Raw genomic sequence first — 56,666 nt, forward strand, 5'->3', positions numbered from 1 at the left:
GCCGGGGCGGGAGCGATACTTCGGCGGCTGCCTTTGGTGTGGCTGTCCATGCGGAAAAAGTGGAAATCTATACGGACGTGGACGGCGTCATGACCGCCGATCCCCGGATTGTGAAAGATGCCCACATCATCAAGCAGATCTCTTACGATGAAATCCGGGAAATGGCCCATCAGGGCGCCAAAGTGATCCATCCCCGGGCGGTAGAGATCGTCATGCGCTACGGAGTCCCCATGGTGGTGAAGAGCACTTTCTCCGAAGCCCCTGGGACCCTGATCAGCAAAGAAGACCAGCCCAAGGAAATGGAAGAGACCGATTCCCTGGAACAGAACCATGCCTGCGGGGTGGCCAGCAAGAACAACATCGCCTTCTTCTCCGTGAACCTGGAAAGCAAAGATGGTGCGGAATTGTTCGACACCCTGGCCAAAAACGGGGTGAGCATCGGCACCATGAGCCTCCAGCCCCATTCTTTGATGTTCGCCGTCTACAGTGCCGCTACGGCAGATGCGGAAAAAGTCCTGCAGGCGGAGAACTGCAAGTACACCAAAGTGGAAAACTGCGCCAAAGTCACGGTGGTGGGCTCCCATATGGGCGGGGTCCCCGGCATCATGGCCCGTTTCATCAATGCCCTGGCCAAGGCTGGCATCGAAATCCTTCAAACGACAGATTCAGACAACCTGATTTCCGCCATCGTACGGGAAGAACAGGTAAAAGAAGCAGTCAATGCCCTGCACGCTGCTTTCCAATCTTAAAAAGGTGGTTAGCATGAATAAGAAACCTTATTTCGGTAGACTCATTACAGCCATGGTGACCTTCTTCCATGAAGACGGGTCCCTGAATGCGGACGGGACGGCAGAATTCGCCTCCTGGCTGCTGGATCACGGCTCCGACGCCATCCTGGTCAGCGGGACCAGCGGTGAAGCCCCCACCATGACCTATGCAGAAAAAGAAGAACTCTTTACGAAAGTCATCGCCAAAGTCAACGGCAGAGGGCCTGTGATCGTAGGTACCGGCTCCAACAATACGGCGGATGTACTGGAGATGAACAAGCTGGCAGAAAAAGTGGGCGCCGACGGGGTCCTGGTCGTAGGGCCCTATTACAACAAACCCTCCCAGGAAGGTTTCTACCGGCATTTCAAGACCATCGCCGATCAGACCCGTCTGCCCATCGTGATCTACAACGTGCCTGGACGGACCGGCAGCAATATCCAGCCGGCTACTATCGCCCGGCTGGCCCGGGACTGCAAGAACATCGTGGCCATCAAGGAAGCTGCCGGCAATGTAGCCCAGACCGCAGAACTGTACCGTCTGGTGCCGGAAGATTTCTCCATTTACAGCGGCGACGACGGCCTGATCCTGCCCTTCATGAGCGTGGGGGCCGTGGGGCTGATCTCCGTCCTCAGCAACGTGAACGGCCAGCTGCTCCAGGATCTGATGCAGAGCTACGAACGGGGCGATGTGCAAAGAGCCCGGGACCTGAACAAAATCATGGTGCCCCAGGCCCGGAGCATGTTCCTGGTGAGCAACCCCATCCCCATCAAAGAAGCCGTCACCAAGATGACCCCCTTCGATGCAGGTGTCTACCGGCTGCCCCTGTGCCCCATGACCGACGAAGAAAGAGAAAAAGTGACCCGGGCTTGGAAAGAAAGCGGGTTGTTGAAGTAAAAAAACGTCTCGCGCTGGGCGTCTCACGTCTCACGCCAAAGGAAAGGATCCGCCCCCTTGCTGGGGACGGATCCTTTCCTATATTGCAGGGACTGATAAGAAGTCAGATGCGGCCCAAGGGGCCTTGAAATGTCAGACTTCAGTTTTTGTTCGGTTAAGCAGTAGATCCGATTTGCTTTATCACGAACAATCTGACGTCTGACTTCTTATTAAGGATCCGGTTTTTGACGTCTTTTGCCATTCATGACGGTTTTTTTCCACTTAATGACGGTCTATTTCAAAACAGGGAGGGATTTTCTGTTTCCCGTAGAATGGGTTCACTATATACCCATTCTATAAGGAGGCAGATCAATGGAAAAAATCAAGACTTTTGACGAACTCACTATCCGAGACAACTTTCTCTTCCAACATGTCATGCGTAATGAAAGGCTTTGCACCCATCTTATCGAAAAAATCTTGGACATCAAAGTCCGTTCTCTCCGCTATCAGGATTTCGAAAAGACCATCGACCTCCGCTTGGATGGGAAAAGCGTCCGTCTGGACGTTTATGTAGAAGATGATGAGGGACGAGTCTACGATATCGAGATGCAGTGCTCCAATTCCCCCAAGAACGACCTGGCCAAACGCAGCCGTTTCTACCAGAGCCTGATCGATGGGGAACTATTGGACAAAGGCAAGCCGTACGAAGAACTGAATCCGTCTTATGTAATCTTCATCTGCACTTTCGATCCGTTCCATCGAAATCTGCCGATTTACACATTTACCCATTGCTGTCAGGAGGATAACAGGGTAAAATTAAAGGACGAGGAAGCCAGGGTATTCCTGAACAGTAAAGGCAGCGAAAATGCAGCCGATCCTGACATTGCAGCTTTCCTCCGTTACGTGGAAGGAAAAGCGGCAAAGGGAAAATTCGTGGAAAGCTTGGATCAGGAAGTCCATCTTGTGAAAAGCATGGATAAAGTGAGGCGAGAATATATGATTTTAAGTGACGAAATCAGAAGACGCCAGAGAGAAGCCGCAGAAGAAGGCAGAAAAGAAGGACTGGAAAAAGGCATACAACAGGGTATACAACAAGGTATGCAGCAAGGCATACAGCAAGGTATGCAGCAAGGTATGCAGCAAGGCATGCAGCAAGAACGGGAAGCCAACGTCCTTGGCATGCTAAAAGAGAAAATCCCGATGGAAACTATTTCCCGGATCACTCATTATTCTTTGGAACAAATCCAAAAACTGGGAAAACTGCATGGATTGCTTTGATGTGGAAAAGGCCGCCGAAAATTCGGCGGCCTTTTTGACCGTTGACAGCTGACCGTTGACCGGGGCTGCCCGGAGGAAGCCCCCAGTAGACAATCCCTCTGTAATTGATTATAATTACAAATGCGGTTAGTTTTGCGTAAATGGAACTTTGGCTGCAGCAGATGCGGCCTTTTTCTTTGCGCCTGAATTTACTTACAGGGGGAAAGATTTCATGCTTTTAAAGGATTTGCAGACGGGGGAGTCTGCAGTCGTTACGAAAATCGACCTGCCGTTCCAGATCGAGCGGCGGCTCCAGGCCCTGGGGATGACCCTGGGGACCCGGATCCATTGCATCACCCGAAAGGGGAAGGGCATCATGGTGATCCTGCTCCGGGGCACCCGGTTTGCCCTGGGCTACAATATGACCCGGAACATCACGGTGGATAAGGTGGAGGTGGACCATGACTGAGCAGCAGCCTGAAAAGCATCTCCACGATGCCCAGAATCTCACCATCGGCTTCATCGGCAACCCCAACTGCGGGAAGACCACCCTGTTCAATGCCTTTACCGGGGCCAACCTGAAGGTGGCCAACTGGCCCGGGGTCACGGTGGAAAAGGTGGAAGGGGCCATCCGGCGCCACAACATGAACATCCATCTGGTGGACCTGCCCGGCACCTACAGCCTCACCTCCTACACCATGGAAGAAATCGTCTCCCGGGACTTCATCCTCAGCGATGAAGTGGATGTGATCATCAACGTAGTGGATGCTTCCGCCCTGGAACGGAGCCTGTATCTGACCCTCCAGCTGCTGGAACTGGGGAAGCCGGTGGTCATGGCCCTCAATATGATGGATATCGTGGAAAAACGGGGGATGGAAATCGACCTGCACCGGCTGCCGGAAATGCTGGGGATCCCGGTGATCCCTGTTTCCGCCCGGAAACGCCGGGGCTTGGATGTTTTACTCCATGCGGCCATCCATCATCGGGATGCCAAACACACGGACCCGCTGATCCACGACCACAAGGCCATCGGAGCCCATCGGCTGGACCACAAAATGTACGCCATGGTCTATTCCGACCCCATCGAGGACCGGATCGACCAGTTGATCGCGGAACTGGAAGTGAAATACCCGGACATTATCAATCCCCGGTGGCACGCTATCAAGCTGCTGGAACAGGACCAGGAAGTGATGAAGAAGCACCCGGTGGACCGGCCGGACATCCTGGACAAGAACTATGAGACCCAGATTATCCGGGAAAAATACGACTTTATCGAAGAAATCATCCACGAAGTGCTGCTCCACAAGGAGGAAAGCGACAAGATCACCGACCGGCTGGACAAGGTGCTCACGGACCGGGTCTGGGGCATTCCGGTGTTCCTGCTGATCATGGCGGTGGTGTTCTTCCTGACCTTTACGGTAGGGGATGTGCTGAAGGGATACATGGAAGATTTCATCGGCTGGTTCGGGGACGGGCTGGAAGGGCTGCTCACTGCTTGGGCTGTCAGTGACGGGCTGAAATCCCTGATCATCGACGGGGTCCTGGGCGGGGTGGGGACCATCATCACCTTCCTGCCCAACATCCTGATCCTGTTCCTGACCCTGGGCTTCCTGGAAGATTCCGGGTACATGGCTCGGGTGGCCTATGTCATGGAAGACATCATGAGCTGCCTGGGTCTTTCTGGCAAGGCTTTCATCCCCCTGCTCCTGGGTTTTGGGTGCACGGTGCCGGCTGTCATGGCGTCCCGGGCCCTGGAACACAAACGGGACCGGTTCAAGGTCATGCTGATCACTCCGTTCATGAGTTGCAATGCACGGCTCACCATCTACATCCTATTTTCGGAAATGTTCTTCGGCAGCCACGCCATGGTGGTGGCCTATTCCATGTACCTGATCGGTCTTGTGGTGGCCATCCTGGTGGCCCTGCTGCTCCACGGCATCGAAAAAGCCCAGAACCGGCAGACGGAAGATTACCTCTTGATTGAGCTGCCGGAATACAAGATGCCCGATCTCCATACCGTAGGCATCTATATGTGGGAAAAGGTGAAGAGCTACTTGGAAAAGGCCGGGACCACTATTTTCGTGGCTACCATCCTGATCTGGTTCTTGCTGAACTTCGGCCCCAGCGGCTATACCACGGACGCAGGAGAAAGCTTTGGCGCCATACTGGGCCATGTACTAGTGCCTGTGTTCCGGCCCATCGGCCTAGGCTTCTGGCAGATCTGCCTGGCTCTTCTGGCCGGGATCTCCGCCAAGGAAGTGGTGGTCTCCAGCTGCGCCGTGCTCTTTGGCATCACCAACGCCAGCTCCGGCGCCGGCATGACGGAATTTACCGCGGCTTTGGAAGCCATCGGGTTTACCAGCCTCAATGCCCTATGCCTGATGGTGTTCTGCCTGCTGTATGTGCCTTGTGCTGCCGCTCTGGCCACCATCCACAAGGAAAGCGGAAGCTGGAAATGGACCTTCTTTGAGGCCTTCTTCCAGTTGGCTACGGCGTGGGTGGTCACCTTCGCGGCCTACCATCTTTTAAGCAGTTTGTAAACAAGGAAACAGTTTTTGAAGCAAGAGAAAGCGGAAAAAGAAAAATTCCCCTTCCTCTTGCTTATTTTTTGGGTTTGTAGTATAAATAATGCAGGAAATCAATTAAATAAATGTTTAATCGTTATAAAACAAATGGAGGGATGGATCATGAAAAAAAGCTACAAAGTGGATGTGGATTGCGCCAACTGTGCCGCCAAGATGGAAGCAGCGGTGAAAGCCACCCCGGGCGTCCAGGATGCCGTTTTGAACTTCATGCTGCTGAAGCTGAAGGTGACCTTTGAAGAGGGAGCGGATCCCCAGGAAGTCATGGGTCGGTGCCAGGCTGCCGTGGCCAAACTGGACGATGATTTCAAGATTTACTGTTAAAATGCTGCTGAATCGTAACCGGAGAGGGAGAGGGCCATGGAAAAAGAAGACAAAGTGATGATCGGACGGATCGCCGTATCTTTCATCCTGACAGTGGCCGCGGCGTTCCTGCCAGAAGCCTGGAAAGGAGAGGGAGTTTCCCTGGAATACCGGATCTTCCATCTGCTGCCCTACCTGGCGGCCTACTTGATCGTTTCCTGGGACATCCTGCTGAAGGCGGTGAAGAACATCCGGAAAGGCCAGGTACTGGATGAGAATTTCCTGATGGCAGTGGCTAGTTTGGGGGCTTTCGGCCTGGGCATCTACCAGAACGGGGACTATGCGGAAGCCGTGGCCGTCATGCTGTTCTACCAGGTGGGGGAACTGTTCGAAGACTACGCCGTGGGCAAAAGCCGCCGGAACATCAGCGAGCTCATGGATATCCGCCCGGACTACGCCAATGTGGAGCAGGACGGGAAACTGGTCCAGGTGGATCCGGATGAAGTGGCCATCGGCACCCAGATCATCGTCCAGCCTGGGGAAAAGGTCCCCATCGACGGACGGGTGGTGGAAGGACGGTCCAATCTGGATACGGCGGCCCTCACGGGAGAGAGCCTGCCCCGGGAAGTGGGGGCGGGGGATGAAGTGATCAGCGGCTGCATCAACTTGAACGGAGTCCTGACCATTGAGACTACCAAAGAGTTCGGGGAATCCACCGTTTCTAAGATCCTGGAACTGGTGGAAGATGCCAGTTCCAGGAAAGCCAAATCTGAAGTGTTCATCACCAAATTCGCTCGGGTCTATACGCCCGCCGTGTGCAGTGCGGCCCTGGCCCTGTTCCTATTGCCTCCCTTGGTGCGGCTGGCCATGGGGGAAGCCCCTCTGTGGCATATGTGGTTGTACCGGAGCCTGTTGTTTTTGGTGGTCAGCTGCCCCTGCGCCTTGGTGCTGTCCATTCCCCTCAGCTTCTTCGCGGGGATCGGCGGGGCCAGCCGGCAGGGGATCTTGATCAAAGGCTCCAACTACATGGAGACCCTGGCCCATACCGCCTATGTGGTGATGGATAAGACGGGGACCTTGACCCAGGGCGTATTCGAGGTTTCGGCGGTCCATCACAATAAATTGGAAGAAAAGAAAGTGCTGGAAATGGCTGCTCTGGCGGAATGTGCTTCCAGCCATCCCATCAGCAAGAGCCTCCAGCGGGCCTATGGCAAGCCCATTGATCGGAACCGAGTGACGGATATCCAGGAATACGGAGGCAAAGGGGTGGTGGCCCAGGTGGACGGCCATACCGTCGCTGCCGGGAACGCCAAGCTCATGGACATGCTCCACATCCCCTATGTAAACTGCCATATGGTGGGGACCTTGGTCCACGTGGCCATCGACGGGGCATACCACGGGCACATTTTGATTGCGGACCGGATCAAGACCCATTCCCAAGAAGCCGTCCAGGCTCTGAAGGCCAACGGGGTGAAGAAAGTGATCATGCTCACCGGGGATGAAAAACGGACTGCTGAAGCGGTGGCCAAGGAACTGGCCATCGACGAAGTCCACAGCGAACTGCTGCCCCAGGGAAAAGTGGAGCAGGTGGAAGCCCTGATCCGCCGGAAGGATCCCAAGGAGAAAGTGGCCTTTGTGGGAGACGGGATCAACGATGCCCCTGTGCTGTCCCTGGCAGATATCGGGATTGCCATGGGGGCCCTGGGCAGCGATGCGGCCATCGAAGCGGCGGATGTGGTGCTCATGGATGACGACCCATTGAAAATCAGCAAAGCCATCCGGATTGCCCGGAAATGCGTGGGCATCGTGTACCAGAATATCGTTTTCGCCATCGGCATCAAGGGCATCAGTCTGGTGCTGGGGGCCCTTGGGTTCATCAACATGTGGTTCGCCATTTTTGCCGATACCGGGGTGCTGATCCTCTGTGTGCTGAATTCCATGCGGTGTTTATTCAATAAAAAAGGATAAATATGAGAAGAGACTAGGGAATGCCCCCTGGTCTCTTTGCATTTTTATGCAAAAATCTCAAAAAGTATCTGTCCCTCTCCCTCCAACTGTGCTATAATGGTCCTACTTCTAATTTTACAAAGTACCTGAGAATGAGGGGTGGTCATGATGTTTAAAGTGTTTATCGATGGCGGTGAAGGGACGACGGGGCTGCGGCTGGCCCAGCGCCTGAAGCAGCGGGAGGATATCGAACTGCTGTCCATCAGCAGCGACCTGCGGAAGAACCTGGACGCCCGGCTGGAAAAGATCGACCAGGCCGATGTGGCTTTCCTGTGCCTGCCGGATGCAGCTTCTCGGGAAGTGGCTGAAGCTGCCAAAGACTGCGAAACCAAGATCATCGACACCTCTACAGCTTTCCGCTGCGACCCGGGCTGGGCTTACGGGTTCCCAGAACTGGGCCCCAGCTATTTCCATGCCATCCAGGAAAGCAGCCGGATCGCCAATCCGGGCTGCCATGCCACCGGCTCCATTGCCGTCCTGGCTCCCTTGGTGAAGGCCCAGCTGATCCCGGCAGACGGGCTCTATACCCTGACTTCCCTGACCGGATATTCCGGCGGGGGCAAGAAGATGATCGCTTCTTATGAAAATCTCCATGATCAGGAACTGGATGCGCCCCGGATCTATGCCTTGGGCCAGCAGCACAAACATCTGCCGGAAATCTTGAAATATGCTGGGCTGGAACAGGCACCGATCTTCCTGCCCATCGTGGCGCCCTATTATGCCGGGATGCTGGTGACGGCGGGCTTCCGGATGCCGGCAGATCTGAGCCTGGCCGCCATCCGGAAACTGTATGCGGACTTTTTCAAGGATCAGGCTTTCATCACCGTGGTCCAATCGGAGGAAATGCCCAAGATGTTGGGGTCCAATACCCTGGCCGGGAAAGATTCCCTGCGGATCTTCATCTGCGGCAACGAGGAACGGTTCACCGTCTCCGCCCAGTTCGACAACTTGGGCAAAGGAGCCAGCGGCGCGGCCATCGAAAACATGAATATCGCCATGGGTCTGGACCCGGCAACGGGACTGGAACTGTGAGGAGAGGGGGTGTTGCACGCAACGTGCAACACCCTTTTTTTTTGTTATGCTATTTCCGTTCATTTTCATGTAATTATTATATATAATACGAAAATACCCCGAACATTATTACATATTGTATACAGAATAATATTAGAAATAGAGTAAACAACGTAACAATTTTCTCGTTTTCGTGACAATTATTTGTGAACTATTTGTGAACGGATTTACACAAACCGTATTTTAGTTATAATCGTAATTGTTCGAAGTAATACGAACAGTATTTACCAAAATAAGATGTAATGATTGTAAATTGAATGAAAGCAGGGATGGCTATGATGATCAAACTGGAGCACGTCAATAAGTACTTTGGCACCAACCATGTCTTGAAGGACGTCAACTTGGAAGTGAAGGAAGGGGAAAAACTGGTGATCATCGGGCCGTCCGGTTCGGGGAAATCCACCACCGTCCGGTGCATGAATTTCCTGGAAGAACCCACGGATGGGCATGTGTACATCAATGGGACGGAACTGACCCGGAAAAACCGGACCCAGATCATCCGGGACAACATGTCCATGGTGTTCCAGCAGTTCAATCTGTATCCTCACATGACGGTGCTCCAGAACTTGACCCTGGCACCCATGAAGCTCAAGCACAAGAGCAAAGAAGACGCAGAAAAGACTGCCTATCATTATCTGGAAGTGGTAGGGCTCCGGCACAAAGCCAATGTGTATCCCACCACCTTATCCGGCGGGCAGCAGCAGCGGATTGCCATTGCCCGGGCCCTGTGCGATGAAAGCAAGATCATCCTCTTCGATGAACCTACCTCTGCACTGGATCCGGAAACCATCCAGGAAGTGCTGGACGTGATGATCAAGCTGGCCAAAGAGGGGAACATCACCATGGTGGTGGTGACCCATGAAATGGGGTTTGCCCGGCAGGTGGCCGACCGGATCGTCTTCATGGAAAACGGACAGATCATCGACGAAGGGACTCCGGACCATTTCTTCGTGAATCCTACCAATGACCGGGTAAAGAAATTCTTGAGCAAGATTATCCGCTGATATACCGGCGATAATCATAGAGAAGAAAAGCAGCAATATGGGGAGGTTTTATCATGAAAAAGTTAGGCAAGCTGAGCAAGATCTTTGCAGTGGGTGTCACCGTCCTGATGGCCATTTCTTTGTTTGCGGGCTGCGGGGACGAGAAAAAGAGCGCCGATACAGGTAAATCCTCCAATGTAGCGGAAGACATCGCCGCCATCAAGAAGCGGGGCGTCCTGCGGGTGGGCGTGAAGAACGTGACCAAAGGTTTTGGGTACCAGGATCCGGCCACCGGGAAATTCACCGGCCTGGAAGTGGACCTGGGAGCTGAACTGGCCAAGAAACTGGGAGTGGATGTGGAATATACGCCGGTGACGGCAGCCACCCGTACCGCACTGCTGGATTCCGGGGATATCGATATGGTAGCCGCTACGTTCACCATCACCCCGGAACGGAAAAAATCCTGGGATTTCACCACGCCGTACTATACGGACCATGTAGGGGTCCTGGTAGAAAAAGCCAGCAACATCAATACCCTGGCTGATCTGAAGGGCAAGGTGGTAGGGGTATCCTCCGGTTCCACTTCTGCCAAGGCTTTGGTAGAAGCCATGATCAAAGCCAAGGTCATCGATGGGGACGGCTTCGATCCCAAGAGCTTCGATGCAGCCACCTGGAACAAAGGAGTCAGCTTCAAACAGTATGCGGATTATCCGGCCATTTCCACGGCCCTGTCTTCCGGCGAAGTTTCCGCCTTCTGCGTGGATAAATCCATCCTGGCCATTTACCACACCGACGACCGGACCTTCATCAAAGAACAGTTCGCCCCCCAGGAATACGGCCTGGCCACCAAGAAGGGTTCCGGCATGAGCAAGTTCTGTGAAGAAGCCGTGCAGGGCTGGCTGAAGGACGGTACCATCAAGAAGCTGGAAGCCAAATACAATCTGGACAAATAAGGCATGACAGGAAGCGGCAATCCTCCCTCGGCGCAGTGCTCAGACAAGATTGCCCTTCGTTTTTACAGGAGGAATGGATCATGGGCGGTTTATTTTCAGAAAGAGCCTGGGCGGTGGTCCTGGCCCACAAAGCGAATTTTATCCAAGGCTTTTCCGTTACAGTGGAAAGTGCTTTGGGCGGCATCCTGATTGCAGCGGTGCTGGGGGTCCTGTTGGGGCTCATGGGCGTCAGCTCCCGGAAGGTCCCCAAGACCCTGAACCGGATCTATGTGGAAGCCATCCAGAATACGCCGCTCATCCTGCAGCTGTGCATCCTCTATTATGCCCTTTCCTTCTCGGGCCATAAGATCGGGGTCCTGGCCGCCGGGATCATTTCCCTGGGGATCTACCATGGAGCCTATATGGCGGAAGTGATCCGGGCCGGAATCGAAGCGGTGCCCAAAGGCCAATTCGAGGCGGCTGATGCCCAAGGCTTCGATTACACCCAAAAGATGGCCTACATCATCCTGCCCCAGACCATCAAGATCATCCTGCCGCCGACGGTGAATCAGATCGGCAATCTGATCAAGAATACGGCAGTGCTGTACATCATCGGCGGGGCGGATCTGATTTCTTCCACCTACAATTTCGTGACCGGAGCCACTACCGGCGGCTCCTATGCACCGGCCTATATCGTCTGTGGTGTCCTGTTCTTCGTGATTTGTTTCCCTCTGTCCACCCTGGCAGCCAGATGGGAAGCCAAGCTGAAGGCCCAGGATGAAATGATGAATGCTTGAGGAGGGATCGACTATGAATACGTTGGCAGGCAGTTTTGCCATACTGAAAAATCCGGATATCATGACCTTCATGCTGAAAGGGGTCTTCTTTACGGTGCTCTTGGCGGTGGTCTCCGTTTCCGCCAGCCTGGGCATCGCTTCCATCCTAGCTCTGGTGCGGAACTACTGCACCCGGCCGGCAGAAAGGGTGTTCCGCTGGGCGGCCACAGCGTATATCGAACTGTTCCGAAATACGCCCCTGCTGTTCTGGATCTTCATCGGCACGGTGTTCTTCCCGGCTCCCGGCATCCGGCGGATGTTCGGCCTGAGTTCCGTGGAAACCAAGCTGCTGTTCAAGTGCACCATCGCTCTGACCATCTTTGAATCCGCCATCATCGCAGAAATCATCCGGGGCGGCCTGAACGCCATTTCCAAAGGCCAATTCGAGGCGGGGTATGCCCAGGGCTTCAACATGGTCCAGGTGATGTGGTACATCATCCTGCCCCAGGCCTTCCGGAAGATCGTGCCCACCCTCATGAGCCAGGTGATCACCATCATCAAGGATACGTCCTTCATGGCCAATGTGGCCACCATCGAACTGATGGCCCGGGTCAACAAAGTGCTGAGCGGAGCAGCTCTCTACAACGGCACCGGCACCATCAACGTATCCGATGTGTTCGTCCTCTTCGGCTTCGCAGCCCTGGTGTATTTCGTCATCAACTACACCCTGTCCTGTGCGGTACGCCATGTCCAGGCCAGCCTGGAACGGGAAGGGGTGACGGAACCATTGGCAGAAATACCTGCCAATGTGGAAATGGCCAAGTGAATCTGCTGATCAAAAGGGGTTGCTGCGTGGGCAGCAGCCCCTTTTTCCTTTACAACCAGCCCCAAGTAAAGTACAATGAAGATTGTTGAGTTCCAGTCGCACCTTACAAAAAATTTTTTGAGGTGATTGTGTTGAATTTGTATCTTGGGGTAATCGTCGGTTATGCGCTGCTGCTGATCCTGCTGGGGCATCTGGTGGGGAAGCATGTGAAGGGGGCTTCGGATTTCTTTGTGGGGGGCCGTTCTTTCAATGCAGGGCTTCTGTTCACCACCCTGATCGCCGCCAACATCGGAGCAGGATCTACCGTAGGGGTAACGGGACTGGCCTATAAGTTCGGAGTATCCAGCTGGTGGTGGATCGGCTGCAGCGGCCTGGGGTCCCTGATCCTGGCCTATATCGTGGGACCGGCGGTCTGGAGAGTGGCCCAGAAACACAACCTGTACACCATGGGGGATTACCTGGATCTGCGGTATTCCCATGCTTTCCGGGGGGTCACTTCTACCATGATGGCCATCGGGACCTTGGCCCTGTTTTCCGGCCAGCTGCTGGGGATCGCCTGGATCCTCAATGTGGTGGCAGGGATCGACAAACTGTACGGCATCATCATCGCTGCGGTTGTGGTGACTTTGTATTTCTCTGCAGGAGGAATCAAAAGTGCCGCCATCGTGAACATCATCGAACTGATCGTCATCCTGCTGGGCTTCTGCATCGCAACGCCGTTTGCGCTCCAGTACGTGGGAGGCTGGAGCGGACTCCAGGCTGCCGTATCCAGCCATATGGGAGACGGTGCCCGGACGGCCAAGTATTTTGCCTGGGACGGGATGGGAACCACGGCCATCCTGGGATATTTCCTGATGCTGACCCCGGCCTTCTGCATCTCTCCCGGCCTCATCGGGAAAGTCTATGCAGCCAAGGATGAAAAAGCCGTCCGGGTGGGGACCCTGTGGAACGGCATCGTCCAGCTCCTCTTCGCCTTCCTGCCCATGCTCATCGGCATGTGCGCTTATGCAGCCTTCCCGGATCTGGGGAACCAGGAACTGGCCCTGCCCAAAGCCATGAAGGAAATGATGCCTTTTGGGGTATCCGCCCTGGCTTTGTCCGCCATTTTTGCGGCAGAAGTCAGCACCAGTGACACGGTGCTCTATATGCTGGCCACCTCCTTATCCAAGGATTTGTACAAGACCTTCTTCCATCCGGAAATCTCCGACGCCGAGCTGCTGAAGGTAAGCCGGAAACTGACGGTGCTCTGCGGCATCGCCGGGATCTTCATCGCCTACTACATGGCCAACATCATCACCGCCCTGGCCATCTTCTATTCCCTGATGACCGTTTCCTTGGCGGCCCCGTTCCTGTTCGGGCTGTTTACGGAAAAGGCTTCCACCAAGGGGGCTTTCTGTTCTGCCGTCCTGGGGGTGGCTGTAGTGCTGGGCCTGAAATTCTTTAACGGAGGAAAGGGCATCGGCATCCTGAATTCCACCAGCCTTGGAATCATCGTGGCTGCTGTGGTGATGCTGGTGAGCCTGTGGGTATTTCCCCGGATTGGAAAAGGAACAGAAAAGAAATAAGGAAGACAGAGGGGGAAGGGGAGCACGTCTCCCGAAAAATCCATTGCAGAACGAGGTATGACCCATTGAACAAGAAACAAAAACGGCTGGCCCTGGGCCTTGCCCTGGCCGGCCTGCTGGGGACCGGTACCGTTTGGGCGTCCCCACTGGAACAGGGAGCCAAACCGGCGGAAACTGTCCTTCTGGACGAAACCGAGGGACCCCTTTCCCATCTCCAGAAAAAGAAAACGGAGAAAAAAGAAAAAATCCAAAAGGAACGGGAACCGGAAAAGAAAAAGAAAACCCTTGGTTTCCGGGAACGGATCCGGAAGCAGCGGAAACAGGAAGAAAAGGCGGCTCGGGAGCAGCCGGAAAAAAAGATCCCCAATGGGAGCCAAAGCCATCCGAAGAAAGTGGCCGCGGCTAATCCCCAAAGAGAACTGCGCACGGAAAGCCGGGAAAAGACGGACCTCGGCCGTGATGCACGCCCGGCATCCCAACCGCCCCTGGTGATCCGGAAGGGTTATCTGGCGGTGAGCGGGGACACCTTGGTGCTGCCCCAGTGGCCGGATCCAGACAAGCTCCTGAAACTGGAGAACCAGGATCGGGTGATTACGGATCCCAGCCTGAAAATCATCATCAACCGGCTGACCACCACTGCCAAGCTGTGGGAACTGCCGGAAAACTACCAGGAAGTGACCATTGCCGGGCCGGCGGAAGCCAGCCGGGACCAGGCCGTAGTGCTGCTGCGCCGGTACAATCCCAAACTGCCCATCAAGGCCACGCCGGAAGAAATCGTGGATCTGTATTACCAGGAAGCCGGCCGGGAAGGGCTGCGCTGGGACATTGTGTTCTGCCAGGCCCTCCTGGAAACCGGGTTTTTCCGGTTCGGGGGCACGGTAGTGCCGGAACAGAACAATTTCTGCGGCCTGGGGACCACCAGTGCCACCGTCCGGGGAGCGTATTTCCCTACCCCTCGGGATGGGGTGCGGGCCCATGTCCAGCATCTCATGGCCTATACCACGGACCGGCTGCCGGCCACTCCGGTAATCGATCCCCGGTATTATCTGGTGTACAAAGGAAAGGTCCAGAACGGATTCTACACCCGCTGGTCCCAGCTCAACGGCAAATGGGCCACCGGCAGTTATTATGCGGAGAAGATCCTGAATCTCCACGAACAGATGAAGAAGATCATCGCCATTTCCGGCAATGACTGGGATGGAGGCGTTTTGAAATGATGCATGTTGTACTGGTAGAGCCGGAAATCCCCGGAAATACGGGGAACATCGCCCGGCTCTGCGCGGCCACCGGGGCCAGCCTGCACTTGGTGCGGCCTTTGGGCTTTTCCGTGGATGACAGATACCTGAAGCGGGCGGGCCTGGATTACTGGCATCTGGTGGACATCCACTATTATGATTCGGTGGAGGAGGTGCTGGCCGCCTATCCGGACAGTCCCCGGTTCCTTTTGACCACCCATGCCCATAAATCCTACAGCCGGGTCCATTACGGGCCCGATTCCCTGCTGATTTTCGGCAAGGAGAGCGCCGGCCTTCCGGAAAGCTTCCGGCTGGCCCATGCAGAGGAATGTGTGCGGATCCCCATGGTCAGTGAGGCCCGGTCCCTGAATCTGGCCAATTCGGTGTCCATTGTCCTTTATGAAGCGTTACGGCAGAATGATTTTGATCTCCAGGAGGGAACCATATGATCTGTATCAAGGAATTCGAGTTCGACGCAGCCCACTATCTGCCCAATTATCACGGCAAATGCGAACATCTCCACGGCCATACCTATAAGCTGGTGGTGAAGGTGGAAGGCCATCCTGACGCAGAAGGGATGGTATTGGATTTCGTCCAGTTCAAACACACAGTGAAAGAGCTGGTGGTGGACCAATTGGACCATCACTGCCTGAACGACATCCTGCCCCAGCCTTCGGCAGAGAACATCGCGGTATGGGTCTGGAACAAACTGAAGGAACCTCTCACCGGGGCCAACTACACCCTGTATGAAGTCCAGGTCTGGGAGACCAAGACAAGCGGGATCGTGTATCGAGGTGAATCATGCTGAAAGATGTCCAGGCGCAGCAGGATCTGCGCCATATCGCACTGAAACATGTGGGGATCAAGGACCTGCGCTGGCCCATCTGCCTGGCGGACCGGGAAAAAGGCAGCCAGCATACGGTGGCCCATGTGACCCTGGCAGTGGATCTGCCCCAGGAACAGCGGGGGACCCACATGAGCCGCTTCGTGGAATGCCTGAAGCAGGTGGGACCCATCCGTCCTCATGAATTGGAGGAAGTGCTGGATGGGCTGCGGCAGAAGCTGGAAGCCCGGAAAGCCCTACTGGAATTCGATTGTCCCTACTTCGTGACCAAGAAGGCCCCGGTCAGCGGCATCGAAAGCTATTTGGACGTGGAGTGCCATTTCCGGGCAGAAAAGGGCGAAACCTTTATCCTGGAAGTGGGGGTGGATGTGCCCATCCATACCCTGTGTCCCTGCTCCAAGGAAATCAGCAAGTATGGTGCCCACAACCAGCGGGCCTGGGCCAAGATCCGCATCCGTACTGCCCAGCCGGTGTGGATCGAAGAACTGGTGGAAATGGCGGAAAAGGGAGCTTCTACGCCCCTGTATTCCCTGCTGAAACGGCCGGACGAAAAATTCGTCACAGAAATGGCCTATGAAAATCCCCGGTTCGTAGAAGATGCGGTCCGGGAAATCGCCCTCCAGCTCAACGGGGATCCCCGGATCGACTGGTACACCGTCACAGTGGAAAGTGAAGAAAGCATCCACAACCACAATGCCTTTGCAACTGTAGAAAAAGAGGTGTGATATGTTCCTGACCATTCCTGCAGAGCGGATCCGTACCGAAATGGAAAAACTGGAAGTCCATCCGGCCGGCATTGGGCTCATGGCCCCCAAGGCGGCAGTCCTGCCGTTGAAGCTCCTTTCCATCCGGACTCCAGCGGCCAACATCATCAAACAGGAAATGCTGTCCCTGGGAGGGGACTGTGTGAATCCCAAGGGGACCATCAACTGCAGCTTGGACCGGGTGGATGTGATCCTCTTGGGGAACCGGCGGCAGTACCAAGCCTTGAAACAGAAACTGAAGACCATGGCCGGCTGGTTCGGCATCCAGGGCGTCCTGGATGATCTCCAAGCGTTCCTGGAGCCGGGAGAGATGGTGACCTGTTTGGCTGATGGTCGGAAACTGACCTACGAAAAGATGCGGGTCATGGGGATCCTGAACGTGACCCCGGATTCCTTCTATGCAGGTTCCCGGATCAGTGGGGAGGAAGCCCTGCTGCAGAAAGCGGAATCCATGCTCCGGGAGGGAGCGGATTTGCTGGATATCGGCGGGGAATCCACCCGGCCGGGGGCGGATCCGGTGACCCCGGAAGAAGAGAAACGTCGGGTGACAGGTGCCCTGGCGGCTCTACGGAAAGCTTTCCCAGAGTCCATCCTCAGTGTGGATACCTACCATGCAGATACGGCAGAAGCGGCCCTGGAAGCTGGAGCGGACATCATCAATGACGTGACCGCAGCTACTGGGGACGGCCGGATGCTGGAAACAGCGGCCCGGGCCAAGGCCCCTTTGGTGCTGATGCACATGCGGGGGACCCCCAAGACCATGATGACGGAAGACATGCGGAGCTACCAGAATGTGGTGGGAGAAGTCTCCCAATACCTGCTGGAGCGGGCGGCAGCCTGTGCAGAAGCCGGGCTGGGGAACGATAAGGTGATCCTGGATCCGGGGCTGGGCTTTGCCAAAGGCCGGGCAGAAAACCTGGACCTGTGCAGCGGCCTGGCTGAAATGACCGGCCACGGGATCCCCGTGCTCCTGGCCGGTTCTCGGAAGGCTTTCATCGGTAAGGTACTGGGAGACCTGCCTGCGGAAGAGAGGCTGGAAGGGACCATGGCCCTTTCGGCTGCAGCCCTTTATGCCGGAGCCCAGATGGTGCGGGTCCATGATGTAAAGGAAAATGTCCGGCTGATCCGGATGCTGGAGGCGATCCGGGCATGTCGATAGCCTATGTGGCCCTGGGGAGCAACCTGGGGGATAAAGAACAGAATATCCGCCGGGCTCTGGAGCTGATGGAACAGCACGGGGTCCGGGTGCGGAAGGTGTCGCCCCTTCTTACTACGGAACCTTATGGGGTGACGGACCAGCCGGAATTCCTCAACGATGCTGCTGAAGTAGAATGGGCTGGGGATGCGGAAAGCCTCCTCCATACCCTCCTTGCCATCGAACAGGAGATGGGACGGCAGCGGAAACGCCATTGGGGAGAGCGGAACATCGATCTGGATCTTCTCCTTTTCGGGGACCAGATCCTCCGCAGCGCCGATCTGGTGCTGCCCCATCCGGATATGGCCAACCGGAGCTTTGTCCTGGAGCCGTTGGCCGCCATCGCTGAAACGGTGGTCCATCCAGTATTCCACCGGACCATCGGTGAACTGTGGCAGGCACTCCAGGAAAAACAACAGAAAAAAGGGGTCTGATTCATGGGTGAACGTGTGAAAACAGGCGTTGTCCTGTTCCTTTTGTATGGGCTTTTATTTGCGCTTTCGCAGCTGGTCCAGGTGGTGCCAGGACTTTCCGGCCTGCGGCTCCAGGCCATGTTGTCCGTGCCGTACGGGCTGATCTTCGGACGGACCGGGGCCATTGCAGCGGCCCTGGGGGCAGCGGCGGCCATGGCGGTGACTGGGGGGAATCCCAATTTCATTCCTATTGAATTCTTGGGGGCCCTGCTTTCTGCCTATCTGCCTTTCCGGATCTGGCAGGGGATGCGCAGTCCCCAGGAGCCTTACCTCTGCGTGGAAGACCAGCGGACGGGCACCATGTATTTCATCCTGAGCCTGATCGGAGCCATCCCCATGGCGGTGTTCCCTGCAGTAGGCGGGGACTTGTATCAAGTGGTCCCGTTCCCGGCTTCCTATCCACGGATCTTCCTGGCTTCCTTGGTCTGTACCGTGGTGGGCGGCTTTTTGGTCTACAGCCAGGCAGCGCCCAGGATGTTCCGAGGGGCTGGAGAAGCACTTTGGAACCGGATCCGGGATACCAAAGGAACCACTCGGAGCATGGCGGTGGCGATGCTCCGGATTACCCTTACGGGAGGTTTTCTGGGCCTGGGACTGGCCTTCATCTTCCCCAACGAATTCGAACTGCTGGTGGTGGAATATGTCATGGGGATTTTTGCTGCCCTGCTCTTTATCCTGACGGCCGTCTGAGGGAAACATCATGATGTATGTACTGACCTTCATTGTCCAGCTGGTGCTGTTCCTGACCTTCCTCTGGACCTGCAGCACTGTGTTCATGGGTCGGCTGACCCACAAGAAGCCGCGGCCCCTTGTGGCCGGCCCCAGCCGTTTTGCCATCTTGGTCTGTGCCCATAACGAAGAACCGGTGATCGGGAAACTTCTCCAGAGCCTGGAGGACCAGGATTACGATGGAGACCGGTATCAGGTGTTCGTCCTGGCGGACCACTGTACGGACCGGACGGCGGAAACAGCTCAGCAGTACCCCCATGTGACGGTACTGGAACGGAGCAGCGGCCCCCGTACTGGGAAAGGCGCCGTGCTCAGCTGGGGGATCCCCCTCATCCAGGAGCGGTTCGGAAGTTCTTTTTCCCATCTGGTGATCTTCGATGCGGACAATATGGCCGATCGGGGCTTCCTGACGGCCCTCAACGACAGCTTCACCCATGGGGCCCGGCTGGTCATGGGGAACCGGCTTCCCCTCAATCCCTATGACAACCTGATCTCCCAATGGTACAGCATGTACTGGCTCAGCGTGGATGTGTTCAGCAAGCCTCGGTATAATGTGGATATGCCGGCCATTATTTCCGGCACCGGGTTCGGCTTCGACAGCCGGCTGCTGGAGGGAGAAGGCTGGCATACCCGGACCATTGTGGAAGACATGGAGTTTTCCATGCAGCAGAATTTCAAGGGAATCTTTTCCGAATACCAGGACAAGGCACGGTTCTATGATGAACAGCCCGTGACATGGAAGGCCATGGTGAGCCAGCTGCGCCGGTGGATGACGGGGAATTACGAAATCGCCCAGTTGTACTGGCGGGAATGGTTCCGTCATTTCCGGGCAAAGCCTGACATTCGGCTGATCGATAATTTCATCCCCATGCTCATGTGCGTGGTGTTCGGCTTTTATTTCCTGACCAATCTGCTGTGGGTGGGACACCGGGCCCTGGAAGGTCTGCCTCTCCTCACTGGGAAGGATGTGCTCTGGTGGACCATGCTCTATGTGCTGAGCCTGATCATGGGGACCAATGCGGTCCGGGGCGGGGAACTCCAGATCAAAAAAATGCTGCCAGGGATCCTGACAGGTGGATTTTTCTGCATTTTCCTTTCCCTGATCGCCGTCTATTCCGTCTTTTTCCCCCAAAGGAAATGGATCCCCATCGCCCATATCCATCAAGAAGGGCCGGAGAAGTAAAGAAGGGGGGTGTTGCACTTAACGTACAACACCCCCCTTCTTTACTTCTCCCATTCCTCTAAAAAACTGTGTTCCTTCCCATGTTGCTTGAACTTCAGTACGGTATCCAGGTTGATGTTTTCCATGCTGTGGAAGATGTTGCTGGGAACCTGGGGATTGCCGGCGGCCAGCTGGGCGATCAGTTTCTTCACTTCCAGCCGCTTGGAATCGGTGGTTCCATCTGTATGGCAGGTGGAACAAGTTTCCGTGAATTTGCAGGCACACTGGATGAAATACAGGTCATTTTCGTCCCGCCAGCTCTTGATGTCAGCTTCCCGGACGTAATAGAGAGGCCGGATCAGTTCCATTCCCGGGCAGCTGGTGCTCTTCAGTCGGGGCAGCATGGTGCGGACGGCGCCGGCATAGAGGATGCTCATCAGATTGGTCTCGATTACATCATCGAAATGGTGCCCCAGGGCAATCTTGTTGCAGCCCAGTTCCCGTGCCTTCCGGTAGAGGTATCCCCGGCGCATCTTGGCGCAGAGATAGCAGGGGGATTCCTCCACGTGGAAGACGGATTCGAAGATGTTGGTGGAAAAGAAGGTCAAGGGCACGTGGAGCAGTTTGGCGTTCTCTTCGATGATTTTCCGGTTCATTTCATTGTAGCCCGGATCCATGCACAGGAACACCAGGCCGAAGGGAATCTTGTTGTGGCGTTTCAGATCCTGGAACAGCTTGGCCATGAGCATGGAATCTTTGCCGCCGGAGATGCACACGGCGATTTTGTCTCCCGGCTGGATCATCTCGTAATCGCAGATAGCCTGGACGAATTTACTGGAAATCCGCCGCTTGTATTTCCGGCGCAGGGAAGTCTCGATCCGTTTCAGCCGCTGGGAATCGGCAGCGTCTTGGACTGCCTGCTTTTCCAGCCGGCACTGGAGCCACAGCGCATAGCCTCCCTTGAGGGAGACCGCTGTATAGCCTTGTTCCCGTAGGTTGTCCGCCAAGCCCAGGCTGATTTTCCCCCACATGCAGAGGCAGACGATGAGCTTTTCTTCCGGCAGTTCCAGGAGCCCTTCCTGGAGTTCCAGGGGATTTAGGTTCACGGCTCCCGGCAGGGTCCCTCGCTGGAAGGCCGCTGCATCCCGGATATCCACCACATAGATTTGCTGGGAATCCAGTTCCGCCAGTTCTTCCGGAGAGATCTCTCTTTGCTTTTCCCAATTATCATGCAAAGCATTCATTCTTTTCCATACTTCCTTTTCTTCAGAATCCATGGCAATTGCCGAATCTTTCCTATTTTACCATGAAATCAGGACAAAACAAAGGAAAAGAACGAGGGGAACTGGCCCAGTTCATAGGGCTTTTTTGACGGATGCTTCCCCCTTCAAACCATTGCGGGGCCACTCCCCTTGTGCTATCCTTTATAAGTAAGGAGGAGAACACCATGGATATGAAAAAAAGAGCCGGGCAGACCTTTGTATGGGCGTGCCTCCTGGTTTTGGGCATCGGGGCCTGGTCCTGTGCCCAAGAATCTTCCCTGGCCGCGGCTCCTCCGGGGACGGCGGTACAGGGAAAACAAGCTTCGGAAAAACCGGCCATAAAGGTCAGGCCCATTGCCTATACGGGCCTGCGGCGCCGGCTGATGCGGGAATATGCCCGGATCCACTACGGCCGGGAGATGGAAACCATTGTCCCGCAGGCGGTGGTGGTCCACTGGACGGCTTCCAATTCCCGGGACGGGGTGTTCCGATACTTTTACAACGAGGAGAATCCCCGACTGAAAAACGGCACGCTGAACGTGGCCTCCCATTATCTGGTGGACCGGGACGGCACCATCTGGCAGCTGACCCCGGAAACCGCCCTGAACCGCCATGCCATCGGACTGAACTGGTGCGCCATTGGCATCGAGAACGTGGGCGGAGCGGAGGGCCGGGAAGACCTGACCCCGGCCCAGCTTGAAGCCAATGTGGAACTGATCCGGTATCTCCGGGACAAATATCCCACACTCCAGTGGGTGCTGGGCCATTATCAGCAGGAACAGGCCCGGCATACTTCTTTGTGGAAAGAAAACGTACCGGGCTATTACCATGGTAAGACTGATCCGGGGCCCCGTTTCATGGCAGGATTGAAGGGCCGGCTGGCCGGGGAAGGAGTGAAGTTCTTTTGAAATCGTTGAACAAGGGAATCGGCCTGCTGCTGACGGGCCTTCTGCTGCTGTCCGGGCTAGGCGTCCCCCGTACCTCCCAGGCCAGTGCACCGGCTGCAGCTTCTGCCAGGGCGGCCCTGAGCCCCCGGCTCCAGAAAATCGGACGGATCATCCGGGAGGCTGGACCTGCCCAGGTCTATTTCACCAATCTGGCCACCAACCAGAGCATCTACTTGGGCAGCGAAACCATGCCTTCTGCCAGCATGATCAAAGTCTTTATCTTGGCCAAAGCCTATGAGGACATCCAGGACGGCAGACTGAGCCGGAAGGAAACCTTCACCTTGACCTCGGACAATGTGGTGGGTGGGGCAGGGGTCCTCCAGGGACGGGGGTACGGCAGCAAAGTGCCCCTCCAAGAGGCCCTGGAATTGATGATCACCGAAAGTGACAACACCGCGGCCAACCTGCTCATCGACCGGCTGGGCATGGACCGGATCAATGCCTATATGCAGAGCCATGGGTACACCCACAGCGTCCTGCGCCGGAAGATGATGGATACAGAGGCTATGGAGGCAGGACGGGAGAACCTGACCAGCACCCGGGATATTGCTCTGCTGTTCAAGCGGCTGTACCAGGGAAAATGTGTGGGCCCGGCCCAGGACCGGGAAATGCTGGCCATTTACAAACGCCAGACCGACAACGACAGCATCCCCGGAGACCTGCCCCAGGGAACGGTGGTGGCCCACAAAACAGGAGAAGTCAACGACCTGCGCCACGACGGGGGCATCGTGTACACCCCCAAAGGGGCCTACGTGCTGGTGATCTTCACCCGGGATTACACTCCCTACGGAACCATGGCTGAGCTGTCAGAGAAGATCTATCAGGCGTTTGTGGAGTAGATGCGGAAAAGCAAATGGAATTGTGGAAATGGGAACATCAATTCATTGAGGAAGAAGTCAAAAAATATACGAACCATTGAAACAATGGTTCTAGGGTAAGGAAAAGCCCTGGCGGGAGTGGGAAATTCCTGCCAGGGCTTTTTCCTTTCGCTGTCCCAAAATTTCTACAGCGGCTATGGTATAATAAACCAGAGTGTTTTAAAAGTGAGGGAAGGGGAGATGGCTTTGAAAACGGTGCAAGTTGTGGCAGCGCTGATCATCAACCAGAATAAAGTCTTCGCCACCCAACGGGGCTATGGAGAATTTAAAGATGGCTGGGAATTCCCTGGAGGAAAGATCGAGCCTGGAGAAACGCCGGAAGAGGCCCTCAAACGGGAAATCCAGGAAGAACTGGACACGGAAATCCAGGTGGAACAGCCTCTCACCACCGTTGAATACGAATATCCCACTTTCCATCTTTCCATGCAGTGTTTCCTCTGCAAAGTGGAACGAGGCAACTTGACCTTACTGGAGCACGAAGCTGCTCGGTGGCTTTCTTATGATGAGTTGGATAGCGTGGATTGGCTGCCAGCGGATCTGTTGGTGGTGACGGCTTTAAGGGAATATTTGTCTGAAGACGAGGATTAACTCCTTTTTAGGCGTTATTGTTATGAAGTAAATTTATTCAGATATGGAAAGACTTGCTCGTAGGTAAGAGCGTAGCAAGGGAGGTAGCCGTGGCGGAATTTACTGCCACGGCTTTTTCGCTGTAGTAGGCTGAGATAGGCTAGGTATAGAAAATTTTACAGGAAACCTGATTTCTTTAGTGAAATTTTACGTTAAGTTTGGTAAAATAATATGAATATGTATTTTGTTTCGCCAGCGATTCCTGCAGTGCTGGCCTATTCTTATGCATAAAAATCCATTAAAAGAGCATAAATAGAGAAAAGAAGTGAGACAACGGGATGAGTACACTGGAAGACCTTGTGGTCGGCACAAAAGTCAAGGGAATAGTGGGAAATGAAGCGGTTACCCTTATTGCGGCCAATTGGTGCGGCAGCAATGCGGTAGAAGTGGTCTACAAGGATTCGAATGAGAACCTAGGCAACCAGATCCTTTATCGGGACAGAGAGCCGGAACTGGAACTGGAAACCCAGCACCTGCCTTGGAGTTTCAAGGGAGATCCTGGCCGCATGAAATTAGCATCTGAAGCCTACCGCATCAGTCTTGCTCATTTGTTTGACCCATACCTGGCAATCCATACGTCTTCCGTGGAACCACTGCCCCATCAGATTTCTGCAGTGTATCAGGAAATGCTTCCTCGGATTCCACTCCGTTATATCCTGGCGGATGATCCAGGAGCTGGTAAAACCATCATGACCGGTCTCTACATCAAAGAAATGATGGCCAGGGGCGATTTGCAACGTTGCCTGATTGTTACTCCAGGGAACTTGGTGGAGCAATGGCAGGATGAATTGTATTCCAAATTTCACCTGCGTTTTGAGATCTTGACCAACGAGCGCATGGAATCTGCTGTTACCGGAAATATTTTTACAGAGGCCAATCTTTGCCTGGCAAGAATGGACAAATTGGCCCGAAATGAAGAACTGCAGGCTAAACTTCGAGTTTCTGACTGGGATTTGATTGTAGTGGATGAAGCCCATAAAATGTCTGCTACCCTTTGGGGAGGGGAAGTAAAGTACACAAAACGATTCCAACTGGGCAGGCTGCTTTCTACCATCACCCGGAATTTCCTATTGCTGACGGCCACTCCCCATAACGGAAAAGAAGCAGACTTTGAATTATTCCTTTCTTTGGTGGACCCGGACCGATTCGGAGTCAATCATGGAAATGGGAAACGGACTGTGGATGTAAATGATGTAATGCGTCGCCTGGTCAAAGAAGAACTGTTGAAGTTCGACGGTACTCCTTTGTTCCCGGAACGCAGAGCCTATACGGTCAATTATTCTCTTTCCCCATTGGAGGCTCAGCTATACCAGGAAGTGACGGAATACGTACAGGGAGAATTCAATCGGGCAGATAAACTGAATAAAGAACGGAAAAATACTGTAGGCTTTGCACTGACCATTCTGCAGCGGCGGCTGGCTTCTTCACCAGAAGCCATTTACCAATCGCTCCACAGGAGAAGAGAACGGCTGGAACGACGTTTGGCAGAAGAACGCCAGGGAAAACGGACGGAAGAGTGCCAAACGCTGGATTGGGATGAAATGGATGACGACAATCTGTCGTCAGAGGAACAGGAACAGCTGGAAGAGCATGTAGTGGACCAGGCTTCTGCCGCTGCTACTATTGCAGAGCTGGAAGCGGAAATCAATACCCTGAAACATCTGGAACAATTGGCTGACCAGGTACGGGTCAGTGGGGTGGACCGGAAATGGGATGAATTGTCCAAACTGCTCCAGGATGATGTCTTTATGTTTGGCAAAGATGGCCAGAGAGAAAAACTGATCATTTTTACTGAACACAAAGACACGCTCCATTATTTGGCGGGGAAAATCCGTTCCCTTTTGGGAGACCAGGAGGCAGTGGTAACCATTCAGGGTGGGATGCACCGGGATGAACGGCACAAAGTGGAAGAACAGTTCAAACAGGATGCTAAAGTGCGGATCCTGATTGCCACGGATGCTGCCGGCGAAGGCATTAACTTGCAGCGGGCCCATCTGATGATCAATTATGACCTGCCCTGGAATCCCAACCGTCTGGAACAGCGTTTTGGCCGAATCCATCGGATCGGTCAGTTGGAAGTCTGCCATCTTTGGAATCTGGTGGCTGCGGAAACCCGGGAAGGGTACGTATTCCAGAGGCTTTTCACCAAATTGGAAGAGGAACGGAAAGCCCTGGGCGGAAAGGTGTTTGATATCTTGGGGAAAATGACCTTTGATAACAAGTCCCTGAAAGATTTGCTGATCGAAGCCATCCGCTATGGCAATGATCCCAAAGTACGAAATCGGCTGAATCAGGTGGTGGATGCATCTATGGATCCGGAAGTATTCCGGAAACTGATCCAAGAGCAGGCACTGACCAATGACGTGATGGACGTCCACACCGTGAATCTGATTAAAGAGGATATGGAACGGATGGAGGCCCATAAACTGCAGCCTCATTTTATTGAAGCATTCTTTTTGGAAGCCTTTAAAAGTGTAGGAGGACGGGTACAGAAACGGGAAAAGGGACGGTACGAGATTCCCTTTGTCCCGGCAGCTCTTCGGCAGCGGGATCGGGTTATCGGGTTCGGTGACCATGTGCTGAGAAGTTATGAGCGGGTTTGTTTTGATAAATCCTTCTGCACCCTCCAAGGAAAGCCCGATGCAGATCTTTTGTGTCCGGGACATCCTCTTTTGGAAGCCGTGATCGATTTGATCCTGGCACGGAATGGAGAAACCTTGAAAGAAGGAGCCATTTTTGTGGATGAGAGGGATTATGGAACGAAAGCCCGTCTTCTGGTCTATATTGAAGATGCCATCCAGGATGGGGTGATGCTGCCTAGTCAAAAGCACAGGATCATTTCCAAGCACATGCATTTTGTGGAACTGCAGGAAGACGGAACCGCAAAAAATGCAGGGTATGCCCCTTATTTGGATTACCGAGAAGCCAGCGAAAAAGAAAGAGCGGCAGTTGTATCCTGGCTTCTGCAGCAAAAGTGGCTGAGCAGCGGAGTGGAAGAAAAAGCAAGAAATTACGCGGTCCAGCAGTTGATTCCCGCCCATTTGGCGGAAGTGAAAAAGCAAAAAACAGCCTCTTTGGATAAGACGGCCAAAGCCGTTACACATAGGCTGACACGGGAAATCCAATATTGGGATGCCCGAGCTGTGGAATTGGAGCAAAAAGAGGCTGCCGGCAAAATCAACGCCAAACTGAACTCTCAAAAGGCCAGACAGAGAGCCGATGAGCTGGCACGCCGGAAAAATGAACGGCTGGCGGAAATCACCAAAGAAAAGAATATTTCTCCTTTGTCGCCAATGATTACAGGGGGAGCCCTAGTGGTTTCCAAAGGGCTGGCTTATTCTCTTACCCATAAAGAGAAACCGGTACCGTTTGGGCAGGGAGACAGGAAGAGTATGGAATATGCAGCCATGAAGGCTGTGATGGATATGGAAACGAAACTGGGGTATATTCCCAGGGATGTAAGTGCTGAAAAATGCGGCTATGATGTGGAATCCCATATACCGGAATCCAAACAGGACACAGCCCATAACAATGCCCTCCGATTCATAGAAGTAAAAGGACGGCAAAAAGGGGCTTCTACTGTTACTGTCAGTAAAAATGAAATTTTGACAGCGCTGAACCGGCCGGAACAGTTCATTTTGGCCATTGTGGAAGTGGAGGGGGAGAAAACTCATATCACCTATCTGCAGCGGCCTTTCCAGAATCCCCCGGACTTCACGGCGACCAGCATTAATTACGATATCCAGGATCTGATCCGTCAATCAGATATCCTGCTTCAGGAGTGAGTCGAACAATGGCAATCAAAAAGTTAATTGAGGTGGCACTGCCACTGGATAAAATCAATGAAGCCTGTGCTCGGGAAAAATCCATCCGTCACGGGCATCCTTCTACACTGCATCTGTGGTGGGCACGGCGGCCTTTGGCAGCAGCTCGGGCTGTTATCTGGGCCAGTCTGGTGGATGATCCTTCGTCCCATCCTGAGCTATTCCCTACGGAAGAAGAACAGCACAAAGAGCGGGAACGGCTTTTTGCCATTTTGGAAGATCTGGTAATCTGGGAAAATTCCAATAATCAGGATGTGCTGGGCGCAGCTAAAAAGGAAATTCTGAAATACAACCAAGGAAAATTCCCTACCCTGCTGGATCCTTTTGCAGGCGGGGGAGCCATCCCTCTGGAAGCCCAGCGCCTGGGACTGAAAGCCATTGCTCATGACTTAAACCCGGTGGCGGTTATGATTAACAAAGCCATGATCGAGATTCCACCCCGGTTTGCCGGAAAGGCACCGGTGAACCCGGACGCTCGGGCTTCTTTACTAAATACGGATTGGGTCGGCGCTCACGGTCTGGCTGAAGATGTCCGCTATTATGGGGAGTGGATGAAACAGAAAGCCTATGAAAAAATCGGACATCTGTACCCCAAAGTCCAGCTGCCTCCGGAAGAAGGGGGCGGGGAAGCAACGGTGATTGCCTGGATCTGGGTACGGACTGTAAAATGTCCCAATCCGGCCTGCGGCTGTGAAATGCCGCTGGCCAGTTCGTTTGTGTTATCCAAGAAAAAAGGAAAAGAAGTTTGGGTTGAACCGATTATTCAAAACAATGAAATTAAATATAATATTCGTCATGGAAAATGTCCAAAAGAAAAAGAGTCGGTTAAATTGAATAAAGGGGCTTCATTTAGGTGTGTAAAATGTGGTTCTGTTACTGAGAAAAAATATATACATGATGAATTTATGGCTCATAGAAACGATACTCAATTAATGGCAATAGTAGCTGAAGGGAAAAAGAGTCGTATATATATTTCCCCCTTTGAAGAACAAAGTCAAATTGCACTATCTGCAATGCCGAAGTGGGTTCCAGAAGATCAAATGAATACAAATACACCTGATTTAGTAAGCGGACGAGGCTATGGAATCACGATGTGGAAAGAATTATTTACCAACCGCCAACTCACCGCACTCACTACCTTCAGTTCCCTGATTTCCGATGTCATAGCCAAAGCGGAAAAAGATGCTCTGGCGGCGGGTATGGAGAATGATGGAAAAGGTCTGGATGCAGGTGGCCAAGGAGCCAAAGCCTATGGGGAAGCTGTAGGGGTGTATTTGGCATTTGCAATAGATAGAGCCTCCGATGCATGGTCTAGTTTAGTTAGTTGGAGAAATACTGTAGAGGCCTCAAGAAATACTTTTGCTCGACAGGCCTTACCAATGGTTTGGGATTTTACTGAAGTTAATCCTTTTAGTGGATCATGTGGTAATTGGTCAGATGCATGTGTTGGCTGGATTTATGAAGCCATTAAGGAATTTAATGGAACTAATTTAGGACAGTCTGAACAATTTGATGCTCAAACGGATTGCGGATTACGAAATATTATGGTTTCTACGGATCCTCCTTACTATGATAATATTGGATATGCAGACCTATCAGATTATTTTTATGTTTGGATACGTCAATCTTTAAGAGATATTTATCCGAACCTGTTCAGTACCATGCTGGTTCCAAAAGTAGAAGAACTGATTGCCACACCATATCGCCATGAGGGAAATAAAGAAAAGGCAAAAGTGTTTTTTGAAAGTGGAATGCTTTCAGCTTGCCGACAGATTTATAAATATTCTCAAGAGAAATATTCCGGTTACCATTTATTATGCCTATAAACAAAGTGATACTAGTGAGAAGGGAAAATCTTCATCAGGTTGGGAAACTATGTTGTCTGCTATTGTTCGTGCAGGTTTTTGCATTACAGGGACATGGCCGATGCGAACAGAACGTTCTGCAAGAACGATAGGGCTTGGCACCAATGCCCTTGCTTCTTCCATCGTCCTTGTTTGCCGAAAACGACCGGAAGATGCACCGCAAACTACCCGACGGACTTTGATCGCCCAGCTCCGGAGAGAACTGCACCCCGCACTGAAAAAACTCCAGGAAAGCAACATCGCTCCGGTGGACTTGGCCCAGGCGGCTATTGGTCCGGGGATGGGTGTGTTTTCCCGATACAGCAGCGTTTTGGAGGCCGATGGGAGCGAAATGACCGTGCGCAGCGCGCTGCAGGTGATCAATGAACAGGTGGATGCCTATTTCAATGAACAGGTAGGCAGTCTGGATACGGAAAGTCGGTTCTGCGTGGACTTATATCTGCAGAACGCTTACGAAGATATTCCTTTTGGAGAAGCGGAAATCCTTTCCACGGCCAAAGGGGCCCATATTCCCAATATGGTGAATCATGGGGTACTGTATGCCAAAGCCGGCAAGGTCCATTTGGTGAAGCGGGAAGATCTGCCCCAGGCGGTTCTTTTGGATGAAACCAATATTTGGCTGCTGACACAGCAGTTGACCTATGCCATGGAAACTGGTGGCATTGAACAATGCGCCAAACAGGCGGCTGCCCTCTATGGCAGTAATGCAGAACATGCCAAAGATCTGGCCTACCGGCTGTACACCGTTGCCGAGCAGAAAGGTTGGACCAGTGAAGCTTTTGCTTACAATGCCCTGGTGGTTTCTTGGCCGGATATCCAAAGCCGGGCTGCAGAATTGAAAGCCCAGCAGCCGGAGCAATTGGATCTGTTCTAACCTTACAAACCATTAACAAAGGAGTCAGATGTTGAGCTGACCCCCAATTGTTAGACCAAAAATCTAACAATTGAGGGTCAGTTTTTTATGGCAAAACACAGCTATGAATTTAAGAAAAAAATAGTACTGGAATATTTGAACAGTGACGAAGGGTGTATTTCTATTTCACGTAAATATGGGATGGCAAGTAGCAGCCAGCTGCTAAAGTGGGTTGCTGCTTACAAGGCATTTGGTGATGATGGACTGAAAAGATCCCGCTCTCAAAAAATATACTCTTTCAAAGAAAAACTTTCTGTGGTAGAGTCTTACTTAACAAATGAAATCTCATATCAGGAACTAGCAATTCAAGTAGGGATCAACAACCCATCAATGATTGCCAGATGGGTCAATGAATTTAGAATTGCGGGACCAGATGCTTTACGGTCACATAAAAAAGGCAGGAAGAGAACTTTGAACAAATCTCAAACCAAAAAAACAGATACCCAGGTTCAGCAGCCGATGGTCGACATCAGTGTGGAACATGTCAAGGAGTTAGAGGATGAAAATCTTAAACTCCGTATAGAGAATGCTTTTTTAAAAGAACTGAGGAGACTGCGTTTAGAGGACGAAGCAAAAATGAGAGAGTTGCGAAAATCATCTCCAGTCTCCGAAGATCATTCAAATTGAAAGACCTTCTCTCCTATACTCAAATGCCCAAAGCGACCTATATGTACTGGCAGAAACGGTTTGACCGCGTGAATCCAGACCAGGAAGTAGAGGACAAAATACAGGAAATCCGCAGCCAGCATAAAGATTATGGATATCGGCGCATGACCGGTGAGCTGAAGAATCAAGGGATTTGCGTGAACAAGAAGAAAGTTCAACGTATCATGCAGAAACTGAGCCTTCAGGTAACATCCTTTACCCGGAAAAGCCGTAAATACAGTTCCTATAAGGGTAAGGTAGGGACCATTGCTCCGAATAGAATACATCGTCGTTTTGAGACGAATATCCCACATCAGAAGATTACGACCGATACTTCAGAATTCAAATATTATGAAGTAGATACACAGGGACATCTGACCCTGCACAAGCTTTATCTGGATCCTTTCCTGGACATGTTCGATGATGAAATCATCAGCTATGGAATAGCCAAACGTCCTTCGGCTGAAAGCATACTGGAAGCTCAAGCTGAAGCAATCGAAATTACTGCTGATTGTCCATATCGAAGAACGTTTCACTCCGATCAGGGCTGGGCATACCAAATGAAGGCCTATACCAGGAAACTAAAAAAAGAACGAATTTTTCAGAGCATGTCTCGAAAGGGTAACTGTCATGATAACGCTGTAATGGAAAACTTTTTCGGCTTAATGAAACAGGAAATGTATTATGGAGTGATCTACTACAGCTACGAAGAACTAAGAGCCGCTATCGAACGATACATCAAATACTATAACGAACAAAGGATCAAGGAAAAACTGGGCTGGAAAAGTCCTGTTCAATACAGGCTTTCTTTGCTGGCAGCATAAAAAAGTAACGAGACAGTAAAAACCATCTCGTTACTAAGGTCTAACTTTTTGGGGTCACATCATGTTCCCATGAAAAAAATCATAGAGACCAGGCTCCCTGTGCATATTCTCACTCAATCAGCTATAGGGGAAAAGGTGAAAAAAGGCCATCCGGGGAATCTCCATCCCTGGTGGAACCGGACACCTATTGATTCTTCTGCCGCTCTCCTGGCTGCTGTACTGGAAGATACGCCCCAGGAAGAAGCACAATGGCGTACTGTCTTTGAAAGATTGGGACAGCTTGCTGACGGTGGAAAAGTACAAATACCAGCTTCTTCCAATGGTCCGGTAGTGTGTGATCCTTTCGCAGGGTTTGGAGGATTAGTAATGGCAGCTCAGAAATTGGGGCTGCCGGTTATTGCCAGTGATCTGAACCCGGTAGCTGTTACTCTCACCAAAGCAGCAGCTGAAATTCCGGCAGAATTTGGAGAACGACAGCCAGTGAATCCCGATGCCAGTGCCCTGTTGACAGAAGGGACAGAAGGCTTGGAAGCAGATGTGGCCTATTATGGGAAAAAGCTGGGGGAAAGGGTATGTACTCTCTTGGAAAACCAGTATCCACTGGTCAATCTCCCGAGTGAACAGCAGCCACTGCCCGTATTTGCCTGGATATGGGTTCGGACCATGGAATGCCCCAATCCGGCATGCAGCTGTGAAATGCCTTTGGCTTCCAGTTTTGTCCTTACCAGGACGAAAGGAAAAGAATACTGGGCAGAACCGGTGTCAGAAGGAAAAAAGCTGACATTCCAGATTCATCAGGGAATTTGCCCTCATGGAAAAGAAACCAATAAACATGGTAGCAAGGGAGCTCGGTTCATTTGTCCTCATTGCGGCAGCATTGCCCAGGATGAGGAAGTAATTCGTGCGGGGAAAGATGGCCATCTGGGTATCCAACTAATGGCGGTGGGAGTCCAGACACGGACGGGGAGGGTATTTCTGGCTCCGGACGCTGTACAAAAACAGGCAGCTGCCTGTGTCCGGACGGAAGAAGAAGCATTGGGAACGATTCCCAATAATGCCCGCTGGTTCGCTCCGCCCCGGTTCGGCATTACCCAATTTTCCCAGCTATTCACACCACGGCAGAAGTGTTTTCTGGATACTCTGTGTGAACAGCTTCCAGTTATTTGCAAAGAAGCAGAATTGGACGCCATAAAAAAACAAATGGCGGATGATGGAATGCCTCTGGCAGAAAAAGGCAAGGGGGCTTTGGCTTACAGCCAGGCTATTGGAGTGTATCTTAGCTTGCTCATTAGTAAACTGGCAGACTTCCATTCCGCATTCTGTACCTGGGATAACAGGAATGGCAATATCCGTTCGGTCTTCAACCGACAGGCACTGCCCATAGCATGGGTCTTTGGGGAAGGAAACCCATTCATTTCCGGACCCATAGGGAATTTCCATACGGTGCTGAAAAATATGACGGATGCCATTTCTGGACTTTCAGGTTCGCGTCCTGCTGATGTTTTCCAGGCAGATGCCTTGGATGTATCGTTTCCCGAAGACTCCATCCTGTTTACGGAGTTGCCCTATTTTGACAATGTAGGATATGGGGAACTGTCTGACTACTTCTATGGTTGGCTGAAAAAGGGATTGGAGTCGATTTACCCGAATGTTTTCCAACAACAAAGTACTCCGAAAGAAGAAATTTGCTCGATTCCAGAACATTTTGCAGGAAATGCAGCAGCTGCTGCAGAAAAATACAAAGAGCAGATCCGTACAATTTTTGCTCATTTCTATCCCCATGCGTCTAAGGAATATCCTTCTGTAGTCTTCTTTGCCTACAGAGAAGCAGATAGGGAGAATGCTTTTGATTTTCTCTTGCAGGGAATTATAGATGCAGGGTTCAGTATTACTGGATTGTGGCCAGTAAGGACTAATATTTCCAAGAAGAAGGGAGAGCTGGTACGGGTCGCAGTAATTTTCCGCAGGAGAGAAACTGATGAAGTGATAGGAACCCGGAGAGGGTTCATCAATGGACTCAAACATCGTCTCCCGGCTCTATTGGATATGGCTTACGAGGAGAATCTGCAGGAAGATGAAAAACAGATCATAGGCTTGGGGATGGGGCTGCAGATAGCTGGCGAGTTTCAGAAGGTACTCAATGCGGATGGGACACTTTTGTCTCTTTCTGATGCATTGAATCTAATTGGGCAGGAAGTCAGGGACTATTGTTACATACATGCTGTTGAAAGACAGAAAGAGGAGGAAAATGATGGCTGAACGGGAAAATTATGAGCTGGTCCAAAAGGGGATGGATATCCTTTTGCCCTGGCTCTCTGCTTTTGTATGTGGGGAATTGAGGCGTGTCTATAAAGACCAGTGGTGGGAACAGGTGCGGGAAGCACTTACGGATTCTGATAATCATCAGTTGGATATACCTATTTCGGGAGAGCCTCTGGAACTGCAGGATTCACTGGATATGGCCAATTGTCTCCGGCTGATTCAGCGCAGATGGAAGTATGTATTCAGCCAAAAAATGTCATTAAGCCACAGAAACTGGGCTTCAGAGCTTATGGGGGTACGGAATACCGTGGCCCATCAAGGAGCGGGAGATTTGTCCCAAAGCTATGCAGAACGGGCATTGGATACCATGGCTCTTTTGTGTGAATCCATAGATGCAGAGGCTACGGAGGAAATCCGTGCCCTGTATCGGAAAGTACGGTATGGATCGGAAGCTGGGACAAAAGGAGTGCAAGAAAATGCGCTCTCTTCAGAAGAATTGAGAGCCAAAAAGAAGGAAAAGATTGCAGCCGTGTTGAGAACCAACTTAGAGGGGAATCTTCCCAGCTGGCGGGATGTGATGGAACCCCATCCGGATGTGGCCGAAGGCCGCTATAAGGCTGCTGAGTTTGCGGCGGATCTTTCTCAGGTGGCCAAAGGAGAGGGCGCCTATGAATACCGGGATCCAGTGGAATTTTTCAATCGGACCTATGTTACTGATGGGATGAAAAAGCTTTTGGTCCAATCCCTGGAACGGGTAACTGGACGGGGCGGAGAACCTGTCATCCAACTGAAAACTGCTTTTGGTGGCGGTAAAACCCATAGCATGTTGGCACTATACCATTTACTGCGGGGGAAAACTACCGCTGAAGCCATCCCGGTAGTGAAACCCATCTTGGAAGAAGTCGGAATTACAGAACTGCCCAAAGCCAATGTAGCTGTTTTAGTGGGCACAGCCCTGAATCCGGCCAAATGGAGTAATCCGGCTACTCTGCCTGGGTATAGAGTGAGTACTATTTGGGGGGAAATGGCCTTCCAACTGGTTACTTCTGCAGGGAAACCGGAACTTTATGGGAAATACATCCGGGAGGCGGACAGAAATGGAACATCCCCAGGTTCGGAAGCGCTGAAGAATCTGTTTAACGAATGCGGTCCCTGTCTGGTGCTGATGGATGAACTGGTTGTCTATGGAAAGAAACTGTATGGGAAAGACAATCTGCCGGCAGGAACCTACGACAATTTTATCACCTTTATCCAGGAAATCACGGAAGCAGCCAGAGCCAGTGAAAACAGCTTGGTGGTTGCTTCTATCCCTGAATCCGATATTGAAATCGGGGGGACAGCGGGACAAAAGGTCCTGGAAACTATTGAACATACCTTTGGACGGATGGAAGCCATCTGGAAACCGGTGGCGGCCAACGAAGGCTTTGAAGTGGTCCGGCGCCGCCTTTTCCTGAAATGCAAGGATCCAGAAGCCAGAGAAAGGGTTTGCGAAGCTTTCAGTGCAATGTATCAGGAAAATGCAAAAGACTTTCCGCTGGAAGCCAAAGAGGTGGATTATAAGAAACGGTTGATTTCCTGTTATCCCATACATCCGGAAGTGTTTGAACGGCTGTATGAAGACTGGGCAACCTTGGAAAATTTCCAGCGAACTAGAGGTGTCCTGCGTCTTATGGCGGCGGTAATCCATGCGTTATGGATGGCCAGTGACGCCAGTGCCATGATCATGCCAGGATCCATTCCGTTGGATACATCCAATGTACGGGATGAACTGCTCCGCTATTTGCCGGAAACTTGGAACAGCATTGTAGATAGTGAAGTGGATGGAAAAGACTCTATTCCCTACCAAAAGGACCAGGCTAACAGCTATTATGGACAAAGAATTGCCTGCCGGAGAATTACCCGGACTATTATGCTGGGCAGTGCTCCTAGTACGGCGGCCATTCGGCAACAAGGAATCCGTGGGGTAGAAATTTCCCGGGTTATGCTGGGAACTGTGCAACCAGGGGAAAATACGGCAACGTTTAAAGATGCGCTGAATACCCTTCATGGTTCCTTGTCTTATCTGTATTACAATCCGAATGGGGATCGCTATTGGTATGATACGAAACCTACGCTGAGAAAGGTAGCTGAGGATCGTGCCAGTCAGATTTCTTCCGCCAATGTGGACATGGAAATCAAAGAAAGACTGAAAAAGATCCGGAAGGAAGCTCCATTTTCTGGTATCCATATTTGTCCCAGTTCTTCCAACGATGTACCTGATGAACAATCGGTAAGACTGGTTATTCTGTGGCCCACCGATACTTTTAAAAATGGTTCCCTGGATTGTAAAGCTATGGAAAAAGCCAAAGGGTTCCTAGATTATCGGGGGACGGCTCCCAGAGTATATCGAAACACCCTTGCTTTTGTTGCCCCCGATAAAAATAAAATTGGAGCGTTGGGACAGGAAGTCAAACGATATCTGGCATGGAAATCCATCTTTGAGGATAAAGATAAGGATGAGATGAACCTGGATGGAAATCAGATAAAGGAAACCAAAAACAGTTTAGACCGCAGCAACGCCACGGTGGAGGCCAGACTGAAAGAAACGTACTGTTGGCTGTTGGTTCCTTATATCGACCAGTTTGATCCCAATACCATCCAGTGGGATACCTTGGATATGGGCGGCGGTAGTGACAATATTGTAGAAAAAGCTGCTAAAACCATGGAACAGGCAGAACAAGTGATTTCTAAATGGGCACCGGCTCCTTTGAAGCTGGCGTTAGACCAATATCTTTGGAAGAATGCAGACCATATCTCTGTTAAACAGCTGTGGATCTATCTATGCACTTACTGCTATTTGCCCAGAGTGGCTAATTATGGAGTTTTGGAAGAGGCCATCCGGAAAGGTGTGGCAGCTGCTGACTTCTTCGGTTTGGCTGCGGGATATGATGAAGAAAAACAACGGTATATGGACCTGAAGTGGCATCAGCCCGTTTTCAGTGTGAATCCATCCGATCTGCTGGTCAAAGCCGATGTGGCGAAACAACAGATTGAAGCAGAAGAAAGTACGGCAGGACCGAGCGGCGTGGCGGAGCAGGGAAGCCCGACTGATTATCCTGGTAAACCTGAGGAAAATAGCCACACAGGAGAAACACCGACTATACCCCAGAGCGAGGAAAGTGGACAGCCTCAGGCTCCGGCAACTCCGAAAAATACCCATTTCTTCTTGTCTGCAACACTGGATAATACTCGGGTGATCCGGGATGTGGATACGTATGTAAAAGAAGTCATCCAACATCTCCAAGAAATCGATGGAGCAAAGGTTGAAATCAGACTGGAAGTGCAGGTAGATGCACCTGGTGGGATTCAAGATTCTACAGTACGGACTGTTTCTGAAAACTGCAGAGTGCTGAAAGCAGATGATTTTGGGTTTGATAAGTAAAAAGGAAATTTAAATATTGACCATTTATTCCGGTGCATCTTGTTTGAGGTAATTCAAATGAGCGGCACCGGATTTTTTGTTCTAGCTATTTCAATAACCAAGCTTAAGGATCATCAACTCCGATAAAGTTCGCTATCAAAAATTTCTCCATAAAATTTCTCTTTTAAAATGAGCATCTTGTGTTATAATAAATCCATGAGCATACGAACATATGTTCGTATTTAAAAACTGATCCAATGGGTATGACTTTAATGAAACTCATGGTCTTTATATAAGTTCAAGTATTTTACATAAATCAACTTATACATAAAAGAAAAACTAGTACTTGACGAAAACGAGCATTATCGATAAAATCATGATGTAAGTAAAAAGCGGAGGTAGAAAAATGGAACATTTTAATTCTCAAATCCTTTTTGACAATATCGAATTCCTGATAAAAAGTGAGAGCCGAAAAATAGGAGAGGTGGAAAGTGCGGCAGGGGTCAGTGCCGGATATATTTCCAGAACCAGTAAGGATGGTGGAAGTAAACCAGGCATTGATTTTATCATGAACATTGCCAAGGTACTTCATGTGAGCATCGATACCCTTTTGAAAGTGGAGATAGCGTCTTTAACACCGACCGAGAAGTATTTGCTGGCATTCCTTACAAAGCTTGAAAATGATACTGCCCATGATTTGCTGACGTGGGAAATGGAAAATGCCAAAATACTTAATAATTTGGAACCTGATATGAATGGAAATACGGATCATCCTCTTTTTGAATACCGGACTATTTCTATAGAAGGAGAAACTGGATATCCTGAAGAGATAAAAGCTGTTGTTTTTCAATCTCATACTTTTGGTAACAATACAGCTATACATGGAAATTGCTATAATTTAAGATTGAAAAATGAGTCGCATCTATACATTATGAACATATCAAAGGGCACATATCAATTAGACGATAAAGATGCTTTTGCAAAAGAACTTTGGATGACAATACCTGGAAAAAGACCACAATTCTTATGTAGTAACTTCAAAAATCAGAAACTTGGTGATACCATTGATACTCTTTACACTGTGGTAGCTGAAGATACAAAAAATCCGAAAGTAAAATCAGACGTTAAGTATATCATAGATTCGTTCATGAAAAATGACAATGAAAATGATCCACCCACTGGTTTTGATGAGGAAATTCCATTTTAAGCAAGGAGGAATGTTATATGAAATTGAGAAAACACATCCGTAATCTGCATGATGGGACTGAAGATGGGGAAAGAATATTTGACGCCATCTACGAAGATGATCATGTGACGATCGAATTGAAAAACAGTAAAAAAGAATTAGTATTAGTTCCCTGGGAAGATATCAAATTCCAGGTGGAAGCATCCAAAAGTGCAAATGTAACATGCTAAAATAGAAGTTACCTGTACGGCCCTACATTTATATGGAGCTGTCAAACGGAGCTATCTACTTTGACCGAAAGGTCATGTAGATGGCTCCATTTTTTTGTTTCAGCAAGTTCAAAAAGTAACTTGTTGAAACAAGAAAGGATAACCAAATTCCCGGCTCAAGGTTCATTCCCGGACGCGGGAGTGCCCAGAGCGGCGAGCCGGGCCCTATATACCGTCAGCCTACTGGGGTGGTTGACCATGGAAGCGGAGATGCATCTTATGGTCAATAAAGACAGGCTGCCTGTGTGGATCTTCGCTTCGCATTTTGCGAAGGAGTCCGCACATGGCCAATCAAGAGAAAAACAGAGTCAAAGAGCAGTATTTTATTCCCCTGGAAGTAAAGGAGGGACCATCATCACGAAGGAATATGAAGACGCACCACGAAAATGGTGGAAAATTGGGAACAGGAAGGTTTATGCCATTCTGGTCCAGGTTACCAAAGAGCAGTATGAAGCCTACATGCGCCCGGTGTGGAAGGAGGAAAAACGGCAGCAGCGGCTGGCCGAAAAACGGAAGAAACGGGAAAAAGCCCAAGAGGAACACCGGTATGATCCCTCCGTCCAGGGTTGGGATACTCCTGTTTCCTTTGAGCAGCTGTGTGAAACGGAATACGGATTTATGGATGAAACTGGGCAGGATAGTTTGGACGAGATTTTGGTGAAAGAGGAACTTCTGAAAGCCTTGCGTGAGGAGCTGGCCAAGTTGGAAGAACTGGACCGGACCATCCTGAACATGGCTAGCAACGGAATCAGTGAAGTGGACATTGGCCGTGAGGTGGGCCTTTCTCAGAAAGGGGTAAATAAAAGAAAGCATAAGCTCTTGGAACAGCTTCGGGAGCAGATGAAGGACTATCGGTAAAGGTTTGGCACATCCGGCTGGAAAATTTCTGGCCGGATTTTTCTAAAATCGGTACTTAAACCAGGTGAACTTGTCCTGTTAATGGTGAAGGGGGAAAAACAAGAAACCTTCAGAAAGGAGGACAAGCCATGGAGAATGCACAAGCGCTTCAAGAGCGGAGTCAGGCTTTGGACCGGGAACTGGCCGGAGTGCTGATGAAAATCAGTGACACGGCAGAACGTGCGGCCCGGCACATAATGAGCCTGAGACAAGAGAGAAAAGCGAAAGGAGTCAAACTTTATGACAAAGGAAACGTTGGTCAAATTATCCGCTGAACTGGAAATCTGTGGAAAAGCCCTTCTGAAGATTGCGGAAGCCCTGCGGTCCGAAGAAAAAGCACCGGCTCCGGAATCCCCGAAGAAAGAACCCGTTCCCAGAACGCTGACACTGGAAGAAGTGAGGAAAGTGGCGGCGGACAAGTCCCGGCAGGGGTTCACGGAAGAAGTCCGGAACCTGATCCACCATTACGGGGCGGACAAGCTGTCCAGTCTGGATCCGGAAAAGTATGATGCTTTCTTGAAGGACCTGGAGGTGATGGGCCATGCGGGTAACCATGCGGTCCTTTCCGCTTCGTCCAGCTACCGCTGGCTGGCCTGCCCGCCCTCAGCTCTGGAATGCGCCAGACTGCCGGATGTACAGAGCGACTTTGCCAAACAGGGGACGGAAGCCCATGCCCTTTGCGAATACAAGGTGAAGAAGGCCCTGGGACAGAAAGGGAAAGATCCCACCAAGTCCCTGACGTATTTCGATGAGGAAATGGCTGAATGCACCGATGCCTATGCCCAGTTTGTACTGGAAACCCTGGCCGCTGCCAAAACGACCTGCAAGGATCCCCTGGTCCTGGTGGAACAGCGCCTGGACTTTTCACGGTGGGTGCCGGAAGGATTCGGCACGGGAGACTGCCTTATTGTGGCGGATGATACCCTTTCCGTCATCGACTACAAGCATGGGCTGGGAGTCCTGGTGGAAGCGGAGAAAAATCCCCAGATGATGTGTTACGCCCTGGGGGCCCTGGAACTTTTTGACGGGATCTGCGATATCCAGAAAGTCTCCATGACCATTTTCCAGCCAAGGCGGGAAAACGTCAGCACCTGTACCCTGTCCAAGGAGGAGCTGCTCCAATGGGCTGAAACGGTGCTGAAGCCTACGGCGGAACTGGCATCCAGGGGAGAAGGGGAGTACAAGGCCGGTGACCACTGCCGGTTCTGCAAGATCAGGGCTACCTGCCGGAAACGGGCGGAGTACAACCTGGAACTGGCCAAATATGACTTTGCCATGCCCTTCCACCCTGGAAGATACCGAAGTGGAAGCCATCCTGGCCAAAGCCGATGAACTGGTGACCTGGGCCGGGGACGTGAAGGAATATGCCCTGCAGCAGGCTCTTTCCGGCAAGACCTGGGCCGGGTGGAAAGTGGTGGAAGGACGGTCCAACCGGAGGTACGTCAATGAGGAAGCGGTCGCTGCCAAAGTGGAAGAGGCAGGATATTCTCCTTATGAGAAGAAACTCCTGGGGATTACGGCCCTGACTAAACTGCTGGGAAAGAGACGGTTTGATGAACTTCTCACTGATTTGATTGAAAAGCCCCAGGGCAAGCCGGTGCTGGTTCCGGAAACGGACAAACGGCCGGCCATGCATACGGCGGCTGATGATTTTTCTAAGGAAAATGAAGGAAGAAATAAGAATGTCTAAGAATTATGTGAATCCGTGCAAAGTAATCACTGGGGTCAATACCCGTTGGAGTTATGCCAATGTGTGGGAACCCAAATCCATCAATGGGGGAACCCCTAAATACAGCGTCAGCCTGATTATCCCCAAATCCGACACCAAGACGGTGGAAAAGGTCCGGACTGCCATTAAGGCTGCCTACCAGGAAGGGGAAGGGAAGCTGAAAGGGAACAGCCGAGTAGTCCCGGCCCTGGAAGCCATCAAGACTCCGCTCCGGGATGGGGATCTGGAACGGCCGGGAGATGATGCCTACAAAGACAGCTTCTTCATCAATGCCAACTCTGCCACGAAACCAGGAATCGTGGACGCCGATTGCCAGCAGATCCTGGAACGCTCCGAAGTGTATTCTGGGGTGTATGGCCGGGCCTCCATCAACTTCTATGCCTTCAACAGCAACGGGAACAAGGGGATTGCCTGCGGCCTGAACAACTTGCAGAAGATCCGGAACGGGGAACCTCTGGGAGGTAAGCCCCGGGCAGAAGATGACTTTGCTTCTGCAGACGATGATGATTTCCTGGCTTAAGGGAGGATAAATTATGGAAACGACACTGAAACTGATTCTGGAAGCTCTGTATTGCCTTGTTGTACTGGGTATTTTTGGATTCATTCTGGCACTGACTTACACCGACATCAAGAAAGACCAGCGTGATGAAGAAATCGCCCGGCATCGGGAAGAACGGGAAGAAGAGTATCACCGTAAACAAATGGAATCTTTCCTGAAATAAAGAACGGAAAATGGTGGCGGCGGGGCTTTATGCCTCGCCGCTTTTCTCGAGGTGAAGTTTATGAAAACTCTCAGTATTGATATCGAAACATACAGCGATGTGAACCTGGCCAAATGCGGTGTCTATAAGTATGCCGAGTCTCCCGCCTTTGAAATCCTCCTTTTCGGGTATGCTGTGGACGGGAGAGAGGTGCAGGTCATCGATTTGGCCCAGGGGGAAACCATCCCGGAAGAAATCCTGGATGCCCTCACTGATGACACCGTTACCAAATGGGCCTTCAATGCCAACTTCGAACGGGTGTGTTTGTCTCGGTATCTTACAGACTTGGGAAGGAGCCTGGATCCGTTCCACGACCGGCATCCCCTGTCCCAGGAATGCGCCCGGTTCCTGAACCCCGCGGGATGGAAGTGTTCCATGGTCTGGTCCGCCTATATGGGGCTGCCCCTTTCTCTGGAAGGAGTAGGGGCCGTGCTGAAGCTGGACAATCAGAAGCTGAAGGAAGGGCGGGACCTGATCCGCTACTTCTGTGTTCCCTGCAAGGAAACCAAGACCAATGGGGGCCGGACAAGGAACCTTCCCCGGCATGCCCCGGACAAATGGGCCCTGTTCAAATCGTACAACAAGCGGGATGTAGAAGTGGAAGTGGCCATCCAGCAGCGGCTAAAACACTTCCCGGTACCGGAGCAGGTGTGGGAGGAATACCATTTGGACCAGGAAATCAACGACCGTGGCATTGGCATCGACCTGGAACTGGCCAGACAGGCGGTGGCCATGGATGCCCGGAGCCGAGAGAGCCTTATGGCGGCCCTGAAGGAACGGACGGGCCTGGAGAACCCCAATTCCGTCATCCAGATGCTGGACTGGCTGGAACAGCACGGCTTGAAGACAGATTCCCTGGGGAAGAAAAATGTGCAGGAACTGTTGAAAACGGCCCAGGAGCCTCTCCGCAGCGTATTGCGGCTCCGGCAGAAACTGGCCAAGTCCTCGGTGAAGAAATACCAGGCCATGGAAATGACGGCCTGCCAGGACGGAAGGGCCAGAGGCATGTTCCAGTTCTACGGGGCCAACCGGACTGGGCGCTTTGCAGGAAGGCACATTCAACTGCAGAATCTTCCCCAGAACCATATGCCGGACCTTTCGGAAGCCAGGGAGCTGGTGCGGCAGGGGAACTATGAAGCCCTGGATCTGCTCTACGATTCCATCCCGGATGGTCCTGTCCCAGCTGATCCGGACGGCCTTTGTGCCCCGGCGGGGGATGAAGTTTGTGGTCTCAGATTTTTCGGCCATTGAGGCGCGGGTCATTTCGTGGCTTGCTGGTGAAAAGTGGAAATCTGCAGCTTTTGCAGCCGGGAAGGACATCTACTGCTCAACGGCCAGTCAGATGTTTGGGGTTTCCGGTAGTAAAGCATGGAATCAACGGGGAGCTCCGCCAAAAGGGGAAAATCGCAGAACTGGCCTGTGGCTACGGGGTGTCCGTTGGGGCACTGAAGGCTATGGGTGCCCTGGACATGGGAATCCCGGAAGAAGAACTGGCCTCCCTGGTCCAGTCCTGGCGCTCCGCCAATCCCCATATCGTAGATTTCTGATGGCAGGTGGACGGGGCGGTGAAGACTGCCATCAAGCAGCGGATCCCTGTCTGGGTGAACAACATTCGCTTCTCTTGCCAAAGCGGTATGCTATTCATCGAACTGCCCGGCGGCCGGCGGCTTTCCTATGTGAAACCCCGGATCGGGGAAAACAAGTTCGGTGGGGAATCCGTGACCTACGAAGGTATCGGGGCCACCAAGAAGTGGGAGCGTCTGGAAAGCTACGGGCCCAAGTTCGTGGAAAATATCGTCCAGGGGACGGCCAGAGACATCCTCTGCTATGCCATGCAGACCCTCCGGTGCTGTTCCATTGTGGGTCATGTTCATGATGAACTGATCATCGAATGTGAGAAAAACGTCAGTGTAGATGCCATCTGCGAACAGATGGGCCGGACCCCGCCCTGGGCGGAGGGGCTGATCCTGCGGGCGGATGGATATGAGTGCGAGTTTTATCAGAAAGACTGAAAAATAATAAGAAGCGGCCGCAAGGAAACCATTTTTCTTGTGGCCGCTTCTTATTTCAGTTATCTTTGTTTACCTGTTTCTTCTTCGTTTCATAGAGTGCGATTCGGTCAGGGGATAGGAACTCCGCTAGGCTTAAGGCCGGCAAGGGAGTACCGAATATCCAGGGAAGGCTTCGGATGAAATTCACGGTCTCAACAGCCCGGTCAAAATAGTTTACTTCTTCATCCAGAACGGACGGATTGCAGTACGCATTAAATCTTTCTCGTAAGTAGTTCCGGAGCCTTTCCTCGTCGGAAAAATTTTTCTGCATCTGGAGCTTGAAATAATTGATGGATTTCTTTTTGCTGATTTTGCATTTCCTGGTCTTAAAGGAATAGGAAAAAGTAAGGAGACAGGAATCGGCAGCTTTCTCTGAAATAGCTTCCATACGGAAGCAGAGGGCGGGGTCCGTGGTATCGACTTCTTCGAGATGGACCGTTTCATACCCCCTGTCAAGGGCATAAAAGAAGGCCAGCATCCCCTTGAGCCCAGGTTCATAGAAGAGAAAGGAATCATACGGTGTGAGATTCCGCCCTTTATATTTCAGGCGGTACCGTTCATCCTCGGATAAATCAAATTGGAATTTCAAGACATCCTGGGTTGCAAAATCAAGATTGCCGGCAGGAGCTTTTTCTTCCTTTGCAAAAAATAAGGGATCGGGAATATGCTGCAGCAACTCATCCATCTTTTCATCCCGAAAAGATTCAGAGGGATGGACTTTCTGCTTTTCCATATTGGTGATACGCCTCCTGAAACAGAAAATCATCAGGCCGAAAAGAATCTTTCTACAACAATATCATAACGAAGTTAACCTAGAAAAACAACCAGAGATTCTGCTCAAAATTTTCTTTTTTACGGAAAAAAATTAAAACAAATGGAGAAAACTGGGTATGCAAATTATCACATACCCAGTTCTGTTATGCAGGAAAAGAAAGTACTCTTCTCTGGTGGCGGCTACCTTCACCAACCGGCTCCGGCGCCGATTCTATTCTGGACAGTAATCCGCCTGACGGAAAAGCTGCAACCTGATATAGATTACTGCTAATCCGCGACGGAAGTCACCGCTCCGCAAAGTGCCGGAAAGAGCGCTGCCCTAAAGCCTAGAAAGAAGAGTACTTTGGAACTGTAATTCTATCAGAGAGCCGAAGAACCGTCAATTAATTTTTGCTTTTCTGGTACTTATCCCAGCGGATTCTGTCCTGTTACAGGTAGAGAAGGGAATCTTCTCAAGTCCATGTAGCGGGATTGGAATCTGCTATTTATTTTTTGAAGGAGTGATAACGCCATGTTTTATGTGAAGGAACCGATTACGGACAATATGGAATTTCAGATGGAAATCACGGACAAGAATGTGTTCTGCCGGTGTCCGGTTTGCGGGAAAGAAGTGCCAGTGAATCTGGAAAAAGTCTTGGGCAAAGGTAAAGGGGGCTTGTTCGAGACAGCCGTCTTATGTGAAGACTGTTCCCGGGAACTGATGGAGGTGGGCCATGGAGATGGATCAAAAACGGAATGCTGAACATTACCCGGATCCCACGGCCTATCAGGCTATCCGGAATGCAGAGCCGCCCAGGTTCCCCTTATGACCAGAAAAAGGGAAAGCCATCAAAGTATATCAGTGAGGTGATCTAAGTGAAATTTACGCTGTTTACGGCATCTTGTACGGGGATGGAATCCAACTGCCGGTATCCTCAGAAACGGGAAATCCAAAATGCTCAGGACCTAAAAGCGGCGGCTCAATTTGACCATGTTTGCGCTGCCTATAAAAACAGCTACCGAAGCCGGGATAACTTCCTTTGGTCCGATAATTCTCTTTTAGGACTGAAAAAATGGAAAAAAGCCTATAGAGAAAGTTTAAGAACAGACCGTCATAGAGTGACACCGGGGAAAACATCGAGGTGATGAAAAATGCGGGAACGTACCCTGGAAATGAAACTTGTGAAGGAAACCCGGAAACGGGGCGGTGTGGCTCTGAAGTTTGTTTCTCCGTCCTTCTCCGGCATGCCGGACCGAATTGGTCCTTTTGCCCCATCAGGTGATGAGATTTGTGGAAGTGAAGGCACCAGGAGAGAAGCCAAGGCCGCTGCAAAAAAGCCGGCATACCATGCGTCGAGAAATGGGATCACTTGAAAGCTCTCACCTGCAGCATAGTGGTGGGGACCGTGACAGAACGAAGGCGGGCTCTCCAGAAACTGGCGGATATTTACATTGTGAATCGGGAAAATCTGGTGTGACTTTGGAAAAACTGCCGGCTGGATTTTGATATGGTGGTCCTGGATGAGTTGCCAGTCTTGATCTGGTTCGGGCTCACATGGAGTTTGGAACTGTACCAGCAAACGGTGGCCAGGCTCTGGCGGCAGGGACAGGAAAGCCGGACGGTGATCGTCCAGCACGAGTACCATTGACGAACGGATTCTGAAAGCCCTGGAAAAGAAAGACAGCTCCCAGGCGGCATTGATTAAAGCTGTCAAGGCGGATTTGGAGGGAATCAGGTGGAAGATGAAGCCCAGCGGTCGGTCCTTCGGGACCGGTACATTCATTTCGATGCCTGGGAGGACATTGCCCGGAGCATGGGTAAAGGAATCCGGTGGGTCTACACGGTCCATGGGGAAGGGATGGCAGCCGTTGAAAAAATTTTGGAGGCGTGCAGTGACTTGCAGGAAAATGCAGTAGATACACACTAGAATTCGATAGACTCTTCGTGGTATGATAAAATCACGAGAAAAGGGAATAAAGACAAGCCTTGCAGGATGTAAAAATCCTACAAGGCTTTTTTCTTGCAACAAAAGGCATGGAGCTATTCTTGATGAATGATAATCCAGTGAAGAAGATCTTGCTGCGAGAGTTCTCCAGAAGCAATTTTTAAAAATGTATCTGACAGTTCGTCTTGTGTATAGGTGAGTTCAATCTTATTAAGAGCGAGAAACACCAACATCACATGTGCACCGATACGTTTATTGCCGTCAATAAAGGCATGGTTTTTTACAAGACCATATCCAAGACGAGCAGCCTTCTGTTGTAAGGATGGATAAATGTCTGTGCCTGAGAAGGACTGAAATGGTGCGGCCAATACGGATTCCAGCAATCCTTCATCCCGGATGCCATCAGTTCCCCCTGTTTCTTGAATCAGCTGCGAATGAAGTTTGATGATTTGATTCTTTGAAAGAACAATCATTTGGCGAGAACCTCATAGGCTTTCCGGTTCTTGGCGATTAAACGTTTGGAAACGGCAAGTACATCTTCGTCGTTAGCAAGCTGTTCCTGTTCAGCGTTGTTGAACTCAACCAGCAGATAGCGAGGAGAGTTGTTTTTCAAAATGACAACAGGACCTTTCTCATCAACCATTCTGGCTACACGAGAAAAGTTCTGGTTTGCTTCTGTGATGGAAACAAGATTTTCTGTATTGACATTCATAGTTGATGCCTCCTTAAGTTTGATAATTTAATTATAGCCCACAAATAGGATTAATTCAACCTATATATATTTTTTTAATTTCCGAAAGGAGGTGGCAGCTGTACCGAGAAAACCAAAACGACCTTGTTCCTTCCCAGGCTGTCCGAACCTGACGGATGGGCGGTACTATGAGAAGCACCAGAAGATCATGGCCAACCAGTACGAAAAGTATGAGCGTAGTCCGGCAACGAAGAAACGGTACGGCAGGACCTGGAAGAAGATCAGGGATACTTACGTGGCCAGCCATCCTCTTTGTGAAGTGTGCCTGAAGCACGGCCGGTACGTGGTGGCGGAAGAAGTCCACCATAAGAAATCTCTGGCCGAAGGTGGTGCCCATGCCTGGAACAACTTGATTGCCCTGTGCAAAGCCTGTCATGCCCGGATCCATGCCCAAAGAGGAGATCGGTGGCGCCAGAAAATCACAAGAAAAAATGGACTCTCAGAATGATAAATCTGAAACAAAGTGGTATACCCAGGGGGCGTATGAATCTCTGGAAGCCCAGAAAGCCAGAACTATATGAAGCAGGTAAACCAGATCTGGTACCAGATCTACCAGGTGGTGAAGGAAAACTGCTCTGTGGAGTTTGCCGGAAACACGCCCCAGGATGACGTAATGGAGCGGCTGCTCCGGTCTCGGAAGGTGTAACAGGAGGGAAAAGAAAGTATGGAAAAAACGACCAAAGAAATGAAGCTCATCCCCATTGATGAGCTCATTCCTTAACCTGATGGCCTCCAAGGCCGGACTTTTCAAGAAGGCATTGGGTACGGATGATCTGGCCATCCAAAGGGAAGATGGCAAGATTTCCTTCCCCTGGTTCCATGAAGCTGACAGCACTAAGGTCCAGGTATATACCAAACTGGTGACGGCCCTTTGCCAAATGGCCAAGAAGTCCAAACGGATCACCGCCAAAGAGCATGGAGTTCCCAATGAGAAATATGCCTTCCGGTGTTTTCTCCTGCGGCTGGGCTTTATTGGATCGGAGTACAAAGACTGCCGGAAGATCCTGCTGGAAAAACTCAGCGGTTCCGCAATGTGATCCATGGGGTGGATGTAGTTAAAAAACTGAATTACCCAAAAGTCCCCGCCTTTTTCTTCAGTCTTTGAGGAGCGGGGAACATAGAGAAAGGGAACCTAAGAGCTCCTTTTCTTGTAATATAAAAAGTGCACATTGACTTGCGGGGCTTGGACACTTGAAGCCGTTCAGTGGTCACGCAACTTTGTGCACTATTATGATGCCTATCATATATAACACTTTGGAAAAAGTCAAGAAAGAAATTAGAAGAAGGGAGGGAGCCCCATGCGGAAACTCAAAAAGTATAAGCCCACAAAATTCAAAGCCAAAACGTCCACCTACAATAAGGAACTGGCGGATTATGCGGTAGCCTTTATCGAGAGCCTGTGTCACACCAAGGGAACTTGGGCGGGTCATCCGCTGCGGGAACCATGTTCAGGAAAGCGTCTATGATTCCCGGGGCCTGCTTTTTGTATAAGAAAAATCCCTGCTTTTTATGGGCAGGGGTTCTCCTTCTCGGATTTTTGGCAACTTGCAGTTAACCGACAGAAGCTACCTGCAGTTTTAAGTTCAGTGCCTGCATCAGTTTTACAAGAGTATCCAGTTTGGGCGTCGTTTTAAGGGTTTCAATGCGTGCGATGGAAGACTGGGGAATACCGCACCGTTCGGCAAGAGTACGTTGGCTGATTCCCAGTTCCTGTCTCCGCCGGATGATAGAAGAAACAATATTGCTTACTTCTTCGATTTCTTCCATGTTGCGGCGTTCTTCCTCACTGATGGACTTTACGTGATTTTTATAATCTTCCCAAGTTCTCATTGTTGTTCCTCCTTCTGACGGATATAGTCATCCCGTTCCGCCTTGGCTCAGATGATCTCGCGTTTTGGTGTTTTCTGGGATTTCTTGCGGAAATAATGGAGCAGTACGTATTGGCTTTCATCATAATAGAAATAAAATACTCGGTTATTTCCAGGCCGAAGTTCCCATATATCATCTTCCAGATGCTTGGTGATATTGGTTGGGAGATTGGTCCCGTTTTTAGCAAGCAGGTCAATGTAGAAGATAATCTGGTTGTTTTGAATACGAGCATCTTTGTTGTTTGTGCTCTTTATACGCAACGTTTCTAAGAAATCCCAGACGTCTGATTCGCCATGCTGATTTTCGTAGAATTCAATTTTTTACATGACTGCACTCCTTACAGTATTTCTTGTTTAATGATAGCATGTATGCTATCATTAAAGCAAGTAATCTACATATGGAATGTACGAGGGGCTGCCAACCAATCCACAGCTCCATCTCCATCGTACCGTATTCTTCTTTGAAAGGGAATATTGGGTACAACTTTATTATACGAGGGGCTTCCTATGGCGAGCCCGTCCCGGCCGCCCAGAGGGTAAAAAAGCAGGCCCGCAGTCGTAGTGATTGCGGGCCGTTTTCTGTCGGGATTTTTGGATAGGGCATTTGCTATAATGAGGATAAAGCAGGAAGAAAGAGAAAGTGGTGTAAAGGAGTAATAGAAAAATGCTTCCGGATAAAATGAATTGGGATAAAATCAGATGTCTGTATGAAAAAGCAAAAGTATATCTGCAGAATCCTGAAAAAAATAAAAATTGGAAAGAAAAACCCAAAGATGGCTGGTTCTATTTATGGAATGCCTATTATTATGCTTCTGTTGCTGATGGGGAGAATATGGATCATAGAACGTATGCAAGGATCTTGGCAATGATTGCTCATGAACTGCATTTTAAAATCGACGATAATGATCGATACCGCAAGTTTTTAAGTCCAGCAGTCAGGGAATACGAAAAAGCAATTGCCTGCGGACAGGAGGTAAACAGGAAAGAATACCTTGATATTAAAGAAGAATGTGATTTCCTGGATTTTCAGGCACTGCATGAAGAGGATACGGAGGAGAACTGGAAGGAAATAGTTTCTCTGATTGAAAATGGAGAACTTATGGATGAAAAATCTTTTCAATTCCATGACAGCGAGGCTGTTTATTTTCAGCATACTAAGACAGAGGCAATCTTGAAACTTGCGTATGATGATTTTCTGGCTGTGTTCGCTTTTCAAGATGTATGCAGCATCGAAATAAATATTGATCCCCTTGTAGATTGGGTCCTGGATTTTCATTGTTACAGGGACAGGAGAACAGGTAATCTTGATTTCGAGGCTGGGGGATACCATATTATTTGCAAAGGGATTGTATTACAACGTATAGAAGAGAAGTAATATTCCTGAATGATACGGTTGAGTGAATTAATATCGAAGTAAGAAAGGCAATAAAAAAGATTCTCACACTGTCGATGCCTTCGCATGTTCGGCAGCTACTGCTGGCAGTACGGTTTCTCTGCCAGAGGTGAATCTTTGACTTTAGTATATAGGACAAACAATAGAAAAAATAAGGACAGTATTTTTTCTATTGTGCCCTGCGGCTTGCTCCTAACGCTATTGGGTTCGAATGTTTGACCCCAATGGTCAGGGAAATGGGGGCTTTAGCAATTGCGTTTCCCCTCCTTTATATAACAATCCCCTGCAAATGATCCATCTCGTGCTGGATGATTTCTGCCGGAAAATCTTTAAATGTCTGTTTTTGTTTTTTGAATTCCATATCCTGGAATTCTACCTGGATTTCCCGGTACCGGGTGGTTTTTCGGGTTCCGGATAGGGATAGGGATAGGCAGCCTTCTTCGGTTTCGTAGGGATGTTCCTTTTTAAGAATCACCGGGTTGAACATGATCAGATCCATCAGCCCCAGATTCACCACGATGATGGCTTTAGGGATTCCGATCATATTGGCGGCCATGCCCACACATTCCTGCCGATGGGCGGCCAGGGTGTCCAGCAGGTCCAGGGCCGTCTGCCGGTCCCCGGGAAAAGCGGGAAGGGCTTTCTGCTGGAGGAAAACAATATCGTGGACGATTTCTTTGATCATGATAATACCTTCTTTCTGTAATGAGGGAGTGAACCGAAGCCCCGCAGGCCAGCCACCTCTTCCAACTAACAGTAACTTTTATCTTTTTATAAAAGTATCCAACAGACCATAATCTTGTACATATTGGCTGATGAAAGCGTTGTCATGCCTGTTTTGTTGATACATGATCAGAACAATTTTGTTAGTTTTCTTTTCCACGAGGAAAGAAAGTCCTTCGTTTTCCTTTGAAACATATTCCAGTTCATATTTACTATGTTTTTCATCATAAAAAAGCAGTTCCTTTCCACTTGATTATACCAAAATTTTAGCATCTATACAGAAAAAGAAGGTGTGAAAACGTATCCGCAGCGGCAGCCTTTGCCCGCTTGAGAAAATTCTCTACCCGCTGACGCGGGTCCTTTCTCCCTTTTTCACATGACTAAGATATTACCAATCTATCATTCCAATTGAGTTATATCACTTTTCGGATTATAATAAAAACAACGAATAGTTGAATGAGGAGTTGTTTTCTTATGGGAAATGCTATTTCGGGTAAAGAATACCCCCTTGCAAAGATATTTGGAGAAGATTTTGAGTATCACATTCCCGCATATCAAAGGCCCTATGCATGGACGCAAACAGAAACCATGGACCTGTTTGATGATTTATATGACTTTTACCAAAAAGAAGAACAAGACAGCTATTTTTTGGGAAGCATTGTATTGATTAAAGATGAAAGCAAGCCTCATGCCGATGTGATTGACGGCCAGCAATGCCTGACTACGTTATCTATTCTTTTTTCTGTGATGGCTGATTGCTTTGCAGATTTGGATGCAAAGATAGATTGCAAGAGACTCTTGCAAGAAAAAGGGAATAAATTGACAGGAATAAAACCCAAACCGCGCCTTTTCCTACGGGATAAGGATCAGCCTTTTTTTGAGAAATATATCCAGAACGTTAACCTTCAAGATCTGTTGGAGAAAGATGCTGTTACATTTGAGGACGAGGCTCAGAAGCACATTCAGGAAAATTGCAGAGTACTAAGAGAACGGTTTAAAGAATATTTTTCTATAGATGAAGAACTGCAGAAATTTAGCCAATTTCTTTTAACCCGTTGCTTCCTGATTGCAGTTTCTACGGAAAATCAGGAATCAGCTTTTCGAATTTTTTCTGTAATGAATAGCCGTGGGCTGGATTTGCTTCCAACGGATATTATTAAATCAGAAACCATTGGAAAGATAGCTCCAAATCTTCAAAAAGAATATACAGATAAATGGGAAAAACTAGAGGTAGAAACCACGCGTGATGGCTTTAATGAAGTGTTTACCCATACAAGAACGATATTTGCCAAAGAACGGCCAAAGAAAAATCTGTTGGAAGAATTCCGGGAATCGGTATTATGCCATACTACACCTCAGAGTTTGATTGACGATTACTTGGAACCTTATGCGAACGCCTATATCCAGTTAAAAAACTGTGCTTATCAATCTACTAAACATGCTGAAGAAATTAATGATCTTTTGGTGTGGCTGAATAAAACCAATAATTATGATTGGATGCCTCCAGCCATTAAATTCTTGGCAGAACACAGTAATGATTCCGCTTATGTGCTTTGGTTTATGCAGAAATTAGAACGGTTGGCTTCCTATCTGCTGGTAACAGCTCGAGATGTGAATCAGCGCACGGACAGATATAAATGGATTTTGGTGGAAATGGAGAGCCGGCGTCAGACCACTTTAGACAATCCTTTGAAAAATATAGAGTTAACCGAATGGGAGAAAATACAGTTTAGAGATACACTGCAGGGAGAAATCTATTTGATGCCTTCTCAACGGAGAAATTATATTATCCAGCGATTGGATTCTTTTTACAGTGATGGTGGCGCTTCCTATAATGAAAAATTGTTTACCATTGAACATGTCCTGCCTCAAAACCCGAATCCTGATAGTGAATGGGCTAAGAGTTGGTCAAAAGAACAGCAGGTGAAGTGGCTGAACCGATTGGCAAATCTGGTACCTTTGACTCGGCAACGAAATTCGGCTGCACAAAATTACGATTTTCAAACGAAAAAAGAAAAATATTTTCAGTCGAAGAAGGGGACAAGCTCTTATAAACTGACAACCCAGGTACTTTCTTATCAGGAATGGACTCCAGAAATCGTGGAAAAACGACAGAAACAATTATTAGGAAAACTTGTGGATGGATGGGATCTTAAAAAAGATGGTAAATGTACTGAAAGTCCAGACTTCATGATTGCTGGTCGTGGTGGAGACGCAGTGGGCCTTCCTCAGGATAATGGGAAATTTCTTGTCAAGAAGGGAAGCCGGATTGCAGAAAGCAATACAGCAGGTCTTCAGAAGACTTATGTAGAGTTAAGGGAAAAGCTTTCTCAAGAAGGGGTAATCAAAGGAAATATCTTCCAAGAAGACCATGTTTTCGACAGCCCATCTTCGGCAGCTATTGTTGTTCTGGGACGTTCGGCCAATGGCAGGAGAGAATGGACAAAGATAGATGGCCGATCCTTTAGCAAAGTTATACGTTGAGAATGGGGTACAAGTTTGAAGATGAAAGTAAGCAGCTTATGATACTGCACAGAACACTTGTTCTGTACGAATGGCTTATTTTCCATAAAAAGCTCCAGTCATCGAAAGACTGGAGCTTTTGTTTTCATTTTGTTAATTTTTTACATCGGTTTGTTGTGATGGCAAAATTCAGGGTTCCGGCTTTGTGGCTGGCAACCAGATTCAAAGACTATTTCTTTGGAAAACTCATTTCAGCGGTGGATTGCTATGACAAGCTGCCCTATAGAGATTGGCGGACAGATTTTGTCGGGAAGGAAGGTCTGATCATCCTATATGAATCTGAGCACAAGGCTCCAGGAAAGATTTTCTTCCATATGCTGGTGGGGTGTAGGCGGATGGATGCATTGCACGGTGGGGGATTGGGAACCGGGCGGAGAAAAAGATACGATCATCACCAGGAACAGCATTTATACTTTTTCCCGCCAGCACAATTTGAGCAGAGAAGAAAAGCAAGTTCTTCTGGAAAGGGCTGCAGCTTCCGGGAGGATGCCAGGTGACAATAGAAAGCATTAACTATCGATCCGCCGATGTCGAAGATTTTGAGAAAAGTGATTGTCGCATCATAGGAAATGCCCAAGACAACGAAAACCATGAGCAGGCAAATGTCTATAAAGGATAAAATTTGCAGGCAAATTTTTTTAAGGGAACCCCTCCGGGTGGCCGGGAAGGGCGAGCCTGCTTTTTATTTATCCGAACAAATCACTGTGGCTTCCTGTACGGGTCAGAGTCAGTGTCAGGATATCTTCTTCGATTTTATAAATCAGCAGCCAATCCGGCAGGATAGGACATTCACGGAATCCAATGTAATCTCCAGATAAAGCGTGATCCCGATATTTAATCGGAAGGACCTGTTCATTGACCAGGTATTCAAGGACCTCCTGGAAAAGCTCCGGCTTGTGTCCTGGACGTTGGACGGCCTTTTTGTAATCTTTTTTGAATTGCTTGCGATAGCGGATCTTAAGCATTCAGATCCTCCATAAGGTCCTTCACGGAATTATAGGTTTTGCACCGAACGCAGGAAAATATTGATGGCTGTAGAGGTAGGAATACCCAGGTCAGAAAAAATCAGTTCCGCCTGGTGCTTCAGATCAGCATCGACACGAAGATTTAAGGTCTTTGTTTCGGACATAGAAATCATCCCCTTTCAACGTTATTGTAACGTTAATTTAGGAAAATATAAAGAAAATTACTTGATATTGCGTGGATTTATGGCAGTAAAAATAAACCCTCTGGGAGGCCAGGGAAGGGCGGGCCTGCGGCTCACCCCTATGGCGTCAGGATGGGGGGAACGGGGAGGCAGGGAAATCCGATTTTCATCGTATCCCCGTCTCAGAGCCAATGCCGTCCAATCGAAGGCGAGAAATCAATTGACTCCAACGTGGTAGGGGCTCCCCGCAGGGGAGCCCGTCCCGGCCGCCCAGAGGGCAAAAATAGCAGGCCTGCAGTCGAGGAATTGCGGGCCTGCTTCACTTGGAAAAGAGTTATTTCAGCAGTCCATCGATATTTCGCCTTGAATAGAGAAGCCTGCGTACTTCCATTGTGTCATCAATGACTACATAAAAAATGGAGAAGTTCCTTACATTGATTTTGTAGTAAGGATATTCTCTTCTTTTTGCTGATGGATAGGGCGCAAAGCTGAGAGGCATTTTATAAGTCTCTTGACAATTGCTAATTCGATATCATCAACAAGGCGATGAGCTGCAGGCGGGTTCTTTAGAGTATTGGTTATATAGTCAGTAATTTCAAGTAAATCATTCTCGAAGAGAGGAAGAAATTTCAGGTTATAGTTTGGCTTGTCCATTGATCCGATTCCTTACTTTGTCAAAAACTTCGTCCTTGGAAAGTCTGACAGAAGTACTGGCAGCATAAGCATCAGCTTCATCAAGCTTTCTTTCCACGGTGTCAGTTAGAGCAGAGTATTGTTCAAGACTCATGAGAACCATGGTTCCATAACCATTCTTAGTAAGGAATACAGGGGAATTTGAACCTAAAACAGTTTCTTCAATCTCGGGAAATTTATTCCT

The 56,666-nt window shown here is 50.2% G+C and carries 56 protein-coding genes and 6 pseudogenes (2 of these 62 cut by a window edge); 51 read left to right on the forward strand and 11 right to left on the reverse strand.

Going from position 1 to position 56,666, the window contains the following annotated elements; all coding sequences use genetic code 11:
• The 21 genes from dapG to BQ2657_RS08955 all read left to right on the forward strand — a co-directional run.
• Nucleotides 1-749: the 3' portion of an aspartate kinase gene (dapG, locus tag BQ2657_RS08855; RefSeq protein ID WP_075580290.1), read on the forward strand. The gene continues 463 nt to the left of window position 1, outside the view; only the last 749 of its 1,212 coding nucleotides appear in the window; its start codon lies beyond the left edge, outside the window; its stop codon occupies nucleotides 747-749.
• Nucleotides 750-762: 13 nt separating this feature from the next.
• The gene (gene dapA / locus BQ2657_RS08860) at nucleotides 763-1,662 is read left to right on the forward strand and encodes a 4-hydroxy-tetrahydrodipicolinate synthase (protein ID WP_075580291.1); all 900 of its coding nucleotides are present in this window, start codon (nucleotides 763-765) and stop codon (nucleotides 1,660-1,662) included.
• A 351-nt stretch (nucleotides 1,663-2,013) separates the two neighbouring features.
• Nucleotides 2,014-2,919, forward strand: a complete 906-nt coding sequence (locus BQ2657_RS08865; protein ID WP_075580292.1) for an Rpn family recombination-promoting nuclease/putative transposase — start codon at nucleotides 2,014-2,016, stop codon at nucleotides 2,917-2,919.
• 211 nt (nucleotides 2,920-3,130) lie between these two features.
• Nucleotides 3,131-3,367 carry a FeoA family protein gene (locus tag BQ2657_RS08870; RefSeq protein ID WP_075580293.1) on the forward strand — a complete coding sequence of 79 codons (237 nt, stop codon included), beginning with the start codon at nucleotides 3,131-3,133 and terminating at the stop codon, nucleotides 3,365-3,367.
• Nucleotides 3,360-5,438 carry a ferrous iron transport protein B gene (gene feoB, locus BQ2657_RS08875; RefSeq protein ID WP_075580294.1) on the forward strand — a complete coding sequence of 693 codons (2,079 nt, stop codon included), beginning with the start codon at nucleotides 3,360-3,362 and terminating at the stop codon, nucleotides 5,436-5,438. Before BQ2657_RS08870 ends, feoB begins: the two co-directional genes overlap by 8 nt.
• 147 nt (nucleotides 5,439-5,585) lie before the next feature.
• Nucleotides 5,586-5,804, forward strand: coding sequence for a cation transporter (locus tag BQ2657_RS08880; RefSeq protein ID WP_075580295.1), 219 nt, complete (start codon nucleotides 5,586-5,588; stop codon nucleotides 5,802-5,804).
• Between the two features lie 36 nt (nucleotides 5,805-5,840).
• Nucleotides 5,841-7,751 (forward strand): heavy metal translocating P-type ATPase, encoded by a 1,911-nt coding sequence (locus tag BQ2657_RS08885; protein ID WP_075580296.1) that lies wholly within the window; start codon nucleotides 5,841-5,843, stop codon nucleotides 7,749-7,751.
• A gap of 144 nt (nucleotides 7,752-7,895) precedes the next feature.
• A complete protein-coding gene (argC, locus tag BQ2657_RS08890) occupies nucleotides 7,896-8,822 on the forward strand; it encodes an N-acetyl-gamma-glutamyl-phosphate reductase (RefSeq protein WP_187119191.1) in 927 nt (308 codons plus the stop codon).
• A 317-nt stretch (nucleotides 8,823-9,139) separates the two neighbouring features.
• The gene (locus tag BQ2657_RS08895; protein WP_143224903.1) at nucleotides 9,140-9,865 is read left to right on the forward strand and encodes an amino acid ABC transporter ATP-binding protein; all 726 of its coding nucleotides are present in this window, start codon (nucleotides 9,140-9,142) and stop codon (nucleotides 9,863-9,865) included.
• Between the two features lie 53 nt (nucleotides 9,866-9,918).
• Nucleotides 9,919-10,797 carry a transporter substrate-binding domain-containing protein gene (locus BQ2657_RS08900; protein ID WP_075580298.1) on the forward strand — a complete coding sequence of 293 codons (879 nt, stop codon included), beginning with the start codon at nucleotides 9,919-9,921 and terminating at the stop codon, nucleotides 10,795-10,797.
• Nucleotides 10,798-10,877: 80 nt separating this feature from the next.
• Nucleotides 10,878-11,573 carry an amino acid ABC transporter permease gene (locus BQ2657_RS08905; protein ID WP_075580299.1) on the forward strand — a complete coding sequence of 232 codons (696 nt, stop codon included), beginning with the start codon at nucleotides 10,878-10,880 and terminating at the stop codon, nucleotides 11,571-11,573.
• Between the two features lie 13 nt (nucleotides 11,574-11,586).
• Nucleotides 11,587-12,378 carry an amino acid ABC transporter permease gene (locus tag BQ2657_RS08910; protein WP_075580300.1) on the forward strand — a complete coding sequence of 264 codons (792 nt, stop codon included), beginning with the start codon at nucleotides 11,587-11,589 and terminating at the stop codon, nucleotides 12,376-12,378.
• A 131-nt stretch (nucleotides 12,379-12,509) separates the two neighbouring features.
• Complete coding sequence (locus tag BQ2657_RS08915) at nucleotides 12,510-13,943, forward strand: sodium:solute symporter family protein (protein ID WP_075580301.1); 1,434 nt, start codon at nucleotides 12,510-12,512, stop codon at nucleotides 13,941-13,943.
• 65 nt (nucleotides 13,944-14,008) lie between these two features.
• Nucleotides 14,009-15,160, forward strand: a complete 1,152-nt coding sequence (locus BQ2657_RS08920; RefSeq protein WP_232709055.1) for a glucosaminidase domain-containing protein — start codon at nucleotides 14,009-14,011, stop codon at nucleotides 15,158-15,160.
• Nucleotides 15,160-15,627: a tRNA (cytidine(34)-2'-O)-methyltransferase gene (locus BQ2657_RS08925; RefSeq protein ID WP_075581054.1), complete on the forward strand. Its 468-nt coding sequence runs from the start codon at nucleotides 15,160-15,162 to the stop codon at nucleotides 15,625-15,627. Before BQ2657_RS08920 ends, BQ2657_RS08925 begins: the two co-directional genes overlap by 1 nt.
• Nucleotides 15,624-15,986: a 6-carboxytetrahydropterin synthase QueD gene (queD, locus tag BQ2657_RS08930; protein ID WP_075580302.1), complete on the forward strand. Its 363-nt coding sequence runs from the start codon at nucleotides 15,624-15,626 to the stop codon at nucleotides 15,984-15,986. Before BQ2657_RS08925 ends, queD begins: the two co-directional genes overlap by 4 nt.
• On the forward strand, nucleotides 15,983-16,747 hold the full coding sequence (gene folE2, locus BQ2657_RS08935) for a GTP cyclohydrolase FolE2 (protein WP_075581053.1): 765 nt from the start codon (nucleotides 15,983-15,985) through the stop codon (nucleotides 16,745-16,747). Before queD ends, folE2 begins: the two co-directional genes overlap by 4 nt.
• A gap of 1 nt (nucleotide 16,748) precedes the next feature.
• On the forward strand, nucleotides 16,749-17,945 hold the full coding sequence (folP, locus tag BQ2657_RS08940; protein ID WP_075580303.1) for a dihydropteroate synthase: 1,197 nt from the start codon (nucleotides 16,749-16,751) through the stop codon (nucleotides 17,943-17,945).
• Nucleotides 17,936-18,415, forward strand: a complete 480-nt coding sequence (gene folK / locus BQ2657_RS08945) for a 2-amino-4-hydroxy-6-hydroxymethyldihydropteridine diphosphokinase (RefSeq protein ID WP_075580304.1) — start codon at nucleotides 17,936-17,938, stop codon at nucleotides 18,413-18,415. Before folP ends, folK begins: the two co-directional genes overlap by 10 nt.
• A gap of 3 nt (nucleotides 18,416-18,418) precedes the next feature.
• Entirely contained in the window at nucleotides 18,419-19,144 is a 726-nt protein-coding gene (locus BQ2657_RS08950; RefSeq protein ID WP_075580305.1) for a hypothetical protein, read from the forward strand.
• Nucleotides 19,145-19,154: 10 nt separating this feature from the next.
• Nucleotides 19,155-20,366 (forward strand): glycosyltransferase family 2 protein, encoded by a 1,212-nt coding sequence (locus BQ2657_RS08955; protein ID WP_232709056.1) that lies wholly within the window; start codon nucleotides 19,155-19,157, stop codon nucleotides 20,364-20,366.
• A gap of 41 nt (nucleotides 20,367-20,407) precedes the next feature.
• Here the strand turns inward: BQ2657_RS08955 and BQ2657_RS08960 are convergent, their stop codons facing one another.
• Entirely contained in the window at nucleotides 20,408-21,589 is a 1,182-nt protein-coding gene (locus tag BQ2657_RS08960; protein ID WP_075581055.1) for a PP-loop family protein, read from the reverse strand.
• A gap of 203 nt (nucleotides 21,590-21,792) precedes the next feature.
• Here BQ2657_RS08960 and BQ2657_RS08965 point away from each other — a divergent pair, with 203 nt between their 5' ends.
• From BQ2657_RS08965 to BQ2657_RS13695, 18 genes and pseudogenes are all read left to right on the forward strand, one after another.
• Entirely contained in the window at nucleotides 21,793-22,515 is a 723-nt protein-coding gene (locus BQ2657_RS08965) for an N-acetylmuramoyl-L-alanine amidase (protein ID WP_075580307.1), read from the forward strand.
• Nucleotides 22,512-23,393, forward strand: a complete 882-nt coding sequence (locus tag BQ2657_RS08970; RefSeq protein ID WP_083236238.1) for a serine hydrolase — start codon at nucleotides 22,512-22,514, stop codon at nucleotides 23,391-23,393. The genes BQ2657_RS08965 and BQ2657_RS08970 overlap by 4 nt, the downstream gene beginning before the upstream one ends.
• A 225-nt stretch (nucleotides 23,394-23,618) precedes the next feature.
• Complete coding sequence (gene mutT / locus BQ2657_RS08975; protein WP_075581057.1) at nucleotides 23,619-24,020, forward strand: 8-oxo-dGTP diphosphatase MutT; 402 nt, start codon at nucleotides 23,619-23,621, stop codon at nucleotides 24,018-24,020.
• A 317-nt stretch (nucleotides 24,021-24,337) separates the two neighbouring features.
• Nucleotides 24,338-27,844, forward strand: a complete 3,507-nt coding sequence (locus BQ2657_RS08980) for a helicase-related protein (RefSeq protein WP_075580308.1) — start codon at nucleotides 24,338-24,340, stop codon at nucleotides 27,842-27,844.
• A gap of 8 nt (nucleotides 27,845-27,852) precedes the next feature.
• On the forward strand, nucleotides 27,853-29,709 hold the full coding sequence (locus BQ2657_RS08985; RefSeq protein WP_198524543.1) for a DUF1156 domain-containing protein: 1,857 nt from the start codon (nucleotides 27,853-27,855) through the stop codon (nucleotides 29,707-29,709).
• 100 nt (nucleotides 29,710-29,809) lie between these two features.
• A complete protein-coding gene (locus tag BQ2657_RS13135; RefSeq protein ID WP_198524544.1) occupies nucleotides 29,810-30,622 on the forward strand; it encodes a hypothetical protein in 813 nt (270 codons plus the stop codon).
• Nucleotides 30,623-30,709: 87 nt separating this feature from the next.
• Nucleotides 30,710-31,288 (forward strand): helix-turn-helix domain-containing protein, encoded by a 579-nt coding sequence (locus tag BQ2657_RS13680; protein ID WP_075578809.1) that lies wholly within the window; start codon nucleotides 30,710-30,712, stop codon nucleotides 31,286-31,288.
• On the forward strand, nucleotides 31,258-32,130 hold the full coding sequence (locus BQ2657_RS13685) for an IS3 family transposase (protein WP_408607745.1): 873 nt from the start codon (nucleotides 31,258-31,260) through the stop codon (nucleotides 32,128-32,130). Before BQ2657_RS13680 ends, BQ2657_RS13685 begins: the two co-directional genes overlap by 31 nt.
• A 69-nt stretch (nucleotides 32,131-32,199) precedes the next feature.
• Nucleotides 32,200-34,389: a DUF1156 domain-containing protein gene (locus BQ2657_RS09000; RefSeq protein WP_143224862.1), complete on the forward strand. Its 2,190-nt coding sequence runs from the start codon at nucleotides 32,200-32,202 to the stop codon at nucleotides 34,387-34,389.
• Nucleotides 34,390-34,420: 31 nt separating this feature from the next.
• Nucleotides 34,421-37,813 (forward strand): DUF499 domain-containing protein, encoded by a 3,393-nt coding sequence (locus BQ2657_RS09005; RefSeq protein WP_232709101.1) that lies wholly within the window; start codon nucleotides 34,421-34,423, stop codon nucleotides 37,811-37,813.
• Nucleotides 37,814-38,198: 385 nt separating this feature from the next.
• Nucleotides 38,199-38,999, forward strand: a complete 801-nt coding sequence (locus BQ2657_RS09010; RefSeq protein ID WP_075580311.1) for a helix-turn-helix domain-containing protein — start codon at nucleotides 38,199-38,201, stop codon at nucleotides 38,997-38,999.
• Between the two features lie 17 nt (nucleotides 39,000-39,016).
• Nucleotides 39,017-39,208: a hypothetical protein gene (locus tag BQ2657_RS09015; protein ID WP_075580312.1), complete on the forward strand. Its 192-nt coding sequence runs from the start codon at nucleotides 39,017-39,019 to the stop codon at nucleotides 39,206-39,208.
• A 237-nt stretch (nucleotides 39,209-39,445) separates the two neighbouring features.
• The gene (locus BQ2657_RS09020) at nucleotides 39,446-40,105 is read left to right on the forward strand and encodes an RNA polymerase sigma factor (protein ID WP_232709057.1); all 660 of its coding nucleotides are present in this window, start codon (nucleotides 39,446-39,448) and stop codon (nucleotides 40,103-40,105) included.
• A 128-nt stretch (nucleotides 40,106-40,233) separates the two neighbouring features.
• Nucleotides 40,234-40,419 carry a hypothetical protein gene (locus BQ2657_RS09025; protein WP_075580313.1) on the forward strand — a complete coding sequence of 62 codons (186 nt, stop codon included), beginning with the start codon at nucleotides 40,234-40,236 and terminating at the stop codon, nucleotides 40,417-40,419.
• 259 nt (nucleotides 40,420-40,678) lie between these two features.
• Nucleotides 40,679-41,834: pseudogene (locus tag BQ2657_RS13690) on the forward strand (DUF2800 domain-containing protein).
• Nucleotides 41,827-42,393: a DUF2815 family protein gene (locus BQ2657_RS09035; protein WP_075580314.1), complete on the forward strand. Its 567-nt coding sequence runs from the start codon at nucleotides 41,827-41,829 to the stop codon at nucleotides 42,391-42,393. Before BQ2657_RS13690 ends, BQ2657_RS09035 begins: the two are co-directional and overlap by 8 nt.
• A 13-nt stretch (nucleotides 42,394-42,406) precedes the next feature.
• The gene (locus BQ2657_RS09040) at nucleotides 42,407-42,595 is read left to right on the forward strand and encodes a hypothetical protein (protein WP_075580315.1); all 189 of its coding nucleotides are present in this window, start codon (nucleotides 42,407-42,409) and stop codon (nucleotides 42,593-42,595) included.
• Nucleotides 42,596-42,655: 60 nt separating this feature from the next.
• Nucleotides 42,656-44,646, forward strand: a pseudogene (locus BQ2657_RS13695) (DNA polymerase).
• Nucleotides 44,647-44,701: 55 nt separating this feature from the next.
• On the opposite strand, the gene BQ2657_RS09050 reads toward BQ2657_RS13695, so the two are convergent.
• Nucleotides 44,702-45,418, reverse strand: coding sequence for a hypothetical protein (locus BQ2657_RS09050; RefSeq protein WP_075580316.1), 717 nt, complete (start codon nucleotides 45,416-45,418; stop codon nucleotides 44,702-44,704).
• Nucleotides 45,419-45,970: 552 nt separating this feature from the next.
• On the opposite strand from BQ2657_RS09050, the gene BQ2657_RS09055 reads away from it, so the two are divergent.
• The 4 genes and pseudogenes from BQ2657_RS09055 to BQ2657_RS12885 all read left to right on the forward strand — a co-directional run bounded on the left by BQ2657_RS09055 (nucleotide 45,971) and on the right by BQ2657_RS12885 (nucleotide 47,366).
• Nucleotides 45,971-46,201: a hypothetical protein gene (locus BQ2657_RS09055; protein WP_075580317.1), complete on the forward strand. Its 231-nt coding sequence runs from the start codon at nucleotides 45,971-45,973 to the stop codon at nucleotides 46,199-46,201.
• Between the two features lie 389 nt (nucleotides 46,202-46,590).
• Nucleotides 46,591-46,945: pseudogene (locus BQ2657_RS13700) on the forward strand (VRR-NUC domain-containing protein).
• Nucleotides 46,946-46,973: 28 nt separating this feature from the next.
• Nucleotides 46,974-47,166: pseudogene (locus tag BQ2657_RS13705) on the forward strand (ATP-dependent helicase); the annotation flags it as partial.
• Nucleotides 47,167-47,174: 8 nt separating this feature from the next.
• Nucleotides 47,175-47,366 carry a hypothetical protein gene (locus tag BQ2657_RS12885; protein ID WP_232709059.1) on the forward strand — a complete coding sequence of 64 codons (192 nt, stop codon included), beginning with the start codon at nucleotides 47,175-47,177 and terminating at the stop codon, nucleotides 47,364-47,366.
• Between the two features lie 113 nt (nucleotides 47,367-47,479).
• Here BQ2657_RS12885 and BQ2657_RS09070 read toward each other — a convergent pair whose 3' ends face one another.
• Both BQ2657_RS09070 and BQ2657_RS09075 read right to left on the reverse strand, forming a co-directional pair.
• Nucleotides 47,480-47,857 (reverse strand): type II toxin-antitoxin system death-on-curing family toxin, encoded by a 378-nt coding sequence (locus tag BQ2657_RS09070; RefSeq protein WP_075580318.1) that lies wholly within the window; start codon nucleotides 47,855-47,857, stop codon nucleotides 47,480-47,482.
• Nucleotides 47,854-48,096, reverse strand: a complete 243-nt coding sequence (locus BQ2657_RS09075; protein ID WP_075580319.1) for a type II toxin-antitoxin system Phd/YefM family antitoxin — start codon at nucleotides 48,094-48,096, stop codon at nucleotides 47,854-47,856. The genes BQ2657_RS09070 and BQ2657_RS09075 overlap by 4 nt, the downstream gene beginning before the upstream one ends.
• A 91-nt stretch (nucleotides 48,097-48,187) precedes the next feature.
• Between BQ2657_RS09075 and BQ2657_RS09080 the strand changes: the two genes are divergently transcribed.
• From BQ2657_RS09080 to BQ2657_RS09095, 4 genes and pseudogenes are all read left to right on the forward strand, one after another.
• Nucleotides 48,188-48,583, forward strand: coding sequence for an HNH endonuclease signature motif containing protein (locus BQ2657_RS09080; RefSeq protein ID WP_075580320.1), 396 nt, complete (start codon nucleotides 48,188-48,190; stop codon nucleotides 48,581-48,583).
• A gap of 57 nt (nucleotides 48,584-48,640) precedes the next feature.
• Nucleotides 48,641-48,781, forward strand: a pseudogene (locus BQ2657_RS13420) (terminase); the annotation flags it as partial.
• 58 nt (nucleotides 48,782-48,839) lie between these two features.
• Nucleotides 48,840-49,172 (forward strand): hypothetical protein, encoded by a 333-nt coding sequence (locus tag BQ2657_RS09090; RefSeq protein WP_232709060.1) that lies wholly within the window; start codon nucleotides 48,840-48,842, stop codon nucleotides 49,170-49,172.
• Nucleotides 49,173-49,433: 261 nt separating this feature from the next.
• Nucleotides 49,434-49,601 (forward strand): hypothetical protein, encoded by a 168-nt coding sequence (locus BQ2657_RS09095; RefSeq protein WP_198524583.1) that lies wholly within the window; start codon nucleotides 49,434-49,436, stop codon nucleotides 49,599-49,601.
• Between the two features lie 85 nt (nucleotides 49,602-49,686).
• On the opposite strand, the gene BQ2657_RS09100 is transcribed toward BQ2657_RS09095, so the two are convergent.
• A complete protein-coding gene (locus BQ2657_RS09100; protein ID WP_075580321.1) occupies nucleotides 49,687-49,965 on the reverse strand; it encodes a helix-turn-helix domain-containing protein in 279 nt (92 codons plus the stop codon).
• 47 nt (nucleotides 49,966-50,012) lie between these two features.
• Nucleotides 50,013-50,264 carry a type II toxin-antitoxin system RelE/ParE family toxin gene (locus tag BQ2657_RS13710; protein ID WP_198524547.1) on the reverse strand — a complete coding sequence of 84 codons (252 nt, stop codon included), beginning with the start codon at nucleotides 50,262-50,264 and terminating at the stop codon, nucleotides 50,013-50,015.
• Between the two features lie 403 nt (nucleotides 50,265-50,667).
• Between BQ2657_RS13710 and BQ2657_RS09110 the strand changes: the two genes are divergently transcribed.
• Entirely contained in the window at nucleotides 50,668-51,378 is a 711-nt protein-coding gene (locus BQ2657_RS09110; protein ID WP_075580322.1) for a hypothetical protein, read from the forward strand.
• A gap of 286 nt (nucleotides 51,379-51,664) precedes the next feature.
• Here BQ2657_RS09110 and BQ2657_RS09115 read toward each other — a convergent pair whose 3' ends face one another.
• Nucleotides 51,665-52,081 (reverse strand): peptide deformylase, encoded by a 417-nt coding sequence (locus BQ2657_RS09115; RefSeq protein WP_075580323.1) that lies wholly within the window; start codon nucleotides 52,079-52,081, stop codon nucleotides 51,665-51,667.
• Nucleotides 52,082-52,593: 512 nt separating this feature from the next.
• On the opposite strand from BQ2657_RS09115, the gene BQ2657_RS09120 reads away from it, so the two are divergent.
• Genes BQ2657_RS09120 through BQ2657_RS13425 form a run of 3 tightly spaced genes read left to right on the forward strand, consistent with a single transcriptional unit; the run spans nucleotide 52,594 to nucleotide 55,261 of the window.
• Nucleotides 52,594-54,603, forward strand: coding sequence for a DUF4357 domain-containing protein (locus tag BQ2657_RS09120; protein WP_075580324.1), 2,010 nt, complete (start codon nucleotides 52,594-52,596; stop codon nucleotides 54,601-54,603).
• Between the two features lie 2 nt (nucleotides 54,604-54,605).
• Nucleotides 54,606-55,139: a hypothetical protein gene (locus BQ2657_RS09125; protein ID WP_075580325.1), complete on the forward strand. Its 534-nt coding sequence runs from the start codon at nucleotides 54,606-54,608 to the stop codon at nucleotides 55,137-55,139.
• Nucleotides 55,136-55,261 carry a hypothetical protein gene (locus BQ2657_RS13425; RefSeq protein WP_261796449.1) on the forward strand — a complete coding sequence of 42 codons (126 nt, stop codon included), beginning with the start codon at nucleotides 55,136-55,138 and terminating at the stop codon, nucleotides 55,259-55,261. The genes BQ2657_RS09125 and BQ2657_RS13425 overlap by 4 nt, the downstream gene beginning before the upstream one ends.
• A 67-nt stretch (nucleotides 55,262-55,328) precedes the next feature.
• On the opposite strand, the gene BQ2657_RS09130 is transcribed toward BQ2657_RS13425, so the two are convergent.
• The 4 genes and pseudogenes from BQ2657_RS09130 to BQ2657_RS09145 form a co-directional block, all read right to left on the reverse strand.
• Nucleotides 55,329-55,607: a type II toxin-antitoxin system YafQ family toxin gene (locus BQ2657_RS09130; RefSeq protein WP_075580326.1), complete on the reverse strand. Its 279-nt coding sequence runs from the start codon at nucleotides 55,605-55,607 to the stop codon at nucleotides 55,329-55,331.
• 29 nt (nucleotides 55,608-55,636) lie between these two features.
• On the reverse strand, nucleotides 55,637-55,771 hold the full coding sequence (locus BQ2657_RS09135) for a type II toxin-antitoxin system RelB/DinJ family antitoxin (protein ID WP_083236239.1): 135 nt from the start codon (nucleotides 55,769-55,771) through the stop codon (nucleotides 55,637-55,639).
• A 352-nt stretch (nucleotides 55,772-56,123) separates the two neighbouring features.
• A pseudogene (locus tag BQ2657_RS13715) lies at nucleotides 56,124-56,443 on the reverse strand (type II toxin-antitoxin system RelE/ParE family toxin).
• Nucleotides 56,424-56,666: the 3' portion of a type II toxin-antitoxin system Phd/YefM family antitoxin gene (locus tag BQ2657_RS09145; RefSeq protein WP_075580327.1), read on the reverse strand. 30 nt of this gene lie beyond the right edge of the window; only the last 243 of its 273 coding nucleotides appear in the window; its start codon lies beyond the right edge, outside the window; the stop codon is at nucleotides 56,424-56,426. The pseudogene BQ2657_RS13715 and the gene BQ2657_RS09145 overlap by 20 nt, the downstream one beginning before the upstream one ends.

This window comes from Acidaminococcus massiliensis (genome assembly GCF_900095825.1).
Lineage (GTDB): Bacteria > Bacillota > Negativicutes > Acidaminococcales > Acidaminococcaceae > Acidaminococcus > Acidaminococcus massiliensis.

Excerpts from the sequence above, each read along its gene's own strand:
- BQ2657_RS08905 (WP_075580299.1), top strand. The coding sequence starts at position 10,878 with ATGGGCGGTTTATTTTCAGAAAGAGCCTGGGCGGTGGTCCTGGCCCAC.
- BQ2657_RS08885 (WP_075580296.1), top strand. The coding sequence starts at position 5,841 with ATGGAAAAAGAAGACAAAGTGATGATCGGACGGATCGCCGTATCTTTC.
- BQ2657_RS08960 (WP_075581055.1), bottom strand. The coding sequence starts at position 21,589 with ATGAATGCTTTGCATGATAATTGGGAAAAGCAAAGAGAGATCTCTCCG.
- BQ2657_RS09120 (WP_075580324.1), top strand. The coding sequence starts at position 52,594 with ATGGGAAATGCTATTTCGGGTAAAGAATACCCCCTTGCAAAGATATTT.
- BQ2657_RS09040 (WP_075580315.1), top strand. The coding sequence starts at position 42,407 with ATGGAAACGACACTGAAACTGATTCTGGAAGCTCTGTATTGCCTTGTT.
- BQ2657_RS08895 (WP_143224903.1), top strand. The coding sequence starts at position 9,140 with ATGATCAAACTGGAGCACGTCAATAAGTACTTTGGCACCAACCATGTC.
- BQ2657_RS09075 (WP_075580319.1), bottom strand. The coding sequence starts at position 48,096 with ATGAATGTCAATACAGAAAATCTTGTTTCCATCACAGAAGCAAACCAG.
- BQ2657_RS08900 (WP_075580298.1), top strand. The coding sequence starts at position 9,919 with ATGAAAAAGTTAGGCAAGCTGAGCAAGATCTTTGCAGTGGGTGTCACC.
- BQ2657_RS08950 (WP_075580305.1), top strand. The coding sequence starts at position 18,419 with ATGGGTGAACGTGTGAAAACAGGCGTTGTCCTGTTCCTTTTGTATGGG.
- BQ2657_RS09035 (WP_075580314.1), top strand. The coding sequence starts at position 41,827 with ATGTCTAAGAATTATGTGAATCCGTGCAAAGTAATCACTGGGGTCAAT.
- BQ2657_RS08955 (WP_232709056.1), top strand. The coding sequence starts at position 19,155 with ATGATGTATGTACTGACCTTCATTGTCCAGCTGGTGCTGTTCCTGACC.
- BQ2657_RS09115 (WP_075580323.1), bottom strand. The coding sequence starts at position 52,081 with ATGATCAAAGAAATCGTCCACGATATTGTTTTCCTCCAGCAGAAAGCC.
- BQ2657_RS09010 (WP_075580311.1), top strand. The coding sequence starts at position 38,199 with ATGGAACATTTTAATTCTCAAATCCTTTTTGACAATATCGAATTCCTG.
- BQ2657_RS08865 (WP_075580292.1), top strand. The coding sequence starts at position 2,014 with ATGGAAAAAATCAAGACTTTTGACGAACTCACTATCCGAGACAACTTT.
- BQ2657_RS09015 (WP_075580312.1), top strand. The coding sequence starts at position 39,017 with ATGAAATTGAGAAAACACATCCGTAATCTGCATGATGGGACTGAAGAT.
- folP (WP_075580303.1), top strand. The coding sequence starts at position 16,749 with ATGTTCCTGACCATTCCTGCAGAGCGGATCCGTACCGAAATGGAAAAA.
- BQ2657_RS09100 (WP_075580321.1), bottom strand. The coding sequence starts at position 49,965 with ATGAGAACTTGGGAAGATTATAAAAATCACGTAAAGTCCATCAGTGAG.
- folK (WP_075580304.1), top strand. The coding sequence starts at position 17,936 with ATGTCGATAGCCTATGTGGCCCTGGGGAGCAACCTGGGGGATAAAGAA.
- BQ2657_RS08880 (WP_075580295.1), top strand. The coding sequence starts at position 5,586 with ATGAAAAAAAGCTACAAAGTGGATGTGGATTGCGCCAACTGTGCCGCC.
- BQ2657_RS09070 (WP_075580318.1), bottom strand. The coding sequence starts at position 47,857 with ATGATTGTTCTTTCAAAGAATCAAATCATCAAACTTCATTCGCAGCTG.
- feoB (WP_075580294.1), top strand. The coding sequence starts at position 3,360 with ATGACTGAGCAGCAGCCTGAAAAGCATCTCCACGATGCCCAGAATCTC.
- BQ2657_RS09125 (WP_075580325.1), top strand. The coding sequence starts at position 54,606 with ATGGGGTACAAGTTTGAAGATGAAAGTAAGCAGCTTATGATACTGCAC.
- BQ2657_RS08965 (WP_075580307.1), top strand. The coding sequence starts at position 21,793 with ATGGATATGAAAAAAAGAGCCGGGCAGACCTTTGTATGGGCGTGCCTC.
- BQ2657_RS09050 (WP_075580316.1), bottom strand. The coding sequence starts at position 45,418 with ATGGAAAAGCAGAAAGTCCATCCCTCTGAATCTTTTCGGGATGAAAAG.
- BQ2657_RS08925 (WP_075581054.1), top strand. The coding sequence starts at position 15,160 with ATGCATGTTGTACTGGTAGAGCCGGAAATCCCCGGAAATACGGGGAAC.
- BQ2657_RS08910 (WP_075580300.1), top strand. The coding sequence starts at position 11,587 with ATGAATACGTTGGCAGGCAGTTTTGCCATACTGAAAAATCCGGATATC.
- queD (WP_075580302.1), top strand. The coding sequence starts at position 15,624 with ATGATCTGTATCAAGGAATTCGAGTTCGACGCAGCCCACTATCTGCCC.
- BQ2657_RS09090 (WP_232709060.1), top strand. The coding sequence starts at position 48,840 with ATGAGCTCATTCCTTAACCTGATGGCCTCCAAGGCCGGACTTTTCAAG.
- BQ2657_RS09135 (WP_083236239.1), bottom strand. The coding sequence starts at position 55,771 with ATGTCCGAAACAAAGACCTTAAATCTTCGTGTCGATGCTGATCTGAAG.
- BQ2657_RS13135 (WP_198524544.1), top strand. The coding sequence starts at position 29,810 with ATGCGAACAGAACGTTCTGCAAGAACGATAGGGCTTGGCACCAATGCC.
- BQ2657_RS08980 (WP_075580308.1), top strand. The coding sequence starts at position 24,338 with ATGAGTACACTGGAAGACCTTGTGGTCGGCACAAAAGTCAAGGGAATA.
- BQ2657_RS09005 (WP_232709101.1), top strand. The coding sequence starts at position 34,421 with ATGGATATCCTTTTGCCCTGGCTCTCTGCTTTTGTATGTGGGGAATTG.
- BQ2657_RS09025 (WP_075580313.1), top strand. The coding sequence starts at position 40,234 with ATGGAGAATGCACAAGCGCTTCAAGAGCGGAGTCAGGCTTTGGACCGG.
- BQ2657_RS09095 (WP_198524583.1), top strand. The coding sequence starts at position 49,434 with ATGCGGAAACTCAAAAAGTATAAGCCCACAAAATTCAAAGCCAAAACG.
- BQ2657_RS09130 (WP_075580326.1), bottom strand. The coding sequence starts at position 55,607 with ATGCTTAAGATCCGCTATCGCAAGCAATTCAAAAAAGATTACAAAAAG.
- BQ2657_RS13680 (WP_075578809.1), top strand. The coding sequence starts at position 30,710 with ATGGCAAAACACAGCTATGAATTTAAGAAAAAAATAGTACTGGAATAT.
- argC (WP_187119191.1), top strand. The coding sequence starts at position 7,896 with ATGATGTTTAAAGTGTTTATCGATGGCGGTGAAGGGACGACGGGGCTG.
- BQ2657_RS09000 (WP_143224862.1), top strand. The coding sequence starts at position 32,200 with ATGAAAAAAATCATAGAGACCAGGCTCCCTGTGCATATTCTCACTCAA.
- BQ2657_RS08985 (WP_198524543.1), top strand. The coding sequence starts at position 27,853 with ATGGCAATCAAAAAGTTAATTGAGGTGGCACTGCCACTGGATAAAATC.
- BQ2657_RS09110 (WP_075580322.1), top strand. The coding sequence starts at position 50,668 with ATGCTTCCGGATAAAATGAATTGGGATAAAATCAGATGTCTGTATGAA.
- dapA (WP_075580291.1), top strand. The coding sequence starts at position 763 with ATGAATAAGAAACCTTATTTCGGTAGACTCATTACAGCCATGGTGACC.
- BQ2657_RS08870 (WP_075580293.1), top strand. The coding sequence starts at position 3,131 with ATGCTTTTAAAGGATTTGCAGACGGGGGAGTCTGCAGTCGTTACGAAA.
- BQ2657_RS09055 (WP_075580317.1), top strand. The coding sequence starts at position 45,971 with ATGTTTTATGTGAAGGAACCGATTACGGACAATATGGAATTTCAGATG.
- BQ2657_RS09020 (WP_232709057.1), top strand. The coding sequence starts at position 39,446 with ATGGAAGCGGAGATGCATCTTATGGTCAATAAAGACAGGCTGCCTGTG.